This is a genomic window from Lentibacter algarum (assembly GCF_018860975.1).
GTDB lineage: Bacteria > Pseudomonadota > Alphaproteobacteria > Rhodobacterales > Rhodobacteraceae > Lentibacter > Lentibacter algarum_A.
This window is the reverse complement of record NZ_JAHKQI010000001.1, coordinates 57,672-112,851: the sequence shown is the minus strand read 5'-3', so window position 1 is coordinate 112,851 and position 55,180 is coordinate 57,672. Positions and strand designations below refer to the sequence as shown.

Here is a 55,180-nt window from a genome sequence, read left to right as displayed (position 1 = left end):
TCCTAAGGCCATGCCGATCCAGCTTAGCAATCTGGCTTTTCTTGACAAAAACGGCAAACCGACACGTGTTGGCTTCAAAGTTGAAGGCGACAAGAAAGTGCGCGTAGCCAAAACAACAGGGGACGTTATCGATGCTTGATCAAGCGACTTACACCCCGCGCCTCAAAGCGCTGTATGACGAAACTATTCGTGCAGCGATGATTGAGGAATTCGGCTACAAGAACGCCATGATGACCCCACGTTTGGACAAAGTTGTTCTGAACATCGGGTGTGGCCGTGCCGCCGTACGTGACAGCAAGAAAGCCAAGTCAGCTGTAGAAGATCTCACGCTGATTTCTGGCCAGCAGGCTCTCATGACCAACGCGAAAAACTCGATTGCGGGTTTTCGGGTTCGTGAAGGCATGCCAATGGGCGCGAAAGTGACCCTGCGCGGCGCACGTATGTATGAATTCATGGATCGTCTGATCACGATTGCTATGCCACGTATCCGCGACTTCCGCGGCGTATCCGGCAAGAGCTTTGACGGCCGCGGCAACTATGCCATGGGCCTTAAAGAGCACATCGTTTTCCCGGAAATCGACTTTGATAAAGTTGATGAAGCCTGGGGTATGGACATCGTAATTGCCACCACCGCAAAGACCGACGCGGAAGCTAAGAGCCTGTTGAAAGCCTTCAACATGCCCTTCAATAGCTGATCCGCGGGAGGAACAAAGATATGGCTAAGAAATCAATGATTGCTCGTGAAGTTAAGCGCCAGAAGTTGGTGGCACAATATGCCACTCAGCGCGCTGAGCTCAAAGAGATCATCAACGATCAAAGCAAGCCTATGGAAGAGCGTTTCCGCGCTTCTCTCAAGCTTGCAAAACTTCCGCGCAACAGCTCGGCCACACGCTTGCACAACCGTTGCCAGCTGACAGGCCGTCCTCACGCTTACTACCGTAAGCTGAAGGTTTCGCGGATCGCGCTGCGGGAACTTGGCTCGAATGGCCAGATCCCCGGCATGGTTAAATCGAGCTGGTAAGGAGCATATGATATGAACGATCCTATCGCAGATATGCTGACCCGCATTCGCAACTCTTCAATGCGCGGAAAGTCGACTGTTTCGACTCCTGCCTCGAAGTTGCGTGCCTGGGTACTCGACGTTTTGGCTGACGAAGGCTACATCCGTGGTTACGAGAAAACCACTGGTGCAGATGGTCATCCGGCGATCGAAATCAGCTTGAAGTATTACGAAGGCACTCCTGTTATCCGCGAGCTTAAGCGTGTTTCGACACCTGGCCGCCGCGTATACATGGGCGCCAGTGACATCCCTACAGTCCGTCAGGGCCTTGGTGTGTCGATTGTCAGCACGTCTAAAGGCGTGATGTCGGATGCAAATGCACGCTCTGCCAACGTTGGCGGCGAAGTGCTTTGCACGGTCTTCTAAGGAGAACACAATGTCTCGTATTGGTAAAAGACCTGTCGACTTGCCTGCTGGTGTGACAGCAACAATTTCTGGCCAGACCATTGAGGTTAAGGGCCCGAAAGCGACGCATAGCTTTACGGCATCTGACGACGTGACCCTCGCGGTTGAAGAGAACACTGTGACGGTTACGCCGCGCGGTAGCTCGAAGCGCGCGCGCCAGCAGTGGGGCATGAGCCGCACGATGGTTGCGAACATGGTTACGGGCGTCACCGACGGTTTCAAGAAAGAGCTTGAGATCAACGGTGTTGGTTATCGTGCACAGATGCAGGGCAACACCCTGAAGCTGATGCTCGGCCTCAGCCACGAAGTAAACTTTGAAGTGCCTGCCGGTGTCACGGTGACCTGCCCTAAGCAGACCGAGATCATCGTTGAAGGTGATAACTCACAACTCGTTGGTCAGGTTGCGGCAAACATCCGCGAATGGCGCAAGCCCGAGCCCTACAAAGGCAAAGGCATCAAATACAAAGACGAGTATATCTTCCGTAAAGAAGGGAAGAAGAAGTAATGGCAAATTCAAAACGCACATTGTTTCTCAAGCGTCGTATGCGCGTCCGGAACAAACTTCGCAAAGTGAACTCAGGCAAACTTCGTCTGTCCGTTCATCGCTCAAACAAAAACATCAGCGTGCAGCTGATCGACGATGTGCAAGGCGTAACTCTCGCCTCGGCTTCATCGCTCGAAAAGGCACTTGGTGTGGTTGGCAAAAACAACGTCGAGGCGGCAGCGAAAGTTGGCGCGGCGATTGCCGAGCGTGCAAAAAAAGCCGGCGCCACGGAAGCCTATTTCGACCGTGGCGGCTTCCTCTTTCATGGCAAAGTGAAGGCCTTGGCCGAAGCTGCGCGTGAAGGCGGTTTGAAGATCTAAAGACCAAGCGCAGCCCGAAAAGTGGGAACCGGTTTTCGGATCCAGCTGCGTGGCAAGAAAAAGAGAGGGGCGTTTGCGCGCCCCTCCGATGATCCAGGGGCCTGCCTACAACGGGCGGCTCACTAGGATTGGACACAAACGGCGCTCAGCGCCACGATATAAAGGATTGCCTCATGGCAGAACGTGAAAACCGCCGCGGCCCACGCCGCGACCGTGATGAAACCCCCGAGTTTGCGGACCGCCTTGTTGCGATCAACCGCGTCTCGAAGACAGTAAAAGGCGGTAAGCGCTTTGGCTTCGCAGCACTTGTTGTTGTTGGCGATCAAAAAGGCCGCGTTGGTTTTGGCAAAGGTAAAGCCAAAGAAGTGCCTGAAGCGATCCGCAAGGCGACAGAAGCTGCCAAGCGCAAGATGATCCGCGTTGCTCTTAAAGAGGGCCGCACCCTGCACCACGACGGCCACGGCCACGCTGGCGCCGGCAAGGTGACAATGCGCACCGCGCCACAAGGTACTGGTATCATCGCCGGTGGCCCGATGCGTGCTGTTTTTGAAATGCTCGGCGTTCAAGACGTTGTTGCAAAGTCAACCGGCTCACAGAACCCGTATGCGATGATCCACGCGACTATCGATGGCCTGCAGCACCAGCAGAGCCCACGTATGGTTGCTCAGCGTCGCGGCAAGAAAGTAGCCGACATCTTGAAAAAAGATGCCGCGCCTGCGCCTGCTGCTGAAACCGAAGAAGCGTAAGGAGAGAGACCCATGGCTAAAACTATTGTTGTAAAACAAATCGGTTCTCCGATCCGCCGCCCCGCCAAACAGCGCCAAACGCTGATCGGCCTCGGCCTTAACAAAATGCACAAGACACGCGAGCTGGAAGACACACCTTCCGTGCGCGGCATGGTCAACAAGATCTCACATATGGTGGAGATCATCGAAGAGAAGGGCTAAGCGCCTTTCACCTTCGTGACTTTAGAAACGCCCTCGGAGAGATCCGGGGGCGTTTTGCTTTTGTGTTCGGGTGTGTCAGGCTGGTCTGAAGAGGAGAACGCAATGTTAGTTAAAGACTTGGCCGAGGTGCTCGGCAGTGACGATCATGTTATTGGCGACGCTTTCGAGAGCCGGCGCATATTGCTGGCGCGGGACGGGCTTGGATATTCGTTTCACGACACGGTCTGCAAGGCCGGTTCAAAGCAAGTGTTAGAATACAAGAACCACATCGAGGCAAATTATTGCATCGAAGGGCATGGCGAGGTTGAGGAGATTTCAACTGGCAAGCGTTGGCCGCTTAAGCCGGGGGTGATGTATGTGCTTGATCAACATGATCGTCATATCATCCACGCCGAGACAGACCTGCGGTTTCTCTGCGTCTTCACGCCTGCGCTGAGCGGCGAGGAAGTGCATGACGAGAGCGGCAGTTACGCCGCTCCCGACTGGTTAAGTTAGGCTGCTTTACCGCGACGGTTGCGGTTGCGCTTTGGGCGATCTGAACCTGCGGTTTTGGGAGCACCGCCGCCGCCTGAGCGACGTGGGCCGCCACGGCCACGACCGCCGCCACCGCCTTTGCCGCCGCCACCACGGCCGCCGTTTTTGCTTTTCGGGGCGCTGTCGATCATCTCGGCAGTTGCCCAAGAGGCGGGGCCAGCAACAGGAATACTGCGCTTCATCACCTTTTGGATTTCCTTCAGATCACCCATTTCCTCGGGTGAGCAATAGGCGATGGCTGAGCCGTCACGTCCTGCGCGGGCTGTACGGCCGATGCGGTGAACGTAGTTGTCGGGCACGTTTGGCAGCTCGTAGTTATAGACGTAGCGCACGCCGGGGATGTCGATGCCACGCGCCGCGACGTCGGTTGCCACGAGGACTTTTACCTTGCCGTCTTTGAAGGCCTTGATCGCGCGTTCACGCTGGCCCTGGCTTTTGTTGCCGTGGATGCTGTCGGCAGCAAAGCCAGCAGCTTCGAGCTTTTTCTTCAACTTTTCACAGCCGTGCTTTGTGCGGCCAAAGACCAGTGCGGCCTCGTCTTTGTGCTTGCCAAGGTGTTCGATGAGCAGGTCTTGCTTGGACGCCTGCGAGATGAAGTGAACGCTTTGGTCGATCTTCTCGGCGGGCTTGCCGGGGGGGGCCGTTTCGACCCGCACAGGGTTGCGCAGGTAGCTGTCGGCGAGCTCGCTCATTTTCTTTGGCATGGTGGCCGAGAAGAGCATTGTCTGGCGTTCTTTTGGCAGCAGCGGCGCGATTTGCCGCAGGGCGTGGATGAAGCCGAGATCAAGCATTTGGTCAGCCTCGTCGAGCACGAGGAACTTGGCGGCATCAAGGCGCACGGCTTTGCGCTCGAGCAAGTCGATCAAGCGGCCCGGTGTGGCGATCAGGATGTCTGTGCCGCGCTCAAGGCGGTTGGCCTGAGCGTTCAAAGACGCGCCGCCGATCACAAGGTTGGTGCGCACGGAGGTGCCATTGGCGAAGTCGCGGATGGCTTCCTGAATTTGCTTGGCAAGTTCACGCGTCGGGGCGAGCACGAGGGCGCGAACCGACTTGGGCGCTGGTTTGCCTTCCATACGCATGAGTTCGATCAGCATTGGAAGCGCGAAAGCGGCGGTTTTTCCGGTGCCTGTCTGGGCAAGGCCGAGCACGTCGCGGCCTTCCATCGCCAGCGGGATGGCTTTTTTCTGAATGGGGGTTGGCTCGGTGATGCCGAGCTCGGTGAGGTTTGTCGAAAGACGGGCCGGAAGGCCCAACATGTCAAAATCCAAAGTGGATATCCTTATTGAGTGCGCAAATGCGCTCGCATGGCAACAGCCCTCAAGGGCTGCGCGTTACGCTTGGGTTACGCCGAGATATCACCGGATGCGGAATTGCAGCCGACGCCTCAGGCGCGTGCCCCCCGCGTGAAATGGGAACTGATTGGTAGGGCTGCTTGCGGGCGTTTTGCCCAGCGTCTGCTCACGCGGCAGACTTTGCAGTTATGGTGCATATGAGGGAAGGGCAGTGGAAAGTCAAGGATGCTGACGTTTTTGATGTGTTGTCGTGCTTGCATGGAGGCTCGCAAGGCTCTATACGCCGCGAGTGGCCTATGAAGGTTACAGAATCAAAATCAAGAAACGCCGTGTTCGCCCATTACCGCTTCGGGGGCGCTTCCGGCAAGGAGAAGCGACATGAAACTCAATGAACTGCGCGACAATCCAGGCGCGACAAAAGCACGTAAACGCGTAGGCCGCGGCCCGGGTTCAGGCACTGGTAAGATGGCTGGCCGTGGTATCAAAGGCCAGAAGTCACGCTCGGGTGTGGCGATCAACGGTTACGAAGGCGGGCAAATGCCCCTCTACCAACGCCTTCCAAAACGTGGCTTTAACAAACCGAACCGCAAGAAATTTGCTGTTATCAACCTTGGCCTCATCCAGAAGTTTGTTGATGAGAAAAAGCTTGATGTGAAAAAAGCTATCACTGAAGACGTGCTGATCGAGAGCGGCCTTGTGCGCCGCAAGCTTGACGGTGTGCGCGTTCTTGCCAAAGGCGAGATCACTGCCAAGCTGAACCTCGAAGTCACAGGCGCGTCGAAAGCCGCGGTTGAAGCTGTCGAAAAAGCTGGTGGCTCACTCAAGGTAACGGTTGCAGTAGCGGCTGAATAAGAGGTTGTCGGGGGCGCTTCGGCCCCTTACATACTCTTAACAAGTTTTCCTTATTACGCCGCCTGAGCTGGAAAACGCTCTGGCGGCGTTCATGTATATAGAGAGACCACAATGGTATCTGCCGCAGAACAAATGGCCGCCAACACGAGCTGGGGCGCTTTGGCAAAAGCCTCTGACCTTCGCTCGCGCATCTTTTTCACCCTTGGTTTGCTGATCGTTTACCGCCTTGGCACGTTTATCCCGGTTCCGGGCATCGACGGCGCTGCTTTGCGCGAGTTTATGGAGAACGCAGGGCAGGGCATTGGCGGCATGGTGTCGATGTTCACCGGTGGTGCGCTTGGGCGGATGGGCATTTTCGCTCTGGGCATTATGCCTTACATTTCGGCGTCCATTATTGTGCAGCTTCTCACTTCGATGGTGCCTTCACTTGAGCAACTCAAGAAGGAAGGCGACGCGGGGCGCAAGAAGATCAACCAATACACCCGTTACGGCACGGTCGCTTTGGCAACGTTGCAGTCTTACGGGCTCTCGGTGTCTATTTTCAACGGTGAGCTGGTGCAGGCTGATTTGCCTTATTGGTTCTTTGTCACAAGCTGCATGGTCACGCTGATTGGCGGCACGATGTTCCTTATGTGGCTAGGTGAGCAGATCACTGCTCGCGGCATTGGCAACGGTATCTCGTTGATCATCTTTGTTGGTATCATCGCGGAAGTGCCTGCTGCTCTGGCGCAGTTCTTCTCACAGGGCCGTTCAGGTGCGATCAGCCCGGGGGTGATTGTCGGTGTGATCGTGATGGTCGTTGCGGTGATCATGTTCGTGGTCTTTATGGAACGGGCCTTGCGCAAAATTCATATTCAGTATCCGCGCCGCCAAGTCGGCCAGAAGATGTATGATGGCGGCTCAAGCCACTTGCCTGTGAAGGTAAACCCAGCAGGCGTTATCCCTGCGATCTTCGCCAGTTCTCTTTTGCTGCTGCCGACCACGATTAGCGCCTTCAGTTCTGGTGCTGCCACAGGCCCTGTCATGTCTTGGCTGCTGGCGAACTTCGGACCAGGCCAGCCGCTTTACCTGCTGTTCTTCGTTTCGATGATCGTGTTCTTTGCGTATTTCTATACGTTCAACGTGAGCTTCAAACCTGATGAGGTTGCTGACAACCTCAAGAACCAAAGCGGCTTTGTGCCCGGCATCCGCCCCGGCAAGAAAACAGCTGAGTATCTTGAGTATGTTGTGAACCGCATCCTGGTGCTCGGCTCGCTCTACCTTGCGGCAGTTTGTCTCCTTCCGGAGATTATCCGTGGACAGTTTACAATTCCGTTCTACTTTGGCGGCACATCCGTGCTCATCGTTGTTTCGGTGACAATGGACACGATCCAACAGGTGCAAAGCCACCTTCTGGCGCACCAATATGAAGGGCTGATCGAGAAATCACAGCTGTCGGGCAAGGGCCGGAAACGTAAGCGTAAGGGAGCGACGCGCAAATGAACATTATCCTTCTCGGACCGCCGGGCGCCGGCAAAGGCACCCAAGCAGCTATGCTCGTTGACGAGCGCAACATGATCCAGCTTTCAACCGGTGACATGCTGCGTGAGGCACGCACTTCAGGCACCGAGATGGGTAAGATGGTTGCAGGGGTAATGGACCGCGGAGAACTGGTAACCGACGAGATCGTTATCGGGCTTATTCGTGAAAAGCTTGAAGGCGACGCGAAGGGCGGATTTATCTTTGATGGCTTCCCGCGCACGCTGGCTCAAGCTGATGCTTTGGCTGAGCTGTTGGTCGAAACGAACCAGACTCTTGATTACGTCGTTGAACTGGCCGTAGATGACGAAGTTCTTGTAGAGCGCATTCTTGGTCGCGCTGCTGAGGCTGTTGCTGCTGGTGGCGAGGCCCGAGCCGATGACAACGAAGAGAGTCTGAAAGTGCGCTTGATGGCCTATTACAAGCAGACCTCGCCGCTGATCGGGTATTACCATGCCAAGGGGCAGCTTCAGAGCGTCGACGGGCTTGGCACGATGGACGAAGTTAAAGCATCTATCGGCAAAGCTCTTAGCTAATTTTGGTAGTTCTTTGTTAGTTCGGGGCGCAGGGCTTGACGGGCCTGCCAAATCCTCATACCACGCGCTATCTCGTAAGAGTTATTGATTCTTATTGGGTCGCCCCCAAGAGGTTTCAAGATCATAGAATTCAGCTGCGGCCCGAAGCAAAAATGCCTCGGGCTTACGTTGTGAAAAAAGGGTCTGGAATGACGGACCCGCAACGCAAAGGAAAAAACACTTGGCACGTATCGCCGGCGTTAACATCCCGACCCATAAACGGGTCCCGATCGCCCTCACATATATCACTGGCATTGGCACAACCTCTGCTCAAGCAATTTGCGAAGCCGTAAAAATCGACGCGTCACGCCGTGTAAACGAGCTGTCAGACGCCGAAGTTCTGGCTGTTCGCGAGCACATCGACGCCAACTACATGGTGGAAGGCGATCTTCGCCGCGAAGTGACAATGAACATCAAGCGCGCCATGGACCTTGGTTCATACCGCGGCCTTCGCCACCGTCGTAACCTGCCTGTTCGCGGACAACGCACGCACACAAATGCGCGCACCCGCAAAGGCCCGGCGAAAGCAATCGCCGGCAAGAAGAAATAAGGGAGGGTTTGATCAATGGCACGTGAAAAGACACGCACTAAGAAAAAAGAGCGCAAGAATATCGCTTCCGGCGTAGCGCATGTGAACTCTTCGTTCAACAACACCAAGATCCTGATTTCGGACGTTCAAGGCAACGCGATCTCATGGTCTTCGGCTGGCACGATGGGCTTCAAAGGCTCGCGCAAGTCAACACCTTATGCTGCTCAGATGGCTGCTGAAGATGCTGGCAAGAAAGCGCAAGACCACGGCGTTAAGACGCTTGAAGTTGAAGTGCAAGGCCCGGGTTCTGGCCGTGAGAGCGCCCTGCGCGCGCTTGCAGCTATTGGCCTGAACATCACCTCTATTCGTGATGTAACGCCAATCGCTCACAACGGCTGCCGCCCTCCGAAACGTCGTCGGGTATAAGTTGATTTCCTACATGAGGCTGTGCGTTCTGCGCGGCCTCATTTCGTCATTTTGAAACCTCGGGCGCGTGTGACCATTTGGACATGGGGCCACACGCAAGAATGGAGGGACGCATGATCCACAAAAATTGGCAAGAACTGATCAAACCAACCCAGCTTGACGTCAAGCCGGGTAATGATCCGAGCCGTCAGGCGACACTGGTTGCAGAACCGCTTGAGCGCGGCTTCGGCCTTACGCTTGGTAACGCCCTGCGCCGTATTCTGATGAGCTCGCTGCAAGGCGCGGCGATCACATCGGTTCAGATCGACAACGTTCTGCACGAATTCTCCAGCGTTGCTGGCGTGCGTGAAGACGTCACCGACATCGTGCTCAACCTCAAAGGTGTCGCGATCCGTATGGACATCGAAGGCCCGAAGCGCATTTCTATTAATGCTAAAGGCCCTGGTGTTGTCACAGCTGGTGACATCTCTGAGTCTGCTGGCATCGAGGTTTTGAACCGCGATCACGTGATCTGTCACCTTGATGACAACGCGGATGTTTACATGGAACTGACGGTTAACACCGGCAAGGGCTATGTTGCGGCGGACAAGAACAAGCCCGAAGATGCACCGATTGGCCTGATGCCGATTGATGCGATCTACTCACCTGTGAAGCGCGTGTCATATGACGTGCAGCCAACACGTGAAGGTCAAGTTCTGGATTATGACAAGCTGACTATGAAGATCGAGACTGACGGCTCTATCACGCCGGATGATGCGATCGCTTATGCGGCCCGTATTCTGCAAGACCAGTTGAGCATCTTCGTGAACTTCGATGAGCCGGAAGCGGCCAACCGTCAGGAAGAAGACGACGGCCTCGAGTTCAACCCGCTTCTGCTTAAGAAAGTGGATGAGCTTGAATTGTCTGTGCGTTCGGCGAACTGCCTGAAGAACGACAACATCGTTTACATTGGCGATCTGATCCAGAAAACAGAAGCCGAAATGCTGCGCACGCCAAACTTTGGCCGCAAGTCGCTTAACGAGATCAAAGAAGTGCTCTCGGGCATGGGCTTGCATCTCGGCATGGACGTTGAAGACTGGCCACCAGAGAACATCGAAGATCTTGCGAAAAAATTCGAAGACTCGTTCTAAAAAATTTGGGGCAGGCTTAGGTCTGCCCCGAGATATGCCCGCACTTAGCGGGGAATGATTGGGCACAATGCCCCAAGGAGAGTGGCTGACCCGCATCGGCTGCCAGACAAAGTAAAAACGCCCGTAGAGGGCACATTAGGAGAAGAAATATGCGTCACGCACGTGGATACCGCCGCCTCAATCGCACACATGAGCACCGCAAAGCTCTGTTCGCTAACATGGCCGGCTCGCTCATTGAACATGAGCAAATCAAAACAACTCTGCCGAAAGCCAAAGAGCTTCGTCCGATCATCGAAAAGCTGATCACACTCGGCAAGCGCGGCGACCTGCACGCCCGTCGCCAAGCCGCGTCGCAGCTTAAGCAAGATATGTACGTTGCGAAACTTTTTGAAATTCTCGGCCCACGCTACAAAGAGCGTTCAGGCGGTTATGTGCGCATCATGAAGGCCGGTTTCCGCTACGGTGACATGGCGCCAATGGCGATCATCGAGTTTGTTGACCGCGATGTAGACGCCAAGGGCCTTGCCGACAAAGCCCGCGTTGCCGCTGAAGAAGCTGCCGACGAATAAGCCATAATAGGCCAGTTGCTCAACCGAGCGCTGCAATACCCCCGTGCCTTAACAGGTGCGGGGGTTTTTCTTTGTGCGCTTGCAATCTCGTGTGATGCTCCGCATATCTTTTGAAGGTATCGAAAGGATGTGACAATGCTCAGACTGGCGCTGGTTATCTTGCTTGGAGTTGCGTTTCCGCTAAATGCGCAGACGAAGGTTCCGAGTTCGCAGGCAGAAATCAGCCTTGGGTTTGCGCCCTTGGTCAAGCAAGCTGCGCCTGCGGTCGTGAACATTTACGTCAAGCGCGTGGTGCAGACGCGGTCAAGCCCGTTTCAGGGTGATCCCTTCTTTGAAGACATGTTCAAAGGCATGGGCAAGTCGCGGCCGCGCGTGCAAAACTCGCTTGGCTCCGGTGTCATCCTGACAGCCGACGGTTTTGTGGTGTCAAACTATCATGTCGTCGGCGACGCCACTGATATTCGTGTGGTGCTCAATGACCGGAGGGAGTTCGCGGCTAAAGTTGTGCTGGCGGATCAGGATAGTGATCTGGCTTTGCTTCAGCTTGAGGGGGCGCCAAAACTTCCGTATTTGCATCTGCGCGATAGCGACACTGTTGAAGTTGGCGAGTTGGTATTGGCGATCGGCAACCCCTTTGGTGTCGGGCAGACGGTGTCATCCGGTATTGTCTCGGGGCTCGCGCGCTCGGGCGGAGCGATGGGCAGTTCCCGCGGTTACTTCATCCAGACGGATGCGCCTATCAACCCGGGAAACTCCGGCGGTGCTTTGGTAGATGTGAATGGCGCGCTGATCGGGGTGAATACCCGCATTGTCAGCCGTTCTGGCGGCTCCAACGGCATTGGTTTTGCGATACCTGCCAAGCTTGTCGGGCAGTTTGTTGAGCAAGCACGGGCCGGTAACACCAGCTTTGAGCGACCATGGGCGGGCATGAGCGGGCAGCCGGTTGATGCTGACATGGCCGAGAGCATTGGCCTGATGAGCCCCGGCGGCATCATGATTTCGGAACTGCACCCCGAGAGTCCGTTTTACAAAGCAGGGTTTAAGGCAGGTGAAGTGATTATGGCTGTTGATGATGAACCTGTGAACACACCAGCCGAGATGATCTTTCGGATGAGTGTTTCCGGTGTCGGAAATGAAAGTCGCATTCAGGTTTTTACGGACGGCGAAACCGACCACCGGATTGTGCGGTTAACGACTCCGCCGGATAGGCCCGCGCGTGACGAACTTCTGACGGACAAGTCAACTCGTATACCCGGGGTGAAGTTGTCAAACATCAACCCTGCGGTTTTGGCGGAGCATGGTTTGCCGTTGCGCTCTGACGGGGTTGTCGTGGTTGATCCGGGGCCGCTGGGAACGCGTGCCGGTTTGCGCCGTAGTGATGTGATCATGTTGATCAACGGAGAGCGCGTCTCCGATACCGGCGAGGCGAGGCGCAAGCTTGAGGCTTCGGGCCGATGGATGTCGCTTGGGGTTGAGCGCGGTGGCCAACGTGTGACGCTGAAGTTTAGGCTCTAGGCATGGCTGATCTGTTTGACAATGGTGCCAACCAGCCAGATGCGACAAGCGGCCCACGGCCTTTAGCTGACAGGCTGCGCCCTCAGAACCTCGGGGATGTTATCGGCCAGGAGCAAGTGATTGGTCCGGAGGCGCCGCTTGGCGTTATGCTGGCGGCGGGTGTGCTGTCGTCACTGGTGTTTTGGGGGCCTCCCGGCGTCGGCAAGACAACAATCGCGCGGTTGCTGGCCCGCGAAACCGAGCTGCATTTTGTCCAGATCAGCGCGATCTTCACCGGCGTAGCCGACCTCAAGAAAGTATTCGAAGCGGCCAAGCACAGGCACGCAAACGGGCAGGGCACGCTGTTGTTCGTTGACGAAATTCACCGTTTCAACAAAGCACAGCAAGACGGCTTTTTGCCGTTCATGGAAGATGGAACGATCTTGCTTGTTGGCGCGACAACGGAAAACCCGAGCTTTGAGCTAAACGCGGCTTTGCTGAGCCGAGCACAGGTGCTTGTACTCGAACGGTTGGGGCTGGCTGATCTTGAGCGGCTGGCTCAACGCGCCGAAAAGGAGCTTGACCGCACTTTGCCGCTTCAGGGCCACGCTCGCGAAGCACTGCTTGAGATGGCTGATGGTGACGGGCGCGCTTTGCTGAACCTGATAGAGCAGGTCAACGCCTGGAAGATCGACGCGCCGCTTGATGTCGATGGTCTTGCCAAGCGCCTGATGCGGCGAGCAGCGAAATACGACAAATCGGGTGACGAGCATTACAATCTGATCTCGGCGCTGCATAAATCAGTGCGAGGCTCAGACCCTGACGCCGCGCTTTACTGGTTTGCGCGCATGTTGGAAGGCGGCGAGGATCCGCGGTTTCTGGCGCGTAGGATAACGCGCATGGCGGTTGAAGACATCGGGCTGGCCGACCCGCAGGCGCAGGCGCAATGTTTGCAAAGTTGGGAGACTTACGAGCGGCTTGGCAGCCCCGAGGGGGAACTCGCTTTGGCGCAGGCGGTGGTTTACCTCGCCCTCGCACCGAAATCGAACGCGACATATGTTGCTTACAAAGCCGCGCGCCGTGAGGCCAAGCGCTTTGGTTCTGCGATGCCGCCCAAGCATATCCTCAACGCTCCGACCGGGCTTATGGCTGATCAGGGCTATGGCGAGGGCTACGCCTATGACCACGATGCAGAAGGTGGTTTTTCCGGGCAAAACTACTTCCCCGAGGAAATGAAACGCCCGGTGTTGTATCAGCCTGTCGAGCGCGGCTTTGAGCGTGAACTCAAGAAACGTGTTGACTGGTTTGCCAAGCAACGGGCGCAAAAGAACAGCTGATCGCCCACAAAACTTGACAATCAGTTGCGCGACTGTGACAGACGCCCCATGTTAACATCACTTCTTCAGGTGGCTCTTGGTGGGGCTCTTGGCGCGTCGGGGCGCTACTTGGTGAACATGGGCGCGATGCGGCTCATGGGCGCGGGCTTTCCGTGGGCGACGCTTGTTGTCAATGTTGTCGGTTCGCTGGCGATGGGGGTGTTGGTTGTGGTGCTCGCGCATAAAGGCGGCACACGTTTGGCACCTTTGTTAATGACGGGCTTGCTTGGCGGGTTCACCACTTTCTCGGCGTTTTCCCTTGATGCGGTGACGCTTTACGAACGTGGGCAAGTCAGCACCGCGGCGCTATATGTTGGCGCATCAGTTATATTGTCCCTTGCGGGGCTCGCCGGCGGTATGATGCTGGCGCGAGGAGTTTTTCAATGAGTCTGGTTCAGCAGATCGAGGTCGGCAGTGATGAGGGCGATCAACGGGTTGACCGCTTTATGCGACGCCGTTTTCCACAGCTTAAGCAGGGACAGATCGAGAAGATGTGTCGCAAGGGCGAGATACGGGTTGATGGCGGGCGTGTGAAGTCAAACAGCCGCGTTGAAGTGGGCCAGACGGTGCGGGTTCCGCCGTTACCCGATGTGCATGTTGCATATGAGAAGGAAACCAGACGCCTGTCGGACGCCGACACAAAGCTGATCCAGTCCTGCGTGATTTACCGCGACGAGCAGGTGATTGCGATCAACAAACCATCAGGTCTGCCAACCCAAGGTGGGAGCAAGCAGACGCGGCATGTTGACGGGCTGGCAGAGGCGCTGAAATTCGGGTTTGAAGAAAAGCCGCGGCTTGTGCACCGGCTCGACAAGGATACATCGGGTGTATTGCTTTTGGCGCGCACGCGCACGGCTGCGAAAGCGTTGACAGCCGCGATGAGGCACCGCCAAACGCGCAAGATCTATTGGACTGTGGTTGCCGGTGTTCCACGGCCCTATTTGGGTGAGATCAAATATGGGCTGGTGAAAGCCCCCGGCGGCGGCAAGGGTTTGGGCGAGAAAATGCTCTGCGTGCACCCACGTGACGTTGACCGCACCGAAGGCGCCAAGCGCGCGATCACGCAGTATGCGACGCTGTACCGTGTCGGCGAGCGCGCGTCTTGGGTGGCTATGGAGCCGATCACTGGGCGCACCCACCAATTGCGCGCGCATATGGCCGAAATCGGCCATCCGATATCTGGTGATGGCAAGTATGGCGGCTCTGGCCAAGAAAACCTTGGCGACGGATGGGGCGCGAAGATGGGCGGGATCATCTCCACCAAGCTGCACTTACATGCGCGCTCGATGAGCTTTGAGCACCCTGAGACACGTAAGATGATCACTGTAACCGCGGACTTGCCAGAGCACATGAAAGAGACCTTTGAAAACCTCGGATGGGCGCCTGAGATGGCGGCTGATGATCCGTTTGAATCGCTTAATTGAGGCTCGTATGCGACTGGTAATTTTTGATGTCGATGGCACGCTTGTCGACAGCCAGGATGATATTTGCGCCGCGATGACGGCGGCATTTGATGGTCAGAACTTGAGAGTGCCTACGCGCGCTGCGATCAAAGGGATTGTTGGACTGTCCCTGCCGGAAGCGATGATCCGGCTCGCACCGGAGCAAACAGCAGCGCATGAGGCTTTGGTTGAGGGCTACAAAGCAGCCTACATGAGCCTGCGCGCAGAGCAGGGTGCCGCACAGTCGAGCCCGCTTTATGAAGGTGCGCGTGAGGTGCTTGATATGCTTCGCGATGAAGATGAAACGTTCCTGGCGATAGCTACGGGCAAGTCACGGCGTGGGCTTGATAAACTGCTCGAGGGGCACGGGCTTCAAGGTTACTTTCACTCAGAGCAAGTTGCTGACTATCATCCGTCAAAGCCCCATCCGGCGATGCTTGAAGCAGCGCTGCGAGAGACAGGGCTTGAAGCTTCGCAGGCTGTCATGATCGGCGACACCAGCTTTGACATGGAAATGGCACGTGCTGCGGGGATGAATGCGATAGGTGTAAGTTGGGGCTATCACGAAGTTAGCAGCCTGAACGCGGATGCGATTGTGCAGAACTTCGGCGAACTGCCGGCTGCGATTGATCAGGTGTTAGGGAGAAAGCAATGAGCGAGTGGGCGTTAAAAAGGTTTTGGACCGAAGCCAAGCCGCTTGTCGTTGAAGGCGGGTATTCGATCACGCTCGATGAGCGGGCTGTTAAGACGCCAGCAAAGGCCGCTCTTGTGGTACCGACCCTCGGACTTGCGGAGGCCATTGCAGCAGAGTGGCGCGCTGTTGATACGAAGATCGACCCCAATGTGATGCCCTTCACGCGCTCGGCAAATGCAGCGATCGACAAGGTGTCTGTGCAGTTTGACGAAGTGGTCGAGTTGATCAGCGCTTATGCGGATAGCGACCTGCTTTGTTATCGTGCCGATTCGCCCGTGGAGTTGCGGAGCCGCCAAGACAGCGCCTGGGATGTGCTTTTGGACTGGGCTAAAAAAGAACATGGGCTAAAGCTGACGGCACATGAAGGCGTTATGCATAAACCTCAGGCGGCTGAGTCTTTGGCGGTGGCGCAGCAACTGACACAGGCTATGAGCGCGTTTGAGTTGACCGCGTTTCATGACCTGGTGGGCATGTCGGGGTCGTTTGTGCTTGGCTTGGCTACTGCCGCAGGTGTGGAAAACCCCGAAAACATGTGGAAAACCTCGCGAATCGACGAACTATGGCAGGAAGAGCTGTGGGGCAAAGACGAAGAGGCAACGCAGACGGCAGCGATAAAGGAAGCCGCCTTTGCACACGCAGCAAGGTTTTTTGAACTCGCGACCTGAGGTTGAAAGCCCATATAACGCTAGGGAAACCAACGAAATTTTACTAACGCGTTAATATTCTTTTTCGGCATGGGTCCCTTGACGTTTCTTGATAAATGCGACCAAACTTGTCGCCATTGGGGGGAAACTCCCTCCTTGATATCGGCTCGATCTGTCAATGATCGGGAAAAAAACTTCTGCTCAAAAGCAGATCTTCAGGAAGAGGTAATCATGAAAAAAACAGTATTTCTTGGCGCACTGACAGTCGCAGGCCTTGCGGCCGGCGCAGCAGCAGCTGGCACACTTGACGATGTGAAAGCACGCGGCAAATTGAACTGTGGTGTGACCACGGGCCTTGTTGGCTTCGCGGCACCGGATGCAAACGGCGAATGGAGCGGCTTTGACGTTGCTGTATGTCGCGCAGTTGCAGCGGCTGTCCTTGGTGACAGCAAAGCTGTCGAGTTCGTTCCTACAACGGGCAAAACACGCTTCACGGCGCTTGCGTCGGGCGAAATCGACATGCTCGCACGTAACACCACATGGACATTCTCACGTGACGTTGACCTCAAGTTCACTTTCGTAGGTGTAAACTACTACGACGGTCAGGGCTTTATGGTTCCAAAGTCACTTGGCGTTTCGTCGGCGAAAGAGCTTGATGGCTCAACTGTCTGCATCCAGACAGGCACAACAACAGAGCTGAACCTCGCGGACTTCTTCCGTGCGAACAACATCAGCTATGAGCCAGTGCCAATTGAAACAAACGCCGAAGGCCAGCAACAGTATCTGGCCGGTGCTTGCGATACGTATACAACAGATGCTTCAGGCCTCGCGTCAACACGCGCAACGTTTGAAAACCCTGGTGACCACGTTCTGCTGCCAGAAATCATTTCGAAAGAGCCACTCGGCCCGCTCGTTCGCCACGGCGACGACGAATGGGGTGATGTTGTTCGTTGGTCTTTGAACGCACTGATCACAGCTGAAGAGCTCGGTGTTACATCAGCCAACATCGGCGAAATGTCAGCCGCAGCCGGTGACAACCCAGAGATCAACCGTCTCTTGGGCACAGAGGGCAACCTCGGTGAAATGCTCGGCCTGTCAGCTGATTGGGCGAAAAACGCGATTTCTGCAGACGGTAACTTCGGCGAAATCTTCGAGAAGCACCTCGGAGAATCAACGCCAATCGGCCTTGCACGCGGTTTGAACGCACAGTGGACCGAAGGTGGTCTTATCTACTCTCCACCTTTCCGCTAAAATCTAATAGGAGAGGGCGCGGCATTGACCGCGCCCTTTTCTTATCTCGCCACCTAAGAGAAAACCGCCTTTGATTGCGCGAGCAGGGTAAACCTTGCCATTTAAAAGCAACAAAGCACCAACAGGACAGGGATGTCACATGACGACACTATCCGACCCTCCCAAGGAGGGCTTCCAGCTATCTCAGCTTATCTATGATACTCGCTACCGCTCGATGACTATTCAGATCGTCGCGCTGATCGGGTTTTTGGTGCTGATAGGCTGGTTGATCAGCAACACGGCTCAAAACCTCGCCGACCTGGGTAAAGAACCCAGCTTCCGCTTTTTGAGCGAGCCTGCGGGCTATGACATTAACCAGCGGCTTCTGGAGTATGACTCTCAGGATACGCACTTGCGGGCTGCTTTGATCGGCCTGTTGAACACCCTGCTTGTTGCAGTCATGGGCTGCATCACCGCGACGATCATCGGGGTTACCGTGGGCGTCATGCGCCTGTCAAATAACTGGCTGGTTTCACGGCTTACCGCGGTCTACGTCGAGATGTTCCGGAACGTTCCGGTGCTGTTGTGGATCGTGTTTATAATGGCGGTGCTCATCGAGACACTGCCTGCGCCGAGAGATTTCAGGGGGGAGACGCCGACGGCGTCAATGTCGCTGAACGAAACTGTGGCGATAACAAACCGCGGTGTTTATGTGCCCGAGCCGCTGTTCTCACGGAGCCTCGGCGACGTTCATCTGTTCGGCAACTCGGGGCTGCGCTTTGATGTCAGCCTTGATCTGATCGCGATCCTGCTCGTTCTGGGCTTGGGCCTTTTTGCTTCCAACCGGATCAAAAAACGGGCGGATAGCATTCAAGAATCAACCGGAGACAGGCCAACAACTTGGTATCTAAGGCTAGGTGTTGTGGTGCTGCCATTGGTTGCATTGCTTTTCGCGCTCGGGTTCTATCTCGGATATCCGGAGCTCAAGGGCTTTAACTTCCGAGGCGGCACGCACTTGCGTAATTCGCTTATCGCGCTTTGGCTTGCGCTATCGCTTTACACCGCGGCCTTTATCGCCGAGATCGTGCGTGCTGGCATCATGGCTATCAACAAAGGCCAGACAGAAGCGGCCGCGGCTTTGGGCTTGCGCTCGAACCGGATCATGAACCTTGTGATCCTACCTCAGGCGCTGCGGGTGATCATTCCCCCGCTGATCTCGAACTACCTGAACCTGACCAAAAACTCATCGCTTGCGATTGCAGTTGGTTACATGGACATCACCGGCACATTGGGGGGCATCACGCTCAACCAAACAGGCCGTGAGTTGGAAACACTCCTGCTCTTGATGCTCTGCTACCTGATTATCTCGCTGAGCATTTCTGCGGTGATGAACTGGTATAACGAATCTGTCAAACTGAGGGAGCGCTAAGATGTCAGATATTTCTTTTGTTCGCACCGAAATGCTCCCCGAGCAGGATCCTCCTGCTTCCGAGGTTGGCTTTGTCGGCTGGATGCGCACGAACCTGTTCTCGGGTTGGGTCAACTCCATCGTCACTGTGCTTGTGTTTGTCTTTGTGCTGCTGCTGCTCAAGGCCATTTTGCCTTGGGTGTTTTCACCGACGCTTGGCGCAGGGTCACTTAGTGAATGCCGCGAGATACTGGAAGGCATGGGCAGACATGGCCACATGGCCGGGGCTTGCTGGGGCGTCATCTCCGAGCGCTGGGAGCAGTTGTTGTTCGGCTTCTATCCGAACGGCTCGGACGGCGTTTCAGCTGATCTGCGTTGGCGTCCTATTTTGGCGTTTATCTTACTGGCCATTGCGATTGCGCCGGTTCTGTTTGCCGACAAAGTGCCGTCAAAGCTGATCTGGTTCACAGCGTTGTTCCCGTTCATCTACCCTTGGCTACACTGGGGCGGCAGCATCTGGGGCCCTGTTGGCGCCTTGCTCGGCTTTGTGATCGGCTGGTTCGTGTTCAGGGCGGTTGAAAAAGCGTCTAGCTCGCTGATCGGTATGATAGCAGGAGTCGTTGCCGCGTTTGTTTGGTGGCTCTTCCTGTCAGGCCTAATCATGGGTGCGATCAGCTCGGTCTTGCCGATCGGTCTCGAGCCGGTGCAAAGCCGTCTCTTCGGGGGCTTTATGCTTTCGATTCTGATTGGCGTTGTCGCCATTGCCTGCTCATTGCCGCTTGGCATCGTGCTGGCGCTTGGCCGGCAATCAGACTTGCTGATCGTCAAAGCGATTTGCATTGGCTTCATCGAGTTCATTCGTGGTGTGCCTTTGATCACGCTTCTCTTCGTGGCTTCGACCCTGCTTAATATCTTCCTGCCGCCTGGCACGCAGTTCGATATTATCCTTAGGGTTCTGATCATGGTGACGCTGTTTGCTGCGGCCTATATGGCTGAAGTGATCCGCGGCGGCCTCGCGGCCCTTCCTAAAGGGCAGTATGAGGGCGCTGACAGCCTCGGGCTTGACTACTGGCAAGCTCAACGTCTGATCATCATGCCTCAGGCACTGAAGATATCTATCCCCGGGATCGTGAGCACCTTTATTGGTGTCTTCAAAGACACCGTGCTCGTGTCGGTTATCGGCCTGTTGGACCCTCTCGGGCTCATCGCTGGTATCCGCGGAGACGCAAACTGGAACGGCATTGTGTGGGAGCTTTACGGCTTCATTGCGCTCATGTTCTTTGTGTTTTGCTTCTCTATGTCCCGTTATTCCATGTATCTGGAGCGCAAGCTTCAGACTGGCCACCACTAAAAAGGAGTTCTGTTATGTCTGAACTTGCTACAAGCCGCGAAGTCGACCGCTCAAAAATGCAGGTGAGCGACGAAGTTGCTATTGAAATCACCGGGATGAATAAGTGGTATGGTGCGTTTCACGTGCTCCGCGACATCAACCTGACTGTTAACCAAGGCGAACGTATCGTTATTGCTGGGCCATCTGGCTCAGGTAAATCAACGCTCATTCGCTGCCTCAATGCTCTTGAAGAGCACCAGCAGGGCAAGATCATGGTCGACGGCACGTTGCTGTCAAATGATCTCAAAAACATCGACAAGATCCGGCGTGAAGTGGGAATGGTGTTCCAACACTTTAACCTCTTCCCGCACCTGACGATTTTGGAGAACCTGACGCTGGCGCCGATCTGGGTGCGCAAAACACCGCGCAAAGAGGCGGAAGAAATTGCGATGCATTACCTTGAAAAGGTGAAGATCCCTGAGCAGGCCGACAAATACCCCGGTATGCTTTCGGGCGGTCAGCAACAGCGCGTGGCGATTGCCAGATCGCTGTGCATGCAACCGCGCATCATGTTGTTTGACGAGCCAACATCGGCGCTTGACCCCGAGATGATCAAAGAGGTGCTCGACACCATGATCGAACTCGCGGAAGAGGGCATGACCATGCTTTGCGTAACGCACGAGATGGGCTTTGCACGTCAGGTTGCCAACCGCGTGATCTTCATGGATGCAGGCCAGATCGTGGAACAGAACGAACCAGAAGAGTTCTTCAACAACCCGCAATCAGAACGCACCAAGCTGTTCTTGAGCCAGATTCTCGGCCACTAAGTCAGTCTAAAACTTATCTGAAAGGGCAGGTGCTTTGCGCGTCTGCCCTTTTGCTTTGCCCCTATACAAGCAGGCGCAAACCCTCTACATGCACTCCTTTGTTCGCCCTTTAGCCCGAAAAGCAGATACGCCCGTGAAAAAAGCCCTCGCAGATGCGCTCCAGGAGCGCGGATATGACAAACTGACCCCTGTTCAGGAGGCCGTTTCAAAAGACGAGTTGACTGGCAAAGATATGCTTGTGTCTGCGCAAACCGGTTCCGGCAAAACGGTTGGGTTTGGCTTGGCGATCGCGCCGGCTTTGCTGGGCGACGAAGAGACATTTGGCCAGGCTGGCGCACCTCTGGCCCTCGTTATTGCGCCGACACGCGAGCTTGCCTTGCAAGTTAAGCGCGAGTTTATCTGGCTTTATGGCAAAGCAGGCGCAACCATTGCCTCTACCGTTGGCGGCATGGACATGCGTGATGAGCGCCGCGCGCTTGGCCGTGGGGCGCATATGGTTGTCGCAACACCGGGCCGCTTGCGCGATCACATCATGCGCGGCTCGATTGATCTGTCTAATCTCAAAGCCGTGGTCCTGGACGAGGCCGACGAGATGCTTGATCTCGGATTTCGCGAAGACCTTGAGTTCATTCTTTCAGAAGCACCCGAAGAGCGCCAAACTCTGCTGTTCTCGGCGACGGTTCCGGCCTCGATTGGCAAGCTGGCGAAGAGTTACCAGACCGACGCTGTGCGCGTTGAAACCACAGCCGAGAAGTCGCAGCATGCAGACATCACCTATCACGCTCACAATGTGTCGCCACGTGATGCAGAGAACGCGATCATCAATGTGCTGCGCTATCACGAAGCGCCAAATGCGATCGTGTTTGGTAACACCCGTGCGATGGTGAACCGCCTCACAACGCGTCTATCCAACCGCGGGTTTTCTGTCGTCGCTCTCTCGGGTGAACTAAGCCAGAACGAGCGCACCCATGCCTTGCAAGCAATGCGCGACGGGCGTGCGCGGGTTTGTGTGGCGACGGATGTTGCGGCGCGTGGCATCGATTTGCCCAATCTTGATCTCGTCATTCACGCGGAGCTGCCGAACAATCACGAGACTCTGCTGCACCGCTCAGGCCGCACTGGCCGTGCCGGGCGCAAAGGGGCAAGCGCTCTGATCGTGCCGCCTAAGGCCCGTCGCAAGGCAGAGCGACTGCTGCAAATGGCCAAGCTGAAAGCCGTTTGGAGCGAGGCACCTTCAGCTGACGCCGTGCGCGCGCGTGATGGCGAGCGTATGCTGGCCGACCAATCGTGGCTTGAGGAAGTCACCACGTCGGAGCGCGAGACAGTAGATATGTTGGTTGAGGGCTTCACACCCGAGCAACTCGCCGCGGCATATCTGCGGTTACACCACCAGCAACACTCTGCACCAGAAGAGCTGTCAGCCTCCGGCGCTGGCGATGCTCCAAAACCGCGCGAGGCTTTTGGGCCGACTGTTTGGTTCTCGGTTGCGGGCGGCAACAACGCCGGCGCCGAGCCGCGCCGCTTGTTACCAGCAGTTTGCGAAGCAGGAGGTATCACCAAAGATGTGATCGGAGCGATCCGCATTGGCCCCGACGAGAGTTATTTCGAGCTCAAAAAAGAGGCGGCAGACGCGTTTGCAGCGGCTGCGAGCGGCAACATCGAAGGCAGCACATTGGTGCGCCTCGACAAAGCACCAGACCTCGCGAAGATGCCCAAGCCAGCCTTTAAGCCACGCGGTGACAAACCCCGAGGCAAACCCCGTGGCGACAAGCCGCGATATGACAAACCACGCGGCGAGCCCCGCGGAGACAAGCCAAGCTACGACAAAGCCAAGTTTGACAAACCGCGTGGTGAAAAGCCGAGCCACGACAAGCCCAAATTCGACAAGCCCAAACCACGTCCAAGCAAACCCAAGCGGCCGGAAGAGACACGACCTGAAGGCGTGGTTTCTGCTCCGGCGAAACGCGCCTCAGCGGCAAACCCGAGCGAACGGATGGATGGCAAAGGTAAAGCGCGCGGCGGCAAACCGGGCGCTAAGCCTGCGGGCAAAGACGGCAAGCCGCGTTGGAAAACCAGCGGCAAAAAGGGCCCAAGCGATGGACATGCGCCAGCCGTGGGCAAGCCCAATTCCAAGAAGAACAAGGCAAGACGTGCAGCGACATCTGGCACAGGTAAGGGCGGCGGTGCGGCCCCCAAACGTAAGTAAAGCCTAGCTTGTTATCCGGTTGATATGGCCCATCTTGCGGCCCTGTTTCACCTCGGCTTTGCCGTAGAGGTGTAGTTGGGTGTTGGACGCTTTTGTAAGCTCGGGGAGGCGATTCATGTCATCACCGATGAGGTTCTCCATCACCACGTCAGCGTAGCGTTTACCATCACCCAAGGGCCAACCAGCGACCGCGCGAATGTGCTGCTCAAACTGGTCTATTGTGCAGCCAGCCTGTGTCCAATGGCCGGAATTGTGCACGCGTGGTGCGATTTCATTGATGATCAAACCTTGAGCGGTAACAAACAACTCGACGCCCATAACGCCAACATAATCAAGCTTGTTGAGGATCTGCGCGGCCAAGAGCACAGCATCTGTGCGCAGTTTCGGCCCGATCTGCGCTGGTACGGTGGTCTTTGCTAAGATGCCGTTTTCATGGATGTTTTCTCCGGGATCGTAACAGGATACTTCACCTGTAGAGCTGCGTGCCGCGATGATCGATATCTCTTTGGCGAAGTTGACGAAGCCTTCAAGCACTGAAGGTGCGCCTTGCATGTCGGCCCATGCTTGGGGGATGTCATCGGCACTGTTGACGCGGGCCTGGCCTTTTCCGTCATAGCCGAGGCGGCAGGTTTTCAGGATTGCTGGCGTGCCGGTCTTTGCGACTGCGGCGTGCAGGGCTTCTTCGGAAGAAACGCTCGCAAAAGGGGCTACAGTTAGACCAAGCGAGGTGAGGAAATCTTTCTCGATTATGCGGTCTTGGCTGATGCGCAACGCTTCGCGATTGGGGCGGATCGGGCGCAGGGCTTCGAGGGTATCAAGCGCAGAAGTTGGAATGTTTTCAAACTCGTAGGTGATGACATCAACTTTGTCTGCAAAGGTCTTGAGGGCGTCCTGATCGTCATAGCTGGCTTGAATGTGCTCGCAGGCAACATGGCTTGCAGGGCAGTCGGCTCCGGGCTCGAAGATAACGGTTTTGAGACCCAGACGGGAGGCTGCGACCGAGAGCATTCGGCCGAGTTGACCACCGCCAAGAATACCAATGGTTCCGCCTTGCGGGAGGGGATCAGTCATCGCTTGGTTCCGTCGGAATTGAAGCGGACAAAGCTCCGCGCCATGCATCGAGACGGACGGCGAGATCGGCGTCTTGAAGGGCAAGAATACCAGCGGCCATCAGACCCGCGTTTGAAGCACCAGCAGCGCCGATTGCCATTGTTGCGACAGGGTAGCCTTTTGGCATTTGGACTATAGAATAAAGGCTATCAACGCCCGACAGCGCCTTGGTTTGCACAGGAACTCCGACGACCGGCACTCGCGTTTTCGAGGCCATCATACCGGGCAGGTGAGCAGCGCCGCCAGCGCCGGCGATGATCACTTGCAAGCCACGATCAGCGGCCTCGCGCCCATAGCTCCAAAGTCTGTCGGGGGTGCGGTGGGCCGAGACGATTTTGCTCTCATAAGAGATGCCCAGTTCATCTAAAACATCGGCAGCATTTTTCATTGTTGGCCAGTCTGACTGACTGCCCATGATGATCCCGACTTTTACGCTCATGACGGCCTCCGAAAGCACAGTGTAAGGGGCGCACTATAGGGGTTTTTGCCCCCTAGGCAATGATATCAGGCGTCAAACGATCCTCTATCAAAGCGATGCGGTCTTTGAGGAAAAGTTTCTGCTTTTTCAGACGCTTGAGTGTTAGTTGATCGGCGGTGCCTTTTTCGGTGAGAGCGTGTATTGCTTCGTCGAGATCACGATGATCACGGCGGAAGACCTCAAGCTCGACGCGCAGCACGTCTTCTGTCTTCATCGAGATGTCGCTAGGCGCATTCATGCAGGGTGATTCCGTGTGCTGATTGGTGTCTAAGATACTGAAAAAACGTATTTTAGCAAAGCTCTTGCGTGAAGGGCGCTGCTTTCCCATATTGTTTATAGCAGTCGCCTGTTTCGGGGCTGTTAACAAGCACTGTCGCTTACCGATAAAGGACGTGTCATGAGCAAGCTTACTTTAGGGTCACACCCTTATTTACTTGGCTTTGAGCAGCTTGAGAGGCTGCTTGAGCGCAATGCGAAGTCGGGCAATGAGGGGTATCCACCCTTCAATATTGAACAGACCTCGCAAAATTCCTACCGCATTACACTGGCTGTTGCCGGTTTTTCCGAGGCCGATCTTTCGATAACTATCGAGGAAAAACAACTGGTTATCCGTGGGCGTCAGAGCGACGACAGCGAAGATCGGGTGTTTTTGCATCGCGGGATCGCCGGACGGCAGTTCCAGCGTTCGTTTGTGCTGGCAGAAGGCGTAGAAGTCGGCGAGGCGATCATGGAAAACGGGCTGTTGCACGTTGATCTGACACGCGCCGAGCTTGAAACCGTCGTGCAAACCATCAAGATCAGAAAGGGCTAAGCTATGGATATTCCTTATGAATTTGCTACTGAAGAGGCGCGTCCGATTGTCTATGTGCGTGCAGTCGAAGTGAAAGACCTGCCCAAAGATGTGCAGGCGCAGGCGATGGGCGCGACGCGGCTATATGCGGTGCATGACGAAGGCGGCGAACGGTTGGCGCTGGTGAAGGAGCGCAACCTCGCGTTCACCTTGGCCCGTCAGAACGACTTGTCACCTGTCGCAACCCACTGAAATAAAACGAAAACGCCCATTATACCACGCTGCGATTAACGCGGGGAAAGCCCTGCGCGCAGCATGGTTAATGCGGGTTTCTTCGTGAAACCAGCCTTGCACAATGCGTGCATACCACAGTGCATATAGCAGTGCATAATGCGTGCTGACAGTTTTGCGGCCAAGGTTAACGCAAGTTAACTTAACGCAGCGTGCGCTGACCTGCGCAAAAACGCGTTACTCGGTGGCCAAAAGCCGCGAGCCAACACGCGGGCAACGCGCCGTGCCAGAGCCAGACCTGAGAGAAAATTCGAGCGTCTCGTTCTCGCGCCCGGCAGTGCCTTTGATCACCGCAAAGTGCAGGTGCGGGCCGGTTGTCTGGCCGGTATTGCCGGAATAGCCCAAGAGCGCTCCGCGTTTGACAACCTGCCCGAGCTGGACAGAAGCGCCGTCTTCGCGCAGATGCGCATAGATCGCCAAGGTGCCATCATCATGCGCCACCAGAATGTGATTGCCGTCGTTCAGATAGTCTGATGACGGGCCGCCCCGACTTGAACCAACTTTCACATCGACAACCCGCCCTTCACGGGCCGCAAAGACCTTTGTGCCAATAGGCATGTCAAAGTCGAGCGCGAATTGCTGAAGGCCTCTGTGCGTGAAACTGCCGTTGCATCCTTGTGTTACCTTAAAGGCGCTGCCCGTGCGGTAGGGCAGGCGATACTGATAACTCTCCTGGTGGCGGGCGTTTATGTCGCCTGCGCTCCAGTCAAAGTTGTAGGTATAGCGCCATTCTCCGGCTTCTTTTACGGTTAGGTCAGCCAGTTTGATGCGGGTGCCACCGCCGCCCACAACAAAAGGCCCCTTGGCGCCGTCAGACGCGCGCAGATTTTTGAGCTCGTAGTTTAGTGACATGGTCACACGCAGCAGCGGGTGGCGGTTCTCTGCAAACAGGGTGACGCCGTTGTCGTGGTGCACGGCGTCGACGCAAACAAGGCCGCGGTTGTTGTCGCAGGTGACATCGGCGGTTGCGTGAAACGGCCAAAGGGCAAACAGCAGGCAAGTGAGGTAGGCCCTTTTTGACACGATCACTCCTAAGGCGTTTTCTCTGATATGCAGTGCCACAAGCTGTGTTGTTGAGACAAGTGTTTGATACAGGCGCGGTTGGCGGCGTCGCGCGCAGAGCCGGCTTGCAGCGGGGCGTTTTCGTTGCATGAAGGCGTTGCAAGGGCTCGCAGTGTAGGCGCGGTTTTGAGCGTCGTTCCATGCAGGGCGAGCATGCCGGAGAGCCAGACATCATCAACTGCGCGGCAGGCCCGGGGTATGGTATAGGCGGCTTTGGGCAGCAATTGCGGTGTCAGGAGAACACCGGCAAAGCCCTGTGCGATAAGCGTAGGTTTGGCCGCCCCGATGCGGGTTGCATCATAGGTGCTGGCGGCGATGGCGACGTCAGGCCGCACGATATGCGCCGCGAGAAAGCCCTCGGCCCAACCCTGCTGATAGTCCCAGTCGTCATCGCAATAGAGGATCGGCTGCGTGGGCTCGGACTGCTGCGCCAATGGCAAGATCTTGCAGGCTGGGCCGATGTCATCGCAGCGCAGGAGCGTGACGCCTTGTGGCAGCTTGGGCAGGGTGAAACTGTCGGGGAAGCGGGCGTATCTGTGCGGAATGGTGAGCACGACACGGCTGACGCCACGCTGCGCCACAAGGCTTTCAAGCGCGGCAGGCAGGCCCGTAAAACGCGGCGGTATGGACGTGAGCGAGACTGTTAACAAGTGACGCTCCTTTTAGGAGGCGTGGCACAAATTGAGCGCGACAACATGATTGATACTTCTAAAAATGCAACTAAAGGTAGAGTGCCCTGATGTGCAAAGCAAATGCAAGCAACAAAATCGTCGGCACAAAAAAAAGGCGTGTAGTTGCCCACACGCCTTTTACTTTGGGTTCAAGTCGAATTCACCCTGCGATCAGGCCCATGCTTTCGAGTTTGAGAAGCACTTGATGAGCGCAGTTGTCGACTTCGACATTTTCTGTTTCGACGGCGAGCTCTGGATCAACGGGCACATCGTATGGGTCGGAGATGCCGGTGAACTCTTTGATCTTGCCTTCGCGTGCCAGTTTGTAGAGGCCTTTGCGGTCGCGGCGCTCGCATTCTTCGATGCTGGTTGCGACGTGGACTTCAACGAAGGCGCCGAAGCTTTCGACGTCTTCACGCACGGCGCGGCGGGTTGTTGCGTAGGGCGCGATCGGGGCGCAGATGGCGATGCCGCCGTTCTTGGTGATCTCGGAGGCAACATAGCCGATGCGACGAATGTTGAGGTCGCGGTGCTCTTTGGAAAAGCCCAGCTCGGAGCTGAGGTTTTTGCGCACCAGATCGCCGTCGAGCAGCGTTACGGGGCGGCCGCCCATTTCCATCAGTTTAACCATAAGCGCGTTTGCGATTGTGGACTTACCTGAGCCAGAGAAGCCGGTGAAGAAGACAGTGAAGCCCTGTTGGCTGCGTGGCGGACGGGTGCGGCGCAGCTCTTTGACAACTTCGGGGAAGGAGAACCACTCGGGGATTTCGAGCCCCTCGGCCAAGCGGCGGCGCAGCTCCGTGCCGGAGATGTTGAGGATGGTGACATCGTCTTTGTCTTTGATCTCGTCCATTGGCTCGTATTGCGCACGTTCTTGCACCCAAACCATGTGTTTGAAGTCGACCATCTCGATGCCCATTTCTTCCTCGTTGGCGCGGAACAGGTCTTGGGCGTCGTAGGGGCCGTAGAAGTCTTCACCTGCCGAGTTTTTGCCGGGGCCAGCGTGATCGCGGCCAACGATGAAGTGTGTGCAGCCGTGGTTTTTGCGGATCAAGCCGTGCCATACGGCCTCACGCGGGCCAGCCATACGCATGGCAAGGTTGAGCAGTGACATCGAGGTTGTCGAGGCCGGGTATTTATCAAGCACGGCCTCATAGCAACGCACGCGCGTGAAGTGATCAACATCGCCCGGTTTGGTCATGCCGACGACGGGGTGAATGAGCAGGTTGGCTTGGGCTTCTTTGGCGGCGCGGAATGTCAGCTCTTGGTGGGCGCGGTGCAGGGGGTTGCGGGTTTGGAAGGCAACCACTTTGCGCCAGCCGACTTTGCGGAAGTAGGCGCGCAGCTCGTTGGGCGTGTCGCGACGGCCGCGGAAATCATAGTGCACCGGCTGTTGGATGCCTGTGACAGGCCCGCCAAGGTAAATCTTGCCCGCTTGGTTGTGCAGGTAGTTAACGGCGGGGTGCGCGTCGTCGTCGGCGCCAAACACCTTCTCGGCCTCAAGTGCTTTGTTAGGCTCCCAGCGGTCGGTGACAGTCATGGTCGCGAGGATCACGCCTTCCTGGTCACGCAGGGCAATGTCTTGGCCAACTTCAAGCGAGGCGGCGAAGTCTTCGGACACGTCAAGGTTGATCGGCATAGGCCAGAGCGAGCCGTCGGCGAGGCGCATGTTTTCAACAACGCCGTTATAGTCTTCCTCGGTAAGAAAGCCCTTGAGCGGGTTAAAGCCACCGTTCATCAACAATTCAAGATCGCAGATCTGGCGCGGGGTCAGGTCATGGCTGACGAGATCGGCGGCTTCGAGTTTCAGCTTTTGGGCGCTCTCGTAAGAAACGTAAAGTTCGGGGATGGGGGCTAGGTTTTGCTCAAACATGGTCACTCTCTCGGTCAAAATCTCAACTTGATGGTGCCTTCTTAACGGACACCGCTTTAACGCGCTGCTAATACGGGTAGGCGCTTGAAGGCAAGTATTGCATTTTATTTTCTACGTAGCAGGGGAAAAGTGAGCCATTTCTAGCGCAATTGAAGGGCTTTGCGGCGGGAGTGTGGCCGAAGATTGCAATAGAATGGGCCGCAAGGCGGGGTATCATAGTGGAAAGGTATGCTAAAGCGCTTCGACTTGGTGCTGAGGTAGCGCGTGAAGGCGAAGCGCGTGCAAACTTGGTCATTCAAGTTCTACTTTAACAATGCTTTCTTTCTTGGCTGACATTCCCCAACCAAAAAATGGCCCCTTTAAGTTTGTCGCATGTAGGCCCTTCTAACAAGCTTTCAGGCAGACATCAGCAATGCCACGTCATACGGCGCGCGAGCGCAGTGGCGACAGGTATAAAACGTCAGGCGTGTTCGGCGACACCGGCACAACACTTGTCCAGAAATCAAAAACCGGACTTTGTAAAAGCCACGGCAATAACTGCTAGAGGTTGGCATATAGAGGTTGGCAAAAAAAAGGGCCGCCGAAGCAGCCCTTTGTGGTTCATGTGTTGATCGCGATTAGTCGATCTTTTTGACCAGTATCCAGCTGCCGTTTTCGATCTTGGAAATGTAGATCGCTTTGGCGGCGGCGTGGTTGTCGGCGCTCATGGCGACGGAGTTGCCAGCGATGGGGTCGTCGTAGCTGAGGCCTTCCATGGCAGCGATGAAGCTTTCGTGGGTCAGCTCGGGGCCAGCGGCTTCAAGGCCTTTGACCAGAAGTTCAGCGGCGGAGCGGCCCAAGAGCGCGCCTGTGCCGGGGAACTTTTCACCCGAGGCTTCGGTATAGGCTTTCACCCATGCGCCAACTTCCGGTGTGCCAACGCGCACCTCAAGGTCTTGCCAGCCAGCGCCTGCGTAGACGCCGCCCATCACGCCTTGAGCCGCAAGGCCCTTGGCAACGACGGTGTGGAAGCCGGCCGACGACACCAGAAAACGCGTGTCGGTCATGCCGAGCTTATGCGCTGTGGCGATGGCGCGGATCATCTGGCCGACGCCGAGCGCCATGCCGACTGTGTCACAGCCGCTGTCTTTGATCTTGCCGAGTGCGCCTGTGAAGTCGCTTTCGTCAGGCTTGTGCGAGGTCTGGGTGCCCATCTCAAAGCCGTTGGCTTCCGAGACTTCGATCACAGCTTCTTCGATCTCTGTGCCAAAGTCTGTCGGCAAGAGCATGGTGCAGAACTTCTTGGTGCCTTCTGTTTCAACCATCTGCTCCGCCGCGGCTTTGACGGCGTCATAGTAGCTCGCGGTGCCGGCAAACTTCCAAGGTGCTGGTGGCTCTACCATCTGGCGCGCGGCGGTGAGCGGCGAGATGTTGGGAATGCCTTTGGGCTCCATCAGTTGGAACATCGCGATGTTGTGCGGCGTGCCGAGGCTGAGCAGCATGGCGAAGACTTGGTCGCGGTTGATCAGCTTGTTGGCGGCCTGCACGGCCTTTGGCACTTGGTAGCCGTGATCTTCGGTGATGTAGGTGATCTTGCGACCATGCACACCGCCTGCATCATTGATCTCTTTGAAATAGAGATTGGCTGCCGTCACGGCCGGAACCGAGAAGGGTGCAAAGATGCCTGACAAGTCATGCGCGCCGCCGATTTTGATCTCGGTTTCGCTGACGCCTTGTGTTTCGGCTGCGGCTGGAAGTGCGAGCGTAAGTGCCGCGCTTGCCAGTAGTGCTTTGAATTTATTCATAGTTTCCTCCCTTGGTGAACCGGAAGATCCGGCTAATACATATCGTCGATCAGCGCGATGTGCTGCTTTTCGACGAAGCTGCGTTTGAGCTTCATGGTTGGTGTCAGCTCTTCATCTTCGGCTGTGAGCAGAATGTCGATCAGCCGGAAATCCTTGATCTGTTCAACTTGCGCAAATTCCTTGTTGGTGTCACGCACAACTTCACCGATCAGTTCTCGCACCTCGCTGGCGCGGGTGAGCGAGGCGAAGTCGGAGAAGGGGATTTGCCTGTCTTGGGCGAACTTCTCGACATTCTCCTGGTCGATCATAATCAGGCAGGACAGGTATTTGCGCTTGTCTCCGATCACCACCGCATCCGAGATATAGGGCGAGAACTTAAGGCGGCTCTCGATCTCGGCGGGGGTGATGTTTTTACCGCCTGCTGTGATGATGATATCTTTGATGCGGCCGGTGATTGTCAGGCTGCCGTCGTTGCCAATGCGGCCCACGTCGCCGGTGCGCAACCAGCCATCGTCGGTGAAGGTTTCGGCGGTTTTCTCGGGTTTGTTCCAGTAGCCAGCAAAGACCGACGGGCCGCTATACTGAATTTCGCCCTCATCGGAGATGCGCAACTCCATGCCGGGAACGACCTTGCCGACGGTGCCGATGACGTTGTCTTCGGGCAAGTTGATGGTTGTGACGCCTGAGCCCTCTGTCATGCCATAGCCTTCAATGAGGGGTGTGCCGAGGGCGTAGAACCAGCGGATCAGTTCGGGGCTGATCGGGGCTGCGCCTGATGTGACACGGCGCGCGCGGCTGAGGCCGAGCATGCGGCGCAGGTTGGAGAGCACAAAGAAGTCGGCGAGTTTGTGTTGCAGGGCGAGGCCTGCGCCGACGGGCTTGCCTGTTTCCAAAAGCGTGGCGCGTTTGGTGCCGACGCGAAAGGCCCAGTCGAACGCCTTGCCGCCGATCCAGCCAGCCTCCGAGCGCAGGATGGTGACGCGGGAGTAGATCTTTTCCCAGATGCGCGGCACGCCGGTAAAGCTGTGCGGGCTGACCTCTTGGAGGTTGTCAAACACCGTCTCGGGGCTTTCGGCGAAGTTGACTGTCGTGCCTGTGGCGATCGGGCTCTCGACGGACACGAGGCGCTCAAGCACGTGACAGAGCGGCAAAAAGCAGAGCAGCTCGTCGTCTTCATTATAGGCGAGCACCTTTGGCCCGACTTCGAGTTGGAACATGATGTTGCGGTGGGTGATGATCGCGCCTTTGGGCGGGCCAGTGGTGCCCGAGGTGTAGATCAGCATGCGCGGATCTTCGGGCTGCACGGTTTTGAGCGTGTCTTCAAAGCGCGTTGGATGGGCCTTGGCTTCGGCTTCGCCCATGGCAAGGAAGTCGTCAAAGAACATCACCTGCGGGTCGTCGAATGTTGCCAGCCCGTCGCGGTCAAGCACCACAACATGCTCAAGGCCGGGCATGTCGCCGCGGGCCTCAAGGAACTTGTCGAGTTGCTCGTCGTTTTCAACAAACAGAACGCGCGCGCCGCTGTCTTGGGCGAGGTAAGTCAGCTGTCCGGCACTGTCGGTCGTGTAGACGCCTGCCGGGATCGCGCCGATACTTGCGGCACCGAGATCACAATAGAGCCATTCGCGGCGGTCTTCAGCCAAGATGAGCACGGGCTCGCCCTTTTGCACGCCGAGTTTGAGCAGGGCGAGGCCAATGCGTTTGGCGTGATCATAGTAGTCTGCCCATGAGTAAGACTGCCAGACGCCGAGCTCTTTTTCGCGGTGGGCTGTGCGCTTGCCGTAGCGTGCGCATTGTGCGGCCCAGAGCTTCACAACGGTGTCGTGGCCCTCAACTGTGATCGGGGTCATCTCCATGTTTTGCGCCTCTTCCAGCGTTTCTGTCCGCGTTCGCCTGCGTCGGATTTACCCAGGTAGAACTCCTGGATATCCGGCGAGTCTTGCAGCTCTTTTGCAGGGCCAGCCATGACAATGCGGCCCATCTCTAGCACGTAGCCTTTGTGCGCTGTTTCCAGCGCGATATGAGCATTTTGCTCGACGATCAGCATCGTCACGCCTTGCTCTTTGTTGAGCCGACCGATGATGTCGAATATCTCTTGGGTGAGCAGCGGCGAGAGGCCCAGTGAAGGCTCGTCAAGCAACATGAGTTTAGGCCGTGCCATGAGGCCACGGCCGATGGCCAGCATCTGTTGTTGCCCACCCGAAAGGTAGCCAGCCGACTGTTTGGCGCGCTCCTTGAGGATCGGGAAGTAGGAATAGACCAGCTCCAGATCATCAGCGATCGAGTCCGAGCGGGTGAACGCCCCCATGCGCAGGTTTTCGTCGATGGTGAGGTATGGGAAGACCTCGCGGCCTTCCGGCACAAGAGCGAGGCCCTGGCGCACGATCTTGTCAGGCTCAAGGCCGGTGATGTCGTTGCCCATCAAGGCGAGGTTGCCTTTTTCGGGGTCCATCAGACCGGCGATGGTTTTCATCAGCGTGGTTTTACCAGCGCCATTTGCGCCGAGGATGGTGACGATTTCGCCTTGCTCCACGTCAATGCTGACGCCGCGTAGGGCCATGATTGCGCCATAGTATGTCTCGACGTTGCGGACCTTGAGAACAGTCATGCTGGCTCTCCTGCTGGTGCGGTTCCGAGGTAGGCGGCTTGCACGTGCGGGTCGGCTTGCACTTCGGCGGCGGTGCCTTCTGCAAGCATACGCCCGTTGGCAACAGCAAGTACGCGGTCAGCCACGGCGCTCACGAGGCCCATATCATGCTCGACCATCAGCACAGTGAGGCCCATGTCGCGGCGCATATCTTCGATCCAGAAAGCCACTTCCTGGCTTTCTTCCACGCTGAGGCCCGAGGCGGGTTCATCAAGCAGGATCATCTTCGGGCCAATCGCCAGAGCGCGGCCGATTTCGACAACTTTGCGCACGCCATAGGGCAGGCCGGCGATCATCTTGTTGCGGTAGGCTTCAAGTTCCAAAAACTCGATCATCTCTTCAACGCGTTTGCGGTGATCGCGCTCTTGCTGACGCACTTTCGGCGTGAACAGGATGTTCTCGACAAAGCTGGTGCGGCTGTGTGTGTGACGGCCCATGAGCATGTTTTGCAGCACGGTTGAGTGGTCAAAAAGCTCGATGTTCTGGAACGTGCGGGCAATACCAAGCTGCGCAATATCATGAGCTTTGAGGCGGGTGATGTCTTTGCCATCAAAGCTGATTTTGCCGTGGGTGAGCGGGTAGATGCGCGAGATCAGGTTGAAGATCGTCGACTTGCCAGCGCCATTCGGGCCGATGATGGCGAAGACTTCGCCTTCCTCAACCGAGAAGCTGACACCATCGACCGCCTTTACGCCGCCAAAGTGAATGGCGATATCTTTTGCAACAAGGAGACTCATTTGGTGCGCTCCGTTTTGAGGTAGGATTTCTGACGGCGGAACATGTCGCGGCGCGCCAGCGGGAACAGCTCGAACCAGGTGCGGGTTTTGAGCCAGCGTCCGTAGAGGCCCAGCGGCTCGTAGATGATGAAGGCGATAAGAACGCCCGAGAAGATCATCGTGTCGAGGCCCGGAATGGAACCGATGTTGATGCCGACCGTGGCGTTGGCCCAGTCGCGGAAGATTGCGATGAGCTGTGGCACAGCGGTGATCAGGATCGCGCCCAAGAATGCGCCTTGTATCGAGCCGAGGCCGCCGATTGTGACCACAAGGAGCAGGTTGATCGAGATGAAGATCGAGAACAGCTCGTAGTTAAAGAAGCCGATGTAGTGGCCCATGAGAGCGCCTGCGAGGCCGGTAACACCTGTGCTTAGGCCAAAGGCCAGAGCGCGCGTGCGGGTGACGTTGATGCCAAGCGCGCGGGCGGACACTTCGCTGTCACGCACGGCGAGAAAGCTGCGGCCTGTCGGCGAGCGCATGAGGTTTGCATAGCCCCATGTCACCAGCGCGACGATGAGAAGCACCAACCAGTAGAGGTTCGAGAGGTCGGCGTAGCGATCGAAGCTGATGCCTGCGATGGTGATAGATGGTGCGAAGAGGCCACCGACACCGCCGGTGATTGGCTCCAGCAGGATGATCAGTTCTTCGACGATCACGAACACTGCAAGCGTGGCGATGGCGAGGTAAATGCCTGACATGCGCACTGCGGGGATAGCTATGAGCGCACCGAAGATGCCTGTAAATATGCCCGCAACGGGGAAGGCTATGAGGAAGGGCCAGCCGATGTTCATCAGCGCGACTTCTGTATAAGCGCCGATCGCGAGGAAGGCGGCGTGGCCGAGCGAGACTTGCCCCGTATGGCCCACCAGCAGCATGAGGCCCATGCCAGCCAGTGCCCAGATCAGCGTGTTTGTTGCTTCGGCGAGGTAGTATTCACCTGCAAAGAAAGGGAGCACCGCCATGAAGGCGAGCAGCACAAGGATCGCACCGCGCTTGCCCCAGTGCTCGTGAATGTCGATGTCTTTGTCATAGGACGTTTTGAAGATAATCCGCATGGCTCAGACTTTCTTCGCGTGGATCTGGCTGAACAAGCCGCCGGGGCGGGTGATCAGCACGATCAGCATGATGATATAGGGTGACATCTGGGCCAGTTCACCAGGAGCGTAGCGGCCGGCAATAGGCTCGATGATACCGATGAGAAGACCGCCGAGCAGCGCGCCAGGGAGTGAGCCCATGCCGCCGATCACGGCCGCGGCGAAGGCCTTGATGCCGAGAAGCCCGATGTTTGGATCAATCGCGCCTTTGGTGGCATAGAGCACGCCGGCGACTGTGGCGACGACGCCCGAGAGGCCCCAGATAAGACTGTTAAGGCGAATAACCGGTACGCCGACAATATAGGCGGCCATCTGGTTTTGCGACGCTGCCTGAGCGGCGAGGCCGGTTTTTGTGCGGGCGAAGAAGAACCAGAGCGCCAAGGTGAGCACGGCGGTGACGAGAATGGTGATCAGGTCGGCAGCACTCAGAATGACGCCACCGAAATTCCAGTTCATGCCGGAGAAGGGTGTCTCAAACACCAGCGGAGTATAGCCCCAGATCGAACCCGCGATGAAGCGGAAGATGAAACCCATCGCGATTGTGAGAATCACCAAGGCGAACTGCGGTTGGCCAAAGAGTTGGCGCACAAACACCCGCTCGACGCCCCAGCCGACACCATACATGATAATCATCGCGCCGATGATGGCGATGCCGAAGGGCAGGCCCATCTGCGCCGAGTTGCCAAGGCCAAGGGCGATGAATGCGCCGAGCATCATCATATCACCTTGGGCAAAGTTGACGCCTTCGCTTGATTTGTAGATCAGCACAAAGCCAAGCGCGACAAGGCCGTAGATACAACCGTTTGCTATGCCGCTGAAAAGCAGTTGAAGAAGCTCCATCTCCTATCGCTAACCCTCTGGGTTGCGCCTCCCTTTTATGCGATCGAGGCCGTTTGTGGCCGTCGTTACGCTGAGTAAGGATGGTTGCATGCGATGTTGGAGGGCGTCAACCGTGCGCCAAAGTGCCGTAACGGCACAAACAAAATTAATGCGATTGACGCGAGGCCCTGCCACGGTGACATTTGTGCTGAAGTGTAGCGAGGCAAGCCTATGAGCGGACCACTAAAAGGCCTGAAAGTTGTTGAAATGGCAGGGCTTGGGCCAGTGCCTTTGGCGGGGCAATTTTTGGCAGATATGGGCGCCGAGGTGACGCTGATCACGCGGCGGTCGGGGGCGCAAAACCCTGCTGACATTAACAATCGCGGCAAGCGCTCGGTGGCTTTGAATCTCAAATCAGCAGAGGGCGTTGATGCGGCCAAGCGGCTGATTGACGGGGCCGATGTGCTGATCGAGGGCTTTCGACCCGGCGTGATGGAACGCATGGGGCTTGGGCCGGATGACTGCCACGCGAGACTGGTTTTTGGCCGTATGACGGGTTGGGGCCAAGAGGGGCCGCTTGCGCAGACGGCGGGGCATGACATTAACTATCTAGGGCTGACGGGCTTTTTGCACGCGCTGGGACGAGAAGGAGATGTTCCGACACCGCCGCTCAACATTGCTGCGGATTATGGCGGCGGGACGATGTTCTTGCTGTTTGGCATCTTGGCAGCGCTGTTTGAACGCCAGAGCAGTGGCAAAGGGCAAGTTGTTGACGCGGCGATGGTCGACGGCGCGAGCGCGCTCATGGCGCTCATTCACAGCTTTCGCGCGCAGGGGCAGTGGAGCGAGAACCGCGAGGCGAACCTGCTGGACGGGGGCGCTCCGTTTTACCGCGTGTATGAGTGCGCTGATGGCAAGTTCCTTGCTGTAGGGCCGCTTGAGCCGCAGTTCTTTGCTGAACTGGTCGCGCGTGCGGATTTGCCGGAAGACCACCGCGCGAGCCAGATGAACGCCGCTGCCTGGGCAGGGCGGCGCGAGACTTATGCCGAGGTGTTCAAATCCAGGACGCGGGATGAGTGGGCAGTGATTTTTGATGGCAGCGATGCCTGTGTGAGCCCGGTGTTGACGTGGAGCGAGGCGCCGGAGCACGCGCATATGAAAGCGCGGGGCGTGTTTGAAGAGCGTGAGGGTGTGATGCAGGCCATGCCAGCGCCAAGGTTTAGCCGCTCGGTTACGGACGCGCCAAAACCGCCAGTTGCTGCGGGGAGCGACACCGACGCTGTGCTTGCCGAGCTTGGCTTTTCAATGGATGAGATCGCGAAACTGCGGGGTGCGGGTGTGCTGACGTAACACAGAGCTTGAACGCAGCGCGTTTTTGCTCAAACTAGCGTTCGGGAATTGCGAAAGGACGCGCCATGACGACCGAATCTCCGTTAGAGAGCAGCTATGACATTGTGATCATTGGCGGGGCCATTATGGGCGCGTCGACGGCGTGGAACCTTACCGAGCAGGGGTTTGACGGGCGGGTGCTGGTTGTTGAACGCGATCCGACTTACGAGTTCGCTTCGACGACGCACACCAACTCCTGCATGCGCCAGCAGTTTTCGACTGCGCTGAATGTGCAGATTTCGCAATATGCGGCGGATTTCGTCAACAATATACGTGAGCGTATGGGCGGCGACGAACGCGTGCCTGAGCTGGCGGTGCAGAGTTTTGGCTATATGTATCTGGCGGACAGTGAGGGCTTTGCCGACGTGCTGCGGCGTAATGTGCAGGTGCAAAACAATGCAGGTGCCGCAACGCAGTTGATGAGCGCTGAAGAGATTAAGGCAACTTATCCGTTTTACAATGTTGATGATGTTTTGCTCGGCTCGATCAACCGCATCAATGAAGGATACTGGGACGGCAACGCTGTTTTCCAGTGGTGGCGCAGGCAGTCGCGTGAACGCGGAGTCGAGTATGTTGAGAACGAGGTTGTCGCGATCAACCATGCCGGACAAAGGGTTGTAAGTGTGGTGCTCGCGTCGGGCGAGGTGATCAGCTGCGGACAGGTTGTGAACGCCACGGGCCCGCGCGCCGCGAAGACCGCCGAGATGGTTGGTATCACGCTGCCGATTGAACCTCGCAAACGGTTTTCATGGGTGTTCAAAGCCGACAAGCCGCTGGATCAGGACCTGCCTCTGACGGTTGACCCGAGCGGCGTGCATTTTCGTGAGAACGGCGGCGGAACGTATCAGGCGGGCGGCCATACAGAACTTGACCCTGCAGCGGAGTTTGATGACTTCAACATGGAGCACAGTCTTTGGGAAGAGCATATCTGGCCCACGATAGCGACACGGGTTCCGCAGTTTGAAGCGATCAAGGTGATCAGCGAATGGACGGGGCATTATGCGATGAATACGCTTGACCAGAACGCCATCGTCGGGCCGCACACCGAGGTTGAGAACTTTCATTTCATCAACGGGTTTTCGGGCCACGGCTTGCAGCAGTCACCGGCAATGGGGCGGGGCCTGGCCGAGTATCTGACGCATGGCGGCTATCGCAGCCTTGACCTCAGCGCTCTGGGCTATGAACGGATCGCGCTCGGCAAGGCCTATGTCGAGGATGCGGTGATTTGAATGCCATGAGTGCCATGTCTTAAACTACAGCGGTTCATGCTGCTTTCGGGTTTTCGCTGTCTGCTGCGTTTTGGTGTCTGCTGGGTTTGGTCTTGGGGAGATGTGTTGGTATCGCGCAGCAGGTGCTGACCTTCCGAACAGACCGTTAGCATGCCAGTTCAGAGTTAAAGCGTTTGGAGACTAAGGTGAGCGACAACTTGATTTCGAAGCGCTTTAGATCAATCAGCTCCGGTTGAGCGCCACGTTCAGGCCGAGCCCGATGAGAATGCTACCGCCGAGCTTTTGAGCAAGCCGCCCCGCCGATTGCGACCCTTGCAGGAATGTGGAGACCTTGTCGGCAAGCAGAACACAGAGAACATCGGCTGACGAAAACATGAAGTTAACAATCGTGCCGAGCGTGAGGAGTTGCAGCCAGATCGGGAAGCTTGCGCTCGGGTCGGTAAACTGCGGGAGGAACGCGAGATAGAAGAGGGCTGTTTTCGGGTTGAGAACTTCAACTGCGATGCTGTCGCAAAATGCACGCCGTGGGCTTTTGCGTTCGATTTGCAAGCTGCTGGTTTCTGTCGGAGCCTTGCTGACGAAAAGTTTGAAGCCGAGCCATATCAGATAGGCTGCACCGATGAACTTGAGGGCCAGATAGAGGCTCGGCACCGCTTGAAAAAGCACGGCGAGCCCAAGGGCCGCGGCAAGGACGTGTGCGTATCCGCCAATGTGAATTCCGAGGGCCGCAAACCAGCCTGCGCGTCGGCCTCGTGCCAAGGTTTGTGCGGCGGTATAGAGCATCGCCGGACCGGGCATATAGGCGAAGATTGTTGCCGCGATGAAAAAGGCGATCAGAAGGTCGGGGTTTGGCATGCTGAACTGGCCTCGGGTTATTGTGGATACACAAGGCTAGAGCGAAACTGTGGGCTGTCAACACCGGCCGCCGCCCTGAACAAACATAGTTGGACAGGTGTGAGGTTAGTTCTCGGCTGGAACAGAACCTCGAACTTCAAGCCGAATGCCTTTCCTACTATCGAAAACCTCTGACCCCTCAGACGCAGTAGGCTCGTTGTTCTTCCATGCCCATTGCCAGAAGCTTAGGCTGTTTCGCCACTGCTTTTTGGAAGTCCGGCTTTGACGCCCATCCCTGCCAGTTTGACAGGATGAGTGATTGGGCCGTCGCGCCGCCCAGTGTGGTGCCGGGGCCAAGAACAATGAAGACGTCTGGCATAAGCTCGCGCGCGGCCGTTCTTATCGCTGCGGTGTAGTCGTAGGTTTCTGTTACCTGATGGCCAAGGGTATAGTCATAGAGACGGTTAATATCGGTGGCTTTCGGGTTCCAGATAAAGCCTCGCCCGTCGATGAGCGGAACTTCGGGCTGTTGAAACAGATCCTTTGGCAGGCTCTCAAAGCCGAGTTTTGAAACTGGAATTTGCAAATGTGTGTGAAAGCCTGCGTGATTGGGCAAGCGCATTGGATAGCGGCCCTGTAGCGGAGGAACCGAAGTTTCAAATGCGCTCAGCCCGGCCTCGTTTCCGGCCAGAACCAACATGCCGCCGAGATCAATCGACAGGCCAAGGGTGTGATCGGCGCGGGCGTTGATTTCGGTGACCTTGCTCATGAGGGCAGTACGCTGCCCAGCGACTTCATGCCAGTTGTCGTCGACAAACGGGTAGATTAGTTGCCCACCGAGCATTTGCTCCTGCATGAGCCTGCCCATTGTGTTGACCACGCGCAGACCGGACATTGCATCCAGCGCCCCTGCGCAAGCGAGGGCCGTATACCAGCCCATCGAGTTGCCCGTCACGCCGACGATGTCAAAGCGCTCGCGGTTGATAGCTGCGAAGTCAAACAGCGAGCACGCGTAGATCAGCGGTGAGGCGTTGTCGCCACGCGTGTGGGTTGGGCCAACGAAACGCGCCGCGCTGTCAAGTTCGCTGACGGGGGTTTGGCCTTGAGCAGTCCGGTAGGCATCAAACTTGGCCAGCGCGGGGCTGTTGGGATGATGTTTTGCCAGATAGCCAAGCTCGGTTTTGTTGTAAGTTCCGCGCCCCGGGGCGATGATAACGGCTGTTTGTTTCATCCCTTGCTCCAAAGCTTTGTGGCGGCGGCAACGATGCTGTCGCAGCTTGGCATGGTGGCGGCATAGGCCGGCCCTGTGGCGATGAAGCTGTCTTCGGCGGCCAACCGCGCCACGGGCAACTCGCAGCTTTCAACCAACATCGACAGCAGGGCTTCTGATTGCCCACCCGTGCCGCGGCATTCGTCAACAACGAGCACTTTTTCGGCCCCGGCAAGCGCGTCAAGTATGCCTTGCTTAGGCAGCGGGGCGATCCAGCGGATGTCAATGATACGGGTCTCGATGCCCTGCTTCGCAAGGGTTTTGGCGGCCTGTTGCGAGAGGTAGTGGCCATTTCCGTAGGTGACGATCGCCAGAGGGCCGTCGCCTGTTGTGCCGACTTCGCCAAGGCCGATGCGCTTGTCGGGCGATGGGTAATGACGCATCCAAGCGCTGTCTTTGTCTTCATGCAAATCGCGCATATGGTAAAGCGCAATGGGCTCGACAAACACCACCACGCGCTGCTCTTCACGCGCCAAGCGCACAGATTCGCGCAGCATCATTGCGGCCTCAGCTCCGTCTGACGGGCAGGCGACAATGAGACCCGGAATATCGCGCAGAACAGCGAGCGAGTTGTCATTGTGGAAGTGCCCGCCGAAGCCCTTTTGATAGCCAAGGCCTGCGATGCGCAGCACCATCGGGTTGGTAAACTGGCCGTTTGAGAAGAACGGCAGCGTGGCCGCTTCGCCGCGGATCTGGTCTTCGGCATTGTGCAGATAGGCCAGAAACTGGATCTCGGGCATCGGGATAAACCCGTTGTGGGCCATGCCGATTGCGAGGCCGAGGATGGACTGCTCATCAAGCAGGGTGTCGATCATCCGGTCTTGGCCGAAGCGGTCGCAGAGCTTTTGCGTCACGCCATAGACACCGCCTTTGCGGCCCACATCTTCGCCCATCATCACGATTTCGGCGTGTTCGAGCATGAGGTCGGTGAGGGCCCAGTTGATAAGCCTAGACATGGGCTGAGGGCTGTCCATTTGCTTGATGTCAGCGTCAAACGCTGCCTCGCGGGCTGCTGGCGTCGGGCCGTTGGTTGGTTTGCAAGCACGCTTCGGCGGGATGATCGAAGCCATGACCTCTGCTGCAGTTTGCAGTCTCGGCTGCTTGATCGCCTCCTCGGCAACGCGGGTGCATTGCTCGTCGATCTCTGTATAGATCGTCAGCGCTTCTTGCGCAGTCAAATGACCAGCCTCGACCAAAAGGCGCGCAGAATGCAGAAGCGGATCATTCTGCTCCCATGCCTCAAAGACCGACTTGGCGAGGTAGGTTTGCTGAAGGTCGGCGCCAGCGTGCCCATACAAGCGCACAAGTGACAGGTGCAAAAACGCAGGCTTCTTGCGGTCACGAACGTAGGCGGCGGCCTCTTGGGCGACACGGTAGGTTTCAAACAGGTCGAGCCCGTTAGCATTGAAGTACTTCAAGCCCGGTTTGTTGGCAAAATTCTCGTTGATCCAGCCCTTGGGGGTGCGTGTCGAGATACCGATGCCGTTGTCTTCACAAACGAAGAGCAGCGGAAGGGGGATGGATTGAAACGATGTCCAGCAGGCGGCGTTGATAGCACCTTGAGCGGTTGAGTGATTGGCCGAGGCGTCGCCAAACGAGCACATGACAATACTGTCGTCGGCGAGCAGCTTATGTTCCGGAGCATGACGCTTGGCGAGGGGGATAGAGTAGGCCGCGCCAACGGCTTTGGGGAGGTGACTGGCGATCGTGGAAGTTTGCGGGGGGATGTTGAGAGACTTCGACCCAAGCACTTTATGGCGCCCGCCCGAGATCGGATCAGACTTTGCGGTGGAAAAGCTGAGCAGCATGTCCCAAGTCGGGGTTGTGCCTGCGACCATTGCCGAGCGGCGGGTTTGAAACGCCCCGTCGCGGTAGTGCAAGAAGGCCATGTCGTCAGGCCTGAGAGCAGAGGCGACAGCTGCCATGCCCTCGTGACCGGAGGAGCCGATCGTATAGAACCCCTGGCCTGCCGCCTGCATTTTGCGAGACCGGCGATCAAGGTTGCGGCTCAGGCATTGCGCCCGAAAAATTGCGACTGCCTCCGGGCCGGTGAGCGGGCCTGATGGTGCGTCTCCTGCGGGAAACACTCCGCTTGAGACGTGTTTCACGAAGGCGTCATGAACGATGTCGGCGCGATCCATATCAGTCTTTCCTTTTGCCGCTCAAACCAGATTTGCCGGCTCGGCGGCCTATGCTTCTTCCAAATCGTAATTGTGAATCAGTCTATAACTTCGGGCGCTCACCAAAACACCCCATTTTCGACGAATATCTCCAGAATTCAGAATAACATCATGCCGCGTGAAGTGGACTGGAGGTTCGCCAACGTGCATCGGCCTTCTGGCATTGATAACTATGGATCTTTTTGCGGGCGCGAAAAGTCTGAAACTGGGCGGAGGTTCGGGCAGGGAGATGCCACGCAGTTTCAGGGGCATCACGCCGTCGCCGGAGGGGCAGGAACGCTTGTCTAAGGGCCGTTTGAAGACTAAGACTGTCGCATGACAAACGCATTCATGACATCGGGTATATTCGGCGGTCTGTTCAGTGATCCTGCGGTAGAGGCGGAGTTCAGTGCTAGCGTATTCACGCAGCGTATGCTGGCATTTGAGGCCGCTTGGACAGAGGCTCTTGTTGCGAGTGGCGTTGTGGAGGCTGAAGCCGCAGAGCCTGCGCTTGCGGCCATTCAGGGATTTGACGCCAGTGACCTAGGCGAAGGCAGCACCAAAGATGGCCTGCCTGTGCCGACGTTGGTTGCGGCTTTGAAGAGCGGTTTGTCCGAGCAGAGTGCGCGCGCGGTTCATTGGGGTGCGACCAGTCAGGATGTCATTGATACCGCGATGATGCTCACCTGTATTTCGGTGACAGAGATGTTTAAAACCCGCATATCCAATGTTCTGGCCTTGATCGACACCCTATTGGCGCGCTCTGCAGACAAACCTTTGATGGCGCGGACACGCATGCAGGCTGCATTGCCTGCTACCGTTGGTTTACGCCTAGAAGCGTGGCGGCGCCCGCTTGCTGCACATATAAAGCGCGCTGACGCCATTCTGGCCGAACTGTCGGAGGTTCAAATCGGTGGCCCGATCGGCTCACGCGACCTGCCTCAAGCCCACGTCAAGGCCTGCGCACAGACTGTTGCTGACAGGCTTGGCCTGTCTCTTGGTGATGTTTGGCATACTGATCGCAGCCGCGTGGTTGCTTTTGGCAATTGGATGACGCTCGTTGCGGGAACACTTGGCAAAATCGGCCAGGATGTCGCGTTGATGGCGCAGCAGGGTGTCGACGAAATAGCATTGTCTGGTAGCGGTGGATCATCGGCGATGCCTCACAAGCAAAACCCCGTTGCGGCAGAGACAATGGTAACGCTCGCACGGTATGTTGCGGGGCAGCAGGGCATTTTAGGCCAGGCGATGATACACGAGCAGGAACGCTCAGGGGCCGCTTGGGCGTTGGAGTGGTTAACCTTGCCCGCAATGGCAGAAGCGACTGGAGCTGCCTTGTTGCATGCTGAACGGTTGATCCCGTCGATCGAGCGGATTGGCACGCCGGATGCGCCCCGATCCGATGGTTAACCTCAGGCTGGGCGCAGCCCGAGGATGTCGCGCGTTTGCTGCCATGTGGCGACGGGGCGCTCGTGTTTTTCGCATAGATCAGCAGCACGTTTGACCAGCGCCGCGTTTGACGGCGCGAGGGTGTCGCGATCCAGCCGGACGTTATCCTCAAGCCCTGTTCGGGTGTGGCCACCTTTGGATATTGCCCATTCGTTGATGGTCAATTGCGCCGGGCCTATTCCGGCTGCGCACCACTGTGCGTCAGGCGCGAGACGATTGAGCGTTTCGATATAGAAATCAAAGATTGGTTCATCAGCCGGCATGGAATTTTTGACGCCCATGACGAATTGCACATAGAGCGGGGCTTTGAGACGCCCGTCTGCTGCCATCCGCGTTGCTTGAACGATGTGCCCCAAATCAAAGGCTTCGATTTCCGGTTTCACATCATGCTCCAGCATTTCTGACGCGAGCCAGTCAACAAGATCAGGGCTGTTTTCATAAACCCGTGTGGGAAAGTTGTTTGAGCCCACTGACAGGGATGCCATGTCGGGCCGCAATGGCAGCATGCCGCCGCGATCGCGCCCCGCCCCAGAGCGCCCGCCTGTCGAGAACTGCAGAACCATACCGGGGCAATGCTGTTCCAGCCCCTCTTTGAGCCGCGCAAAGCGGTCGGGGTCGGAGGTTGGTTTTCCATCGTCGTCGCGCACATGACAATGGGCGATGCTGGCACCAGCTTCGAATGACTCATGGGTGCTTTCGATCTGTTCAGCAACCGTGATTGGCACCGCAGGGTTGTTGTCCTTTGTTGGCAGTGACCCCGTGATGGCGACGCAAATGATGCAAGGGTTGGTCATGTTTACCTCAGATATCAAAAAAGATGGTTTCGTTAGGCCCTTGCAGATGAACGTCAAAACGGTAGCTGCCGTCATCCTGCTTCCTGGCAAGTAGGGTCGGGATGCGGTTTTGATGTTCGATCCGGCTGAGGATCGGATCCGCCGCGTTGGCCTCTGGCTCGTCCTCGAAATAGATGCGGGTGTGGAGACCGATGTTGATGCCTCGGGCCACGATCCACGCGGTGATATGCGGCGCTTGCATCCGGCCATCAGGGAAGGGGACAGCGCCGGGCTTTACGGTTTCGAAGGTGAACTCACCTGTGCTCATGTCACCGGGGGAACGGCCCCAACCGGTAAAGTTGGGATCAGGCGTGCCACGCGTTTCGTTGGCCGAGGGAAACAGACCGGCGGCGTCGGGCTGCCAGATTTCAACCATAGCATCGCGCAGCGGCGTGCCGGTGCCGTCAAACACCGTGCCTTTGATGGTGATTTCCGTCCCTTGAACAGGGCCTGTTTTCATGGAGGTGCCCAGATCTCCACCATAGATATCAATGCCGGTGAAGTTAGGTGTGCAGCCGATGTGCACATAAGGGCCCGCAGTTTGGCTTGGGCTTTCGCGTAGATAATCAAGCTTCTGTGTCATGATCAAAGACCCTCCTTGCGGTTCTCGAAATAGGTTTGACGCTGCCCGCGCAGGACAATGTCAAACTTGAACGCTCGGCTGTCCATCGGGACAGTGCGGTTCATGTCCAAGGGCGCCGTCAAGGCGTCAACGGCCTCTTGGCTTTTCAGCACGCCGACAATCGGGCAAAGCTTGATATGCGGGTCCCCTTCGAAATACATCTGGGTGATCAGGCGCTGCGCGAAACCATGCCCGAAGATTGAAAAGTGAATGTGCGCCGGGCGCCAGTCATTCATGCCATTGGGCCACGGGTAGGGGCCGGGCTGAACTGTGCGAAACTCGTAACTGCCGTCTTCGGCCGTGATGGTGCGCCCGCAGCCGCCAAAGTTGGGGTCAAGCGCGGCAAGGTAGCTTTCCTTTTTGTGACGGTAGCGGCCACCCGCGTTTGCTTGCCAGAATTCGAGCAAGGCACCGGGAACACCTCGCCCGTTTTCATCCAGCACCCGACCATGCACGATGATGCGGGGGCCGATAGCACTTTCTCCAGCGGCGGCGTAGTTGTGAATCAGATCATTATCCAGATCGCCCAACATGCTGTGGCCAAAGACGGGCGATGTTTCTTCGCTAAGAGTTGTGGGAAAAGACAACAGCGCCGCTTGTGGGCTGCGTTTCACACTGGTTTTATATGGCGGTGTCAGGGCGTCGGGTTGCCACAGGCGGTCGCGCGGAATGAAGCCGCCCGCTTTAGGAGGTGTGTTCACATTGCTCATAAGGTAACTCCCATCTCTGCATAAGTCTGCTTGGCGAGCTTGATTGCATGATTGGCTTTCGGCACGCCAGCATAGACTGCGACGTGCATAAAGGCTTGTAAAACGTCTTTTGGCGACGCGCCCGTGTTTGCAGTCGCGCGCACGTGCATCGGGATTTCTTCGAAATTCCCGGTCGCGGCCAGCAAGGCCAGTGTCAACATGGAGCGGTCGCGTTTGGAAATCGAGTCATCCGACCAGAGCGTGCCCCATGCGCCTTCGGTGATCATGCTCTGGAACGGTTCGTCAAAAGCGGACTTTTCCGCCTCGGCACGATCAACATGAGCGTCCCCCAGCACAGAACGGCGCGTCGCCATCCCTTGCTCAAAACGGTCTGACATAAGCATGTTCCTTCAAATACGGGTTCAAGTGGATAGCGAAAGCGCCAGAGCATTCGCCGCATGGCTGCTCGGCTGGATCAATAGGGAAGTCCGACATAGTTCTCTGCCATTGCCTGCTGAGCGGCCTTGTTCGAGCGCAGGAACTCGATTTCAGCGACCTGCATCTTCAGGTCAAATTCGGATTGGTCAGGATAGGTGTGCATGAGGGACGAGAACCACCAGCTGAACCGCTCCGCTTTCCAGATCCGCGCCAGCGCTTTTTCTGAATAGCTGTCGATCCCGTCGTTGCTGTTGTTCTCGTAGAACTCTCGCAGCCCGTTGTAGAGGTAATGCACGTCAGACGCGGCGGTGTTCAGCCCTTTGGCGCCTGTGGGGGGTACGATATGGGCCGCGTCCCCGCACAAAAACAACCGCCCCCAACGCATCGGTTCAGTCACAAAAGACCGCAGCGGCGCGATTGATTTTTCGATGCTCGGCCCTGTGATCAGCTTTTCCGCCTGATCGGCTGGGATACGACGCTTGAGCTCCTGCCAAAACGCTTCGTCTGTCCAGTCTTCGGGTTTATCGCTCAGCGAACATTGAATGTAGTAGCGGCTGAGGTTCTCGTTACGCATGGAGCAAAGCGCAAAGCCGCGCGGAGAGTTGGCGTAGATCAGTTCGTGATTGACGGGGGGTGTTTCTGACAGGATGCCGAGCCAGCCGAAAGGATAAACTTTTTCATACTCGCGCCGGACATCCAGCGGGATCGTCTGGCGACTCACGCCATGGAACCCGTCACAGCCCGCGACAAAATCGCAATCAAGCCGACGTGCTTCGCCTGCGACGGTATATGCCAGATGCGGGGTGTCCGTGTCCGCGCCGTGGATCACCACGTCTTCGACGTTGAATTCGGTTTTGCCGTTGGCCTTTTCGCGCGCTTCATAGAGATCACGGGTGACCTCGGTCTGGCCATAGACCATCACAGGGGTGCCGGTGAGGTCGTTGAAATCAACGCGAAACAACTCGTCGCCATAAGAAATGAGCGTGCCGTCGTGGGGGATCCCTTCCGCATGCAACCGTTCGGCGCATCCGGCCTCTTCCATCAGGCTCACCAACCCTTGTTCCAGCACACCCGCGCGGATGCGGCCAAGAACATAGTCTTTTGTTTTGCGTTCCAGCACGACACTTTCGATTCCGCGCGTGTGCAATAGCTGCGCCAGCAATAGCCCGGAAGGCCCCCCGCCAATGATTGCGACCTGAGTTTTCATGGCTCGCTCCCTGCATTTATTGCTTGATGATCACATGCATTTACGGCAATTAAAAATGACTTATCTCGCAATTTACTTGCCATTTTTGGAAAGCATATGGATCGCCGTATCAAGTTTCGTCATCTCGATGCATTCAGCGCGATCGCCCGCGCGCGCAGTTTCAAACTTGCGGCGGAGCAGTTGAACCTGACACAACCCGCGATATCAAAGACATTGAAAGAGCTCGAAGACATCTTGGGTGTGGTCGTGATGCAGCGCAGCCGTGCCGGCGTTTTGCTCACACCCGAGGGTGAAGTGTTCTTGCAATTTGCCGAACAAAGCACGGCGGCGCTCAGGCATGGATTGCGCAGTATTAGGGCCGCGAGTGCGACAGCGGGGCAGTTAAACGTCGGGTTGTTGCCGAGTGTTGCGTCCTCTCTTGCTCCGCAGGTTACAATCGCCTTTACGCAGAAAAGCCCCGATACTCTTTTGGAGGTTCACGAAGGCCCGCACCATGATCTTACAGCGCGCCTTAGGAGTGGTGGCCTGGATTTGGTGGTTGGGCGTTTGGGCAAACCGGACACGATGGTGGGGTTAAGCTTTCAGCAACTCTATTCTGAAGAAGTTGTCATCGTCGCCAACCCCGACAGCCGTGCCTTGCAGACCCGTGATTTTGAAGCACTTGAGGGCTTTCGGGTTTTGTACCCGCCAAAAGATTCCGCAATCCGCCCGCTGGTTGCACGGCTGTTGATTTCTCAAGGGATACCACTTTTCCAAAACCGGATTGAGACGGCATCGCCAGCCTTTGGACGCGCTGTTACATTGGCCGACCCCGCGACTGTTTGGGTCATAAGCAAAGGTGTTGTGGCAGATGATATTGCCAAAGGCCGGCTTGTTCCGCTCAAGATCGACATGGCCGCGACACTTGGTGCCGTAGGGATCATGAGCCGCGCTGAGGAAGTTCCGTCTGTTGCCACGAGGGTTTTTGCCAAAATCCTAAATGAGTTCACGGCCAAAGGTGCCTTTGGCTAACACATTGTTCTTGGGCATCTTTACCATTGAGGAGTGGGAGATGAGACAGACAACTGGACCACACAAAAGCCCTCACGACGGACAGGGGCAGATATCTTTCGATAAGCAGCCAAACAGGTGCGGAAAACCGTCTGATACTGGCGCTATACAGTGCAACTCAAAAGGGCGGGAGCTTAGATTTCAAAAGGCGAAAACCAGACTTTCGCTGCAGCCGCAGAAGTTTCTGGCGATGGCCAGGTAGTCGTCACCAATTGCTGGTCAATGGCTCCAACAGCACGACCGCAAATCTCTCAACAAGCCTGAAAGAGTATTCTACCACCTTCTTCACAATCAGAAAATCAAAGTTGGAAGGAGCAATAGGGAACCGGCACAGAAATTGTTAAGGTCGTCCTGATAATGCATAGGCCGCTCACACCGCTGCGATCACTGATCAACGAATATCCGCACTCTGACGTCCCTCGTGACTAGAAAAAGTTTCCCATCTGAGTAAACCAGTTTTTTGACCCGCAGTTTGCCCGCTTTGTTGCGGTATGATAGATACCCTCCCTTGAACGTGTACTTTACGCTAGTTGAGCGGTTGCCCATCACCCATTCTGAATAAATACCATCACGGGTTGCGAGAAATTCAAGTCCGGTCGAGGTTCGTATTTTTCGATCAACGATAAGGTTTTGAAACTGATCATGGGTTAACAGACCGTCGGCGATGTCTTTGCCGCTGTCGTCTGTTTTTGCAGCCAACTGTTTTGCGCGGTCATCGGCCTCTTGCTGCAGGATAGACGCCGACTTTTTCAATGCATAGCGCTTTGACTGAACAATCATAACCACACGATCATTGTTGACGACCCAAGCGTGGCAAAAAGGCTTTTTGTTTTCCCTCTTTGTACAAATGTGCCCGTTCGGCTGGATTGTGTAAGTTCCTTTGTTTGAGATCGTTCCGTCAGACTCCCAGAACGTAAACGTCATACGTTTGGTAAACTGGACTTTGTAGCGATCACTAAAAACTTGAACGCGATCTACTAGAAAGTCTTGGAACTGCTGTTCTGACAACAAAACATCGCCACCCTGCAATTGGGGCCGGCGAGCCAACTCTCGTTCTTTGGCTCGCTTGTCGGCCTCTTTGCCGCGGGCCACTGCCGCATCCCGCTTTCGAATGGCCTCAGCTTCGGTTTGCTCTTTTTTGCGTTTCTTGAGAGCCGCAAACATGGCCTGACGATCATTGTATTTCGAGAAGTCACGCACGAGGGATGAGTCGATGCAATTCTTGAAATCAGGTGGGCAAAATGTCGTCTTGTCTTTGTAAAAAAAGACGCTGATCCTTTTGTCAAACAGGTTGACGTAAAACGACACAGACCCACTCTGGGCGTTTTCCGTGTCATTCGGATCGCCGAAATGAAGTTGGGCTTTGATGCCGTCTCTTTCGTAAGTGTAGAAGAGGTAGCCACCTTTAGTAACTTGGCCGCTCACCAGATTGCCGTTTACAGCCAGATAGTAGCCGAACTGCTTCCCCAAAGCAGGGCTAAACTCCCCTAACTGCCCTGAGAAAGACGTCGCATCGTGATAACCTAAAAAGGCGTATCCAGATTTGTTTGTTTTGGCTTGGCCGAGAGTTTCAAATGAGCGGGTTGATGCGGTCTCTGTGCGTTCAAGAATATCTTGGGCGAGTGGCTCAATATAGGCTAGTAAAGCACGATAGGTGTTCGGCCCGGGCTTGCCATCGACAGACCCTTTATAAAGGCCTTTAGCAGCAAGAACTCTTTGGACTGTTTTCCAACCTTCAAGGGTTTCAGGGGTGTTGGTTGGCAAAGCATAGTCAAGCGGCGGTAACTTCGCGTAGGGAAAGAAAGCACCAATTTTTGCTTTGGACACCGGGCTGAATTTGGAGCGATCGACGATCGTACGGAACTCGGTATTCTGGAACTCTTGCGTAAATGGCTTGGTCTGCTTTAGGCGCGTCAGGATTTGGGCAACAGTGTCGCCCGTCTTCCCGTTGGTCTTAACCAAAGCGGCGTGAATGGCCGTGACACCGTCAACGCGATATACAGATGAAGCGGGAGCGCTTGGCCCGTGGCCTTGGTCAATGATGTAGTCAACAATATCAGCCTTACCTCCCAATGCAGCGAGCATCAGGGCGCTCCAGCCATTTTTGGCTTTTACGGCTTTATCCGCACCATTTTCGAACGCAAATTTGTAAGCGATAAGGTCGCCAGCTTCAGCTGCCGCCAGCGCGATCTGATTGGCTTCGCTCAGTGTCAAGACGAGTATTGGCGTGTTGGTGGGTTCGGGGCCGAAGCCTTCGAGACCGGCTTGCTCGGCCAATGTCCGCACGGTGTGGCCATCGTTTGCGATACTCGTAAGGTCTGCACCCTTTGTGGAAAGAAACTTGGCGATCTCGGTATAACCGGCTTCAAGGGCACGCATGACGGCGGTGTATCCGTCAGCATCAAGGGCGTTGATATCGGCACCAATTTCCAGCAGGTATCGCGTGGCTTCTTCGCTGCCGTATCCTGCCGCATATGACAGCAATGGGCGGCTTTCAAAACGAAAGCTGGTCACATCCACCTTGTCGAGAGTCATGCTTTTTAGAGCCTGAACATCATCGGTGATTGCGGCTCCGCGCGCCTTTTCCGCGTCCGGCGTGACGACCTGTGCAACAAGAAAATGTGGAAGCAGAAGAAACAAAGTTAGGGCAAATATACGAAGCATTAGATCTCCTGCAGCTCATCGTGTGCTAATAACGTGCCTTTAGAACCTTTTAAAATCAATAGACTTTGGCTTAGCACTGCGCGAGTGTGGCGGGTGAAAAAGCTGGACAGGTGGGACAGTGGTGCACATATGAATTTTCTCAGGTTGGTGGTTCTATCAAGCTTTGCCATGTTGGTTGCAACTGCTGGCCATTCAGGCTCGCTCGAATACCCGACATCGTTTCGAGACTGTAACTATGTTCCGCTCAAGCACGCGCTGATCAAGCAACAGAGTCAAAAATACTCGGCCTGCTTCAACAAATTGGCAAAAATCTCCACGAGCTCACCCGGGTGGCGCAATGAGAAAGTGTCATGTGGGGGCGGCTGGCCCAGAGCCTGCGTTCAATATATGCACAAGTCGTGCGAGATCAGAGCCAAGTTTGAGCGCAAACAGGCGCTGTGCCGAATAAAAATGAACCGCGCTCTCGCGGAACACCGGCGCGAAGTGGCTGCTCAAAAAGAGTTTCAACGCCAACAGCGGGAACAACAACGCCGTGCCGAGGAAGCAGAGCGCCAGAGGCGGGCAAATGCGCGCCGTCAGATGGCGCAGATCCACAAGTATAAAGATAGCGCCATTGTATCGAGCCATCTTGCAGGGCGCATGGGAGGGCTCACCCAGCCCCCTTTGGGTGGGTCGTACTATCTATCACAAACCCTTTCTGCCGCGGGAACACGCTATGTTACCAACACAATGGCCGATGCAGTTTTGCAATTGGAGCGCGCTGTTTACGGGCCTCCGAAGGGCAACCAAACTCGGTTTGTCCAAGGCGGCTATTCGGCGACCAACCCCCGCATGCCTTTGTCGGCTCAAATTCAAGCCCATAACCTGTACGGAAGTTTGCACGCTCAAGCGAACCGCACAGCAACAACGACATATCAACTGCCAATCGAGAACATGAGCGTTCAGTCCTCCATCGTGACTGGGGTTTTGACGTTGATTGTCCAGCAACAGCTTGACGGAGTCTCACCAGACCTACAATCAGCATTGACGAGTTTTATCGCGACAGGGGTGGCCGCGCTTATTGACGGCAAAGAGCTTGGCCCCAGCACAGATGATCGCCGACGCAACGTGTTTGGCCTGCTGGAAGCAGACCAAAAGAAGCGGGAGGCCGAACAGGCGAAGAAACCGACAAGTCGTAGACGCCTCAAAAACTATAACTACTGTATGAAAACAAAAGTACTTAGTGGTTCCGGGACGAGGTACACTATACGTGGAACCAACACCTGCAAATTTACGCTTCGGTGTTCGATTGAGCAATACAAGAATAGCAAACGTAGGTTTGTCCGGCTGAAATCAGGACAGTCGATGATCCGCCAATTGTCGTCGAAGAGGCAATACTGGCATGGTTGTCACCGTTAGATTGTAGCCGCTAGTCTGTTGCCTTACCCATCTTAGAAGATGCCCAATTGAGCCGTAGTTTCGCGGTCGTAACTAATTAGCGTTTCGACAAGCCGCACTGGGGCCCAACCGAGGGTCGGTCTCCGTCGGCTTTTGGGGCGTAGGTAGGCGCAGGTAACAGCAGCCCCAGTTATTGTGTTTGATGGCTTCAGAGATCGTCAAGGAAGCTTCCAGTTCGACACCTATCCGCCAACATGATGCCCAGCTTTGACCAACTGGAATTATATGATCCGTGTTGTGGTAACGCTGAGCCACATGCGTGGAATGATTGGGTGGAAAGCCTTTGACGTGAAAGCCCAAAAGGGTGATCCCACTGATCCCATTGTTGGAATCCTTTTGAACGACAAGAGCTGAAGAACGTTCCGTCGCAATTCCGATTACCCGTGTCGCAATTTTCAACGTGCCAAGGCTCGGGAAGGGGAATTCTAAGCGGAAGGAAGGGAATCGATCCATCGGCTCTCAGACCTTGAAACACTGACCCTACAAACATGGTTCTGCCATCTTGCGCAGTCCAACAGTCTGGAGATTTCCATGCTTCGCGAAGCCGACGTTCTGTCCACTCTCATGCGCCGCAAGCCTGAACATTCGCTTGTGCAAGATCTGTACTGTGACCCTGGTGTGTTTCATGTTGAAATGGACCATATTTGGTACCGCGATTGGATATTCGCCGCGCCTGCTTGTGAAATACCGAAACCAGGTAACTACATCGTCCATGAGATAGGCACATATTCCGTTGTTATCGTGCGCGGAACGGATGGCATAATCCGTGCGTTTCACAACTCTTGCCGACATCGCGGGTCTGTACTGTGCAAAGCCAAAAAAGGGTCTAGCCCGAAGCTGGTCTGCCCCTACCACCAGTGGACCTACGAGCTTGACGGGCGGCTGATTTGGGCCCGCGACATGGGCCCCGAGTTTGACCCATCCAAACATGGTTTGAAGCAGGTGCAATGCCAAAACCTGTCGGGCCTAGTATACATTTGCCTTGCTGACGATGCACCGGCGGTTGGTGAGTTTGCGGCCGAGACAGCACGCTACCTTGCAAAGCACGATCTTGAAAACTCAAAAGTAGCTTTTGAGAGCACGATTGTTGAAAAAGGCAACTGGAAGCTTGTTTGGGAAAACAACCGCGAATGCTACCATTGCGCGGGCAATCACCCGTCGCT

The 55,180-nt window shown here is 56.2% G+C and carries 58 protein-coding genes (2 of these 58 only partly in view); 36 read left to right on the top strand and 22 right to left on the bottom strand.

The genetic code is table 11. From position 1 onward, the window contains the following. The 9 genes from rplX to KO498_RS00505 form a co-directional block, all read left to right on the top strand. Positions 1-139 carry the 3' portion of a 50S ribosomal protein L24 gene (gene rplX, locus KO498_RS00545; protein ID WP_215957919.1) on the top strand. The gene continues 173 nt to the left of window position 1, outside the view, so the window shows 139 of its 312 coding nt (coding positions 174-312); its start codon lies off the left edge, out of view; the stop codon is at positions 137-139. Further along, positions 132-695, top strand: a complete 564-nt coding sequence (rplE, locus tag KO498_RS00540; RefSeq protein WP_215957918.1) for a 50S ribosomal protein L5 — start codon at positions 132-134, stop codon at positions 693-695. The genes rplX and rplE overlap by 8 nt, the downstream gene beginning before the upstream one ends. 20 nt (positions 696-715) lie before the next feature. Continuing rightward, positions 716-1,021 (top strand): 30S ribosomal protein S14, encoded by a 306-nt coding sequence (rpsN, locus tag KO498_RS00535; RefSeq protein ID WP_215957917.1) that lies wholly within the window; start codon positions 716-718, stop codon positions 1,019-1,021. A 12-nt stretch (positions 1,022-1,033) separates the two neighbouring features. Further along, the gene (rpsH, locus tag KO498_RS00530; RefSeq protein WP_215957916.1) at positions 1,034-1,426 is read left to right on the top strand and encodes a 30S ribosomal protein S8; all 393 of its coding nucleotides are present in this window, start codon (positions 1,034-1,036) and stop codon (positions 1,424-1,426) included. Positions 1,427-1,436: 10 nt separating this feature from the next. Further along, the gene (rplF, locus tag KO498_RS00525; RefSeq protein ID WP_215957915.1) at positions 1,437-1,970 is read left to right on the top strand and encodes a 50S ribosomal protein L6; all 534 of its coding nucleotides are present in this window, start codon (positions 1,437-1,439) and stop codon (positions 1,968-1,970) included. After that, on the top strand, positions 1,970-2,329 hold the full coding sequence (gene rplR / locus KO498_RS00520; RefSeq protein WP_215957914.1) for a 50S ribosomal protein L18: 360 nt from the start codon (positions 1,970-1,972) through the stop codon (positions 2,327-2,329). Before rplF ends, rplR begins: the two co-directional genes overlap by 1 nt. Positions 2,330-2,502: 173 nt before the next feature. Continuing rightward, positions 2,503-3,075, top strand: coding sequence for a 30S ribosomal protein S5 (gene rpsE, locus KO498_RS00515; protein WP_215957913.1), 573 nt, complete (start codon positions 2,503-2,505; stop codon positions 3,073-3,075). Positions 3,076-3,087: 12 nt separating this feature from the next. Beyond that, positions 3,088-3,276 (top strand): 50S ribosomal protein L30, encoded by a 189-nt coding sequence (rpmD, locus tag KO498_RS00510; protein WP_167685428.1) that lies wholly within the window; start codon positions 3,088-3,090, stop codon positions 3,274-3,276. 102 nt (positions 3,277-3,378) lie between these two features. Next, positions 3,379-3,771 carry an ectoine synthase gene (locus tag KO498_RS00505; protein WP_215957912.1) on the top strand — a complete coding sequence of 131 codons (393 nt, stop codon included), beginning with the start codon at positions 3,379-3,381 and terminating at the stop codon, positions 3,769-3,771. Here KO498_RS00505 and KO498_RS00500 read toward each other — a convergent pair. After that, entirely contained in the window at positions 3,768-5,078 is a 1,311-nt protein-coding gene (locus KO498_RS00500) for a DEAD/DEAH box helicase (RefSeq protein ID WP_252731199.1), read from the bottom strand. The two genes, KO498_RS00505 and KO498_RS00500, sit on opposite strands and share 4 nt — an antisense overlap. 402 nt (positions 5,079-5,480) lie before the next feature. Between KO498_RS00500 and rplO the strand changes: the two genes are divergently transcribed. The 18 genes from rplO to KO498_RS00410 all read left to right on the top strand — a co-directional run bounded on the left by rplO (position 5,481) and on the right by KO498_RS00410 (position 23,352). Continuing rightward, positions 5,481-5,954, top strand: coding sequence for a 50S ribosomal protein L15 (rplO, locus tag KO498_RS00495; protein ID WP_215957911.1), 474 nt, complete (start codon positions 5,481-5,483; stop codon positions 5,952-5,954). Between the two features lie 111 nt (positions 5,955-6,065). Next, positions 6,066-7,436, top strand: coding sequence for a preprotein translocase subunit SecY (gene secY / locus KO498_RS00490; protein WP_215957910.1), 1,371 nt, complete (start codon positions 6,066-6,068; stop codon positions 7,434-7,436). Then, positions 7,433-8,008 carry an adenylate kinase gene (locus KO498_RS00485; RefSeq protein ID WP_215957909.1) on the top strand — a complete coding sequence of 192 codons (576 nt, stop codon included), beginning with the start codon at positions 7,433-7,435 and terminating at the stop codon, positions 8,006-8,008. The genes secY and KO498_RS00485 overlap by 4 nt, the downstream gene beginning before the upstream one ends. A 220-nt stretch (positions 8,009-8,228) precedes the next feature. Next, positions 8,229-8,597, top strand: a complete 369-nt coding sequence (rpsM, locus tag KO498_RS00480; protein ID WP_215957908.1) for a 30S ribosomal protein S13 — start codon at positions 8,229-8,231, stop codon at positions 8,595-8,597. 15 nt (positions 8,598-8,612) lie between these two features. Then, a complete protein-coding gene (gene rpsK, locus KO498_RS00475) occupies positions 8,613-9,002 on the top strand; it encodes a 30S ribosomal protein S11 (protein ID WP_215957907.1) in 390 nt (129 codons plus the stop codon). Positions 9,003-9,115: 113 nt separating this feature from the next. Then, positions 9,116-10,132: a DNA-directed RNA polymerase subunit alpha gene (locus KO498_RS00470; RefSeq protein WP_215957906.1), complete on the top strand. Its 1,017-nt coding sequence runs from the start codon at positions 9,116-9,118 to the stop codon at positions 10,130-10,132. Positions 10,133-10,281: 149 nt separating this feature from the next. Next, entirely contained in the window at positions 10,282-10,701 is a 420-nt protein-coding gene (gene rplQ / locus KO498_RS00465; RefSeq protein ID WP_215957905.1) for a 50S ribosomal protein L17, read from the top strand. Positions 10,702-10,836: 135 nt separating this feature from the next. Beyond that, complete coding sequence (locus tag KO498_RS00460; protein WP_215957904.1) at positions 10,837-12,216, top strand: trypsin-like peptidase domain-containing protein; 1,380 nt, start codon at positions 10,837-10,839, stop codon at positions 12,214-12,216. 2 nt (positions 12,217-12,218) lie between these two features. Further along, positions 12,219-13,532: a replication-associated recombination protein A gene (locus KO498_RS00455; protein WP_215957903.1), complete on the top strand. Its 1,314-nt coding sequence runs from the start codon at positions 12,219-12,221 to the stop codon at positions 13,530-13,532. A gap of 48 nt (positions 13,533-13,580) precedes the next feature. Further along, complete coding sequence (crcB, locus tag KO498_RS00450) at positions 13,581-13,958, top strand: fluoride efflux transporter CrcB (protein WP_215957902.1); 378 nt, start codon at positions 13,581-13,583, stop codon at positions 13,956-13,958. Then, on the top strand, positions 13,955-14,995 hold the full coding sequence (locus tag KO498_RS00445) for an RluA family pseudouridine synthase (protein WP_215957901.1): 1,041 nt from the start codon (positions 13,955-13,957) through the stop codon (positions 14,993-14,995). Before crcB ends, KO498_RS00445 begins: the two co-directional genes overlap by 4 nt. 7 nt (positions 14,996-15,002) lie before the next feature. Next, positions 15,003-15,668, top strand: coding sequence for an HAD-IA family hydrolase (locus tag KO498_RS00440; RefSeq protein ID WP_252731198.1), 666 nt, complete (start codon positions 15,003-15,005; stop codon positions 15,666-15,668). Beyond that, complete coding sequence (locus KO498_RS00435; RefSeq protein ID WP_215957899.1) at positions 15,665-16,372, top strand: ATP12 family chaperone protein; 708 nt, start codon at positions 15,665-15,667, stop codon at positions 16,370-16,372. Before KO498_RS00440 ends, KO498_RS00435 begins: the two co-directional genes overlap by 4 nt. Before the next feature lie 210 nt (positions 16,373-16,582). After that, on the top strand, positions 16,583-17,602 hold the full coding sequence (locus KO498_RS00430) for an amino acid ABC transporter substrate-binding protein (protein ID WP_215957898.1): 1,020 nt from the start codon (positions 16,583-16,585) through the stop codon (positions 17,600-17,602). Positions 17,603-17,741: 139 nt separating this feature from the next. Beyond that, positions 17,742-19,010 carry an amino acid ABC transporter permease gene (locus KO498_RS00425; protein ID WP_215957897.1) on the top strand — a complete coding sequence of 423 codons (1,269 nt, stop codon included), beginning with the start codon at positions 17,742-17,744 and terminating at the stop codon, positions 19,008-19,010. Position 19,011: 1 nt separating this feature from the next. Beyond that, a complete protein-coding gene (locus KO498_RS00420; protein WP_215957896.1) occupies positions 19,012-20,340 on the top strand; it encodes an amino acid ABC transporter permease in 1,329 nt (442 codons plus the stop codon). Between the two features lie 14 nt (positions 20,341-20,354). Beyond that, positions 20,355-21,146, top strand: a complete 792-nt coding sequence (locus KO498_RS00415) for an amino acid ABC transporter ATP-binding protein (protein WP_289847807.1) — start codon at positions 20,355-20,357, stop codon at positions 21,144-21,146. 133 nt (positions 21,147-21,279) lie between these two features. Next, on the top strand, positions 21,280-23,352 hold the full coding sequence (locus KO498_RS00410) for a DEAD/DEAH box helicase (protein ID WP_354667599.1): 2,073 nt from the start codon (positions 21,280-21,282) through the stop codon (positions 23,350-23,352). Between the two features lie 3 nt (positions 23,353-23,355). Here the strand turns inward: KO498_RS00410 and KO498_RS00405 are convergent, their stop codons facing one another. From KO498_RS00405 to KO498_RS00395, 3 genes are read right to left on the bottom strand one after another with little or no spacing between them, the layout of a single operon-like run. Next, a complete protein-coding gene (locus KO498_RS00405) occupies positions 23,356-24,423 on the bottom strand; it encodes a 5-(carboxyamino)imidazole ribonucleotide synthase (RefSeq protein WP_215957894.1) in 1,068 nt (355 codons plus the stop codon). Next, the gene (gene purE, locus KO498_RS00400; RefSeq protein ID WP_215957893.1) at positions 24,416-24,901 is read right to left on the bottom strand and encodes a 5-(carboxyamino)imidazole ribonucleotide mutase; all 486 of its coding nucleotides are present in this window, start codon (positions 24,899-24,901) and stop codon (positions 24,416-24,418) included. Before purE ends, KO498_RS00405 begins: the two co-directional genes overlap by 8 nt. Before the next feature lie 52 nt (positions 24,902-24,953). Continuing rightward, positions 24,954-25,178, bottom strand: a complete 225-nt coding sequence (locus tag KO498_RS00395; RefSeq protein ID WP_215957892.1) for a YdcH family protein — start codon at positions 25,176-25,178, stop codon at positions 24,954-24,956. A 159-nt stretch (positions 25,179-25,337) separates the two neighbouring features. Here KO498_RS00395 and KO498_RS00390 point away from each other — a divergent pair, with 159 nt between their 5' ends. Further along, entirely contained in the window at positions 25,338-25,751 is a 414-nt protein-coding gene (locus tag KO498_RS00390; protein WP_215957891.1) for an Hsp20 family protein, read from the top strand. A gap of 3 nt (positions 25,752-25,754) precedes the next feature. Continuing rightward, positions 25,755-25,982 (top strand): DUF1150 family protein, encoded by a 228-nt coding sequence (locus KO498_RS00385; protein WP_215957890.1) that lies wholly within the window; start codon positions 25,755-25,757, stop codon positions 25,980-25,982. Positions 25,983-26,198: 216 nt separating this feature from the next. On the opposite strand, the gene KO498_RS18315 is transcribed toward KO498_RS00385, so the two are convergent. The 9 genes from KO498_RS18315 to KO498_RS00340 all read right to left on the bottom strand — a co-directional run bounded on the left by KO498_RS18315 (position 26,199) and on the right by KO498_RS00340 (position 36,768). Further along, the gene (locus KO498_RS18315) at positions 26,199-27,044 is read right to left on the bottom strand and encodes a M23 family metallopeptidase (RefSeq protein WP_215957889.1); all 846 of its coding nucleotides are present in this window, start codon (positions 27,042-27,044) and stop codon (positions 26,199-26,201) included. An 8-nt stretch (positions 27,045-27,052) separates the two neighbouring features. Next, positions 27,053-27,733, bottom strand: coding sequence for a hypothetical protein (locus KO498_RS00375; RefSeq protein ID WP_215957888.1), 681 nt, complete (start codon positions 27,731-27,733; stop codon positions 27,053-27,055). A gap of 181 nt (positions 27,734-27,914) precedes the next feature. After that, positions 27,915-29,627 carry a bifunctional sulfate adenylyltransferase/adenylylsulfate kinase gene (locus KO498_RS00370; RefSeq protein ID WP_215957887.1) on the bottom strand — a complete coding sequence of 571 codons (1,713 nt, stop codon included), beginning with the start codon at positions 29,625-29,627 and terminating at the stop codon, positions 27,915-27,917. A 617-nt stretch (positions 29,628-30,244) separates the two neighbouring features. After that, positions 30,245-31,411, bottom strand: a complete 1,167-nt coding sequence (locus KO498_RS00365) for an ABC transporter substrate-binding protein (RefSeq protein WP_215957886.1) — start codon at positions 31,409-31,411, stop codon at positions 30,245-30,247. A gap of 32 nt (positions 31,412-31,443) precedes the next feature. After that, positions 31,444-33,267: an AMP-dependent synthetase/ligase gene (locus tag KO498_RS00360; protein ID WP_215957885.1), complete on the bottom strand. Its 1,824-nt coding sequence runs from the start codon at positions 33,265-33,267 to the stop codon at positions 31,444-31,446. Then, on the bottom strand, positions 33,258-34,019 hold the full coding sequence (locus KO498_RS00355) for an ABC transporter ATP-binding protein (protein ID WP_215957884.1): 762 nt from the start codon (positions 34,017-34,019) through the stop codon (positions 33,258-33,260). Before KO498_RS00355 ends, KO498_RS00360 begins: the two co-directional genes overlap by 10 nt. Beyond that, positions 34,016-34,795: an ABC transporter ATP-binding protein gene (locus KO498_RS00350; RefSeq protein ID WP_215957883.1), complete on the bottom strand. Its 780-nt coding sequence runs from the start codon at positions 34,793-34,795 to the stop codon at positions 34,016-34,018. Before KO498_RS00350 ends, KO498_RS00355 begins: the two co-directional genes overlap by 4 nt. Beyond that, positions 34,792-35,889 (bottom strand): branched-chain amino acid ABC transporter permease, encoded by a 1,098-nt coding sequence (locus KO498_RS00345; protein WP_215957882.1) that lies wholly within the window; start codon positions 35,887-35,889, stop codon positions 34,792-34,794. The genes KO498_RS00350 and KO498_RS00345 overlap by 4 nt, the downstream gene beginning before the upstream one ends. 3 nt (positions 35,890-35,892) lie before the next feature. After that, positions 35,893-36,768 carry a branched-chain amino acid ABC transporter permease gene (locus KO498_RS00340; protein ID WP_215957881.1) on the bottom strand — a complete coding sequence of 292 codons (876 nt, stop codon included), beginning with the start codon at positions 36,766-36,768 and terminating at the stop codon, positions 35,893-35,895. A gap of 210 nt (positions 36,769-36,978) precedes the next feature. On the opposite strand from KO498_RS00340, the gene KO498_RS00335 reads away from it, so the two are divergent. Both KO498_RS00335 and KO498_RS00330 read left to right on the top strand, forming a co-directional pair. After that, entirely contained in the window at positions 36,979-38,097 is a 1,119-nt protein-coding gene (locus KO498_RS00335; protein ID WP_215957880.1) for a CaiB/BaiF CoA transferase family protein, read from the top strand. Positions 38,098-38,162: 65 nt separating this feature from the next. After that, positions 38,163-39,365 carry an NAD(P)/FAD-dependent oxidoreductase gene (locus KO498_RS00330; RefSeq protein ID WP_215957879.1) on the top strand — a complete coding sequence of 401 codons (1,203 nt, stop codon included), beginning with the start codon at positions 38,163-38,165 and terminating at the stop codon, positions 39,363-39,365. 222 nt (positions 39,366-39,587) lie between these two features. Here the strand turns inward: KO498_RS00330 and KO498_RS00325 are convergent, their stop codons facing one another. From KO498_RS00325 to KO498_RS00315, 3 genes are all read right to left on the bottom strand, one after another. Beyond that, positions 39,588-40,220 (bottom strand): LysE family translocator, encoded by a 633-nt coding sequence (locus tag KO498_RS00325; protein WP_215957878.1) that lies wholly within the window; start codon positions 40,218-40,220, stop codon positions 39,588-39,590. Between the two features lie 178 nt (positions 40,221-40,398). Further along, on the bottom strand, positions 40,399-41,430 hold the full coding sequence (locus KO498_RS00320) for an ACP S-malonyltransferase (RefSeq protein WP_215957877.1): 1,032 nt from the start codon (positions 41,428-41,430) through the stop codon (positions 40,399-40,401). Next, positions 41,427-43,610 (bottom strand): dehydrogenase E1 component subunit alpha/beta, encoded by a 2,184-nt coding sequence (locus KO498_RS00315; RefSeq protein ID WP_215957876.1) that lies wholly within the window; start codon positions 43,608-43,610, stop codon positions 41,427-41,429. Before KO498_RS00315 ends, KO498_RS00320 begins: the two co-directional genes overlap by 4 nt. A 150-nt stretch (positions 43,611-43,760) precedes the next feature. Here KO498_RS00315 and KO498_RS00310 point away from each other — a divergent pair, with 150 nt between their 5' ends. Continuing rightward, positions 43,761-43,937 carry a hypothetical protein gene (locus tag KO498_RS00310; RefSeq protein ID WP_215957875.1) on the top strand — a complete coding sequence of 59 codons (177 nt, stop codon included), beginning with the start codon at positions 43,761-43,763 and terminating at the stop codon, positions 43,935-43,937. A 27-nt stretch (positions 43,938-43,964) separates the two neighbouring features. After that, positions 43,965-45,038, top strand: coding sequence for a 3-carboxy-cis,cis-muconate cycloisomerase (locus tag KO498_RS00305; RefSeq protein ID WP_215957874.1), 1,074 nt, complete (start codon positions 43,965-43,967; stop codon positions 45,036-45,038). Between the two features lie 2 nt (positions 45,039-45,040). On the opposite strand, the gene KO498_RS00300 is transcribed toward KO498_RS00305, so the two are convergent. The 5 genes from KO498_RS00300 to pobA form a co-directional block, all read right to left on the bottom strand. Continuing rightward, positions 45,041-45,871 (bottom strand): 3-keto-5-aminohexanoate cleavage protein, encoded by an 831-nt coding sequence (locus KO498_RS00300; RefSeq protein WP_215957873.1) that lies wholly within the window; start codon positions 45,869-45,871, stop codon positions 45,041-45,043. Positions 45,872-45,878: 7 nt separating this feature from the next. Beyond that, entirely contained in the window at positions 45,879-46,493 is a 615-nt protein-coding gene (pcaG, locus tag KO498_RS00295; protein WP_215957872.1) for a protocatechuate 3,4-dioxygenase subunit alpha, read from the bottom strand. Positions 46,494-46,495: 2 nt separating this feature from the next. Next, a complete protein-coding gene (pcaH, locus tag KO498_RS00290) occupies positions 46,496-47,242 on the bottom strand; it encodes a protocatechuate 3,4-dioxygenase subunit beta (RefSeq protein WP_215957871.1) in 747 nt (248 codons plus the stop codon). After that, positions 47,239-47,619 carry a 4-carboxymuconolactone decarboxylase gene (pcaC, locus tag KO498_RS00285; protein WP_215957870.1) on the bottom strand — a complete coding sequence of 127 codons (381 nt, stop codon included), beginning with the start codon at positions 47,617-47,619 and terminating at the stop codon, positions 47,239-47,241. Before pcaC ends, pcaH begins: the two co-directional genes overlap by 4 nt. A 77-nt stretch (positions 47,620-47,696) precedes the next feature. Beyond that, positions 47,697-48,866, bottom strand: a complete 1,170-nt coding sequence (gene pobA, locus KO498_RS00280; RefSeq protein ID WP_215957869.1) for a 4-hydroxybenzoate 3-monooxygenase — start codon at positions 48,864-48,866, stop codon at positions 47,697-47,699. Between the two features lie 96 nt (positions 48,867-48,962). Between pobA and pcaQ the strand changes: the two genes are divergently transcribed. Further along, complete coding sequence (pcaQ, locus tag KO498_RS00275) at positions 48,963-49,877, top strand: pca operon transcription factor PcaQ (RefSeq protein WP_215957868.1); 915 nt, start codon at positions 48,963-48,965, stop codon at positions 49,875-49,877. 423 nt (positions 49,878-50,300) lie between these two features. Here the strand turns inward: pcaQ and KO498_RS00270 are convergent, their stop codons facing one another. Continuing rightward, on the bottom strand, positions 50,301-52,580 hold the full coding sequence (locus KO498_RS00270) for an ankyrin repeat domain-containing protein (RefSeq protein ID WP_215957867.1): 2,280 nt from the start codon (positions 52,578-52,580) through the stop codon (positions 50,301-50,303). A gap of 93 nt (positions 52,581-52,673) precedes the next feature. Here KO498_RS00270 and KO498_RS00265 point away from each other — a divergent pair, with 93 nt between their 5' ends. Further along, on the top strand, positions 52,674-53,978 hold the full coding sequence (locus KO498_RS00265) for a hypothetical protein (RefSeq protein ID WP_215957866.1): 1,305 nt from the start codon (positions 52,674-52,676) through the stop codon (positions 53,976-53,978). A 570-nt stretch (positions 53,979-54,548) separates the two neighbouring features. Then, positions 54,549-55,180: the 5' portion of an aromatic ring-hydroxylating oxygenase subunit alpha gene (locus KO498_RS00260; RefSeq protein WP_215957865.1), read on the top strand. Its footprint extends 610 nt past the window's final position; the window shows 632 of its 1,242 coding nt (coding positions 1-632); it begins with the start codon at positions 54,549-54,551; its stop codon lies off the right edge, out of view.

Bases quoted from the DNA above. Each gene is read 5' to 3' on its own strand.
- rpmD (WP_167685428.1), top strand. From the start codon at position 3,088: ATGGCTAAAACTATTGTTGTAAAACAAATCGGTTCTCCGATCCGCCGC.
- KO498_RS00445 (WP_215957901.1), top strand. From the start codon at position 13,955: ATGAGTCTGGTTCAGCAGATCGAGGTCGGCAGTGATGAGGGCGATCAA.
- KO498_RS00420 (WP_215957896.1), top strand. From the start codon at position 19,012: ATGTCAGATATTTCTTTTGTTCGCACCGAAATGCTCCCCGAGCAGGAT.
- rpsE (WP_215957913.1), top strand. From the start codon at position 2,503: ATGGCAGAACGTGAAAACCGCCGCGGCCCACGCCGCGACCGTGATGAA.
- KO498_RS00345 (WP_215957882.1), bottom strand. From the start codon at position 35,889: ATGCGGATTATCTTCAAAACGTCCTATGACAAAGACATCGACATTCAC.
- KO498_RS00505 (WP_215957912.1), top strand. From the start codon at position 3,379: ATGTTAGTTAAAGACTTGGCCGAGGTGCTCGGCAGTGACGATCATGTT.
- KO498_RS00270 (WP_215957867.1), bottom strand. From the start codon at position 52,580: ATGCTTCGTATATTTGCCCTAACTTTGTTTCTTCTGCTTCCACATTTT.
- KO498_RS00360 (WP_215957885.1), bottom strand. From the start codon at position 33,267: ATGGAGATGACCCCGATCACAGTTGAGGGCCACGACACCGTTGTGAAG.
- KO498_RS00455 (WP_215957903.1), top strand. From the start codon at position 12,219: ATGGCTGATCTGTTTGACAATGGTGCCAACCAGCCAGATGCGACAAGC.
- rplR (WP_215957914.1), top strand. From the start codon at position 1,970: ATGGCAAATTCAAAACGCACATTGTTTCTCAAGCGTCGTATGCGCGTC.
- rpsN (WP_215957917.1), top strand. From the start codon at position 716: ATGGCTAAGAAATCAATGATTGCTCGTGAAGTTAAGCGCCAGAAGTTG.
- KO498_RS00325 (WP_215957878.1), bottom strand. From the start codon at position 40,220: ATGCCAAACCCCGACCTTCTGATCGCCTTTTTCATCGCGGCAACAATC.
- KO498_RS00350 (WP_215957883.1), bottom strand. From the start codon at position 34,795: ATGAGTCTCCTTGTTGCAAAAGATATCGCCATTCACTTTGGCGGCGTA.
- KO498_RS00370 (WP_215957887.1), bottom strand. From the start codon at position 29,627: ATGTTTGAGCAAAACCTAGCCCCCATCCCCGAACTTTACGTTTCTTAC.
- pcaQ (WP_215957868.1), top strand. From the start codon at position 48,963: ATGGATCGCCGTATCAAGTTTCGTCATCTCGATGCATTCAGCGCGATC.
- KO498_RS00460 (WP_215957904.1), top strand. From the start codon at position 10,837: ATGCTCAGACTGGCGCTGGTTATCTTGCTTGGAGTTGCGTTTCCGCTA.
- KO498_RS00415 (WP_289847807.1), top strand. From the start codon at position 20,355: ATGTCTGAACTTGCTACAAGCCGCGAAGTCGACCGCTCAAAAATGCAG.
- secY (WP_215957910.1), top strand. From the start codon at position 6,066: ATGGTATCTGCCGCAGAACAAATGGCCGCCAACACGAGCTGGGGCGCT.
- rplQ (WP_215957905.1), top strand. From the start codon at position 10,282: ATGCGTCACGCACGTGGATACCGCCGCCTCAATCGCACACATGAGCAC.
- KO498_RS00330 (WP_215957879.1), top strand. From the start codon at position 38,163: ATGACGACCGAATCTCCGTTAGAGAGCAGCTATGACATTGTGATCATT.
- KO498_RS00365 (WP_215957886.1), bottom strand. From the start codon at position 31,411: ATGAATAAATTCAAAGCACTACTGGCAAGCGCGGCACTTACGCTCGCA.
- KO498_RS00305 (WP_215957874.1), top strand. From the start codon at position 43,965: ATGACAAACGCATTCATGACATCGGGTATATTCGGCGGTCTGTTCAGT.
- rplO (WP_215957911.1), top strand. From the start codon at position 5,481: ATGAAACTCAATGAACTGCGCGACAATCCAGGCGCGACAAAAGCACGT.
- KO498_RS00390 (WP_215957891.1), top strand. From the start codon at position 25,338: ATGAGCAAGCTTACTTTAGGGTCACACCCTTATTTACTTGGCTTTGAG.
- KO498_RS00300 (WP_215957873.1), bottom strand. From the start codon at position 45,871: ATGACCAACCCTTGCATCATTTGCGTCGCCATCACGGGGTCACTGCCA.
- pcaG (WP_215957872.1), bottom strand. From the start codon at position 46,493: ATGACACAGAAGCTTGATTATCTACGCGAAAGCCCAAGCCAAACTGCG.
- rplF (WP_215957915.1), top strand. From the start codon at position 1,437: ATGTCTCGTATTGGTAAAAGACCTGTCGACTTGCCTGCTGGTGTGACA.
- KO498_RS00340 (WP_215957881.1), bottom strand. From the start codon at position 36,768: ATGGAGCTTCTTCAACTGCTTTTCAGCGGCATAGCAAACGGTTGTATC.
- rpsK (WP_215957907.1), top strand. From the start codon at position 8,613: ATGGCACGTGAAAAGACACGCACTAAGAAAAAAGAGCGCAAGAATATC.
- KO498_RS00355 (WP_215957884.1), bottom strand. From the start codon at position 34,019: ATGACTGTTCTCAAGGTCCGCAACGTCGAGACATACTATGGCGCAATC.
- KO498_RS00310 (WP_215957875.1), top strand. From the start codon at position 43,761: ATGCCGCGTGAAGTGGACTGGAGGTTCGCCAACGTGCATCGGCCTTCT.
- KO498_RS00385 (WP_215957890.1), top strand. From the start codon at position 25,755: ATGGATATTCCTTATGAATTTGCTACTGAAGAGGCGCGTCCGATTGTC.
- purE (WP_215957893.1), bottom strand. From the start codon at position 24,901: ATGAGCGTAAAAGTCGGGATCATCATGGGCAGTCAGTCAGACTGGCCA.
- KO498_RS00335 (WP_215957880.1), top strand. From the start codon at position 36,979: ATGAGCGGACCACTAAAAGGCCTGAAAGTTGTTGAAATGGCAGGGCTT.
- KO498_RS00435 (WP_215957899.1), top strand. From the start codon at position 15,665: ATGAGCGAGTGGGCGTTAAAAAGGTTTTGGACCGAAGCCAAGCCGCTT.
- KO498_RS00470 (WP_215957906.1), top strand. From the start codon at position 9,116: ATGATCCACAAAAATTGGCAAGAACTGATCAAACCAACCCAGCTTGAC.
- KO498_RS00430 (WP_215957898.1), top strand. From the start codon at position 16,583: ATGAAAAAAACAGTATTTCTTGGCGCACTGACAGTCGCAGGCCTTGCG.
- crcB (WP_215957902.1), top strand. From the start codon at position 13,581: ATGTTAACATCACTTCTTCAGGTGGCTCTTGGTGGGGCTCTTGGCGCG.
- pcaC (WP_215957870.1), bottom strand. From the start codon at position 47,619: ATGTCAGACCGTTTTGAGCAAGGGATGGCGACGCGCCGTTCTGTGCTG.
- KO498_RS00440 (WP_252731198.1), top strand. From the start codon at position 15,003: ATGCGACTGGTAATTTTTGATGTCGATGGCACGCTTGTCGACAGCCAG.
- KO498_RS00320 (WP_215957877.1), bottom strand. From the start codon at position 41,430: ATGAAACAAACAGCCGTTATCATCGCCCCGGGGCGCGGAACTTACAAC.
- KO498_RS00425 (WP_215957897.1), top strand. From the start codon at position 17,742: ATGACGACACTATCCGACCCTCCCAAGGAGGGCTTCCAGCTATCTCAG.
- rpsH (WP_215957916.1), top strand. From the start codon at position 1,034: ATGAACGATCCTATCGCAGATATGCTGACCCGCATTCGCAACTCTTCA.
- KO498_RS00405 (WP_215957894.1), bottom strand. From the start codon at position 24,423: ATGACTGATCCCCTCCCGCAAGGCGGAACCATTGGTATTCTTGGCGGT.
- rplE (WP_215957918.1), top strand. From the start codon at position 132: ATGCTTGATCAAGCGACTTACACCCCGCGCCTCAAAGCGCTGTATGAC.
- pobA (WP_215957869.1), bottom strand. From the start codon at position 48,866: ATGAAAACTCAGGTCGCAATCATTGGCGGGGGGCCTTCCGGGCTATTG.
- KO498_RS00395 (WP_215957892.1), bottom strand. From the start codon at position 25,178: ATGAATGCGCCTAGCGACATCTCGATGAAGACAGAAGACGTGCTGCGC.
- KO498_RS00315 (WP_215957876.1), bottom strand. From the start codon at position 43,610: ATGGATCGCGCCGACATCGTTCATGACGCCTTCGTGAAACACGTCTCA.
- pcaH (WP_215957871.1), bottom strand. From the start codon at position 47,242: ATGAGCAATGTGAACACACCTCCTAAAGCGGGCGGCTTCATTCCGCGC.
- KO498_RS00485 (WP_215957909.1), top strand. From the start codon at position 7,433: ATGAACATTATCCTTCTCGGACCGCCGGGCGCCGGCAAAGGCACCCAA.